The sequence below is a fragment of the Streptomyces sp. F001 genome, assembly GCF_004187715.1.
Classification (GTDB): domain Bacteria; phylum Actinomycetota; class Actinomycetes; order Streptomycetales; family Streptomycetaceae; genus Streptomyces; species Streptomyces flavusporus.
This window is the reverse complement of the sequence record NZ_QZWF01000015.1, coordinates 55,929-112,357: the sequence shown is the minus strand read 5'-3', so window position 1 is coordinate 112,357 and position 56,429 is coordinate 55,929. Positions and strand designations below refer to the sequence as shown.

Below are 56,429 nucleotides of genomic sequence, written 5' to 3'. Positions count from 1 at the left end.
GGCGAGGACGCGGAGTACGAGCTGCCGAACGGCAAGACGGCCTCGGTGAAGATCCTGAAGGCCGAGCCGTACAGCAGCTGACTCCGGTCAGTGCCCTGCGCCTGACCGACTCGCCCTTGACGACCCCCGGCGTCCGCGCGACGCCGGGGGTTTCGTCATGTCCAGGCCAGTCTCGTCGAGCCGGTCTCGTCGCGGGCTCTGAGGCCGTCGCGGGTTCTCAGGCCGTCGCCGAGCGGTACTTCCGTACCGCCAGAGTCCGGAATATGACGATGATCAGGGCCGAGTAGATCAGTGAGGCCCAGACCGGGTGCTCCATCGGCCAGGCGCCCGACGTGGAGACACCCGGGTTGCCGAAGAGCTCTCGGCAGGCCTGGACCGTGGCGCTGAACGGGTTCCACTCGGCGATGTGCCGCAGCCAGGGCGTCATCTGGTCCGAGTCCACGAACGCGTTCGAGACGAAGGTGACCGGGAAGAGCCAGATCAGCCCGCCGGACGTGGCCGCCTCGGGTGTCCGCACGGACAAGCCGATCAGCGCGCCGATCCACGTGAACGCGTAGCCCATCAGCAGCAGCAGCCCGAAGGCGCCGAGCACCTCGCCGACGTTGGTGTGCGTACGCCAGCCGACCAGGAGGGCCACGATCGCGAGCACCAGCAGGGTGAGCGCCGTCTGCACCAGGTCGGCAAGGGTGCGGCCGGTCAGCACCGCGCCGCGCGCCATGGGCAGCGAGCGGAACCGGTCGATCAGCCCCTTGTGCATGTCCTCGGCGATGCCGGCACCGGCGCCCGCGGTGGCGAAGGTGACGGTCTGGGCGAAGATGCCCGCCATCAGGAACTCGCGGTAGACACCGGAGTCCGTGGTGCCGCCGATGGTCATGGATCCACCGAACACATAGCTGAACAGCACCACAAACATGATCGGCTGGATCAGCCCAAAAATGATCATTTCGGGGATCCGTGACATACGGATCAGATTGCGCTTGGCGACGACCAGCGAGTCCCGGACGGACTGGCCGATCGGGTTCGGGCGGGCGGGCCGCGGTACGGCGTCGGTCACGGCACTCACTTGACGGTCTCCTTCTTGCGCTTGCGGCCCCTGGAGTCGGCGGGCGTACCGCTCGCGCCGTCGGCGCCGTCCTCTTCGTCGCCGGCCTCCGCCACATGGCCCGTCAGTGACAGGAACACATCGTCGAGGGTCGGGCGGCGCAGGCCGATGTCGTCGATCTCGATGCCGCGGGTGTCCAGCTCGCGGATCACCTCGGCGAGGAGCTTGGCGCCGCCGGTGACGGGCACCGTGAGCTTGCGGGTGTGCTCCTCGACGGTGGTGTCGCCCTTGCCGAAGCCGCGCAGCACCTCGGCGGCGGTCGCCATGTGCTCGCGCTCGTGCACCACGACCTCGACGCGCTCGCCGCCGGTGCGGGCCTTGAGCTGGTCGGAGGTGCCGCGGGCGATGACGCGGCCGTGGTCGACCACCGCTATGTCGTGCGCGAGATGGTCGGCCTCTTCCAGGTACTGCGTCGTCAGCAGCAGGGTCGTACCGCCGGAGACCAGCTGTTTGATGACCTCCCACAGCTGCTGGCGATTGCGCGGGTCGAGGCCGGTCGTCGGCTCGTCCATGAACATCACGGGCGGGGAGACGACCAGAGCCGCGGCAAGGTCGAGCCGGCGGCGCATGCCTCCGGAGTAGGTCTTGGCGGGCCGGTCGGCGGCGTCCGCGAGGTTGAACTGGTCGAGCAACTCACCGGCGCGGGCCTTGGCGGCCTTCGCCGTCATCTGGTAGAGCTGGCCGACCATCTGGAGGTTCTCCCGGCCGGTCAGGTACTCGTCGACCGCGGCGAACTGGCCGGACAGACCGATGGAGCGCCGGACCTGGTCGGGGTGGGCGAGCACGTCGATGCCCGCGACGACGGCCCGGCCCCTGTCGGGGCGCAGCAGGGTCGTCAGACAGCGGACGGCCGTCGTCTTGCCCGCACCGTTGGGCCCGAGCAGGCCGAGGACCGTGCCCTCGGGGACATCGAGGTCGACGCCGTCCAGAGCCCTTACGTCACCGAAGGTTTTGACCAGGCCTTCGGCATAGATGGCGCCTGGCATATGAGTCTCCACGTCGTCGGGTCGCTTCGAGAAGCGTGGGTTGGTGGGTTCGGTTCTGCTTGAGGAGTGGCACGAGACACACCATAACGCGATGTATCGCGTCTCACAACGGGCTTACCCGATCGAGTGACAAAGAGCCCGTGACCTTGGCCTGACCTCGGCCTTGTCGGTCCTGCGACCCCGGCGCCTCAGTCGATGACGAGGTACCCCGCCTGTCGCAGAGCCTCGCCGACCTCGGTGCAGTGGGCCGGGCCTTTCGTCTCCAGGTGCAGCTCGACCTCCGCCTCCGTGAGCCCGAGCCGTGGGTCGGTCCGCACGTGGCTCACATCGAGGACGTTAGCGTCGACCACTGACAACACCCCGAGAAGCGTCGCGAGGGCGCCCGGCCGGTCCGTCAGCCGCAGCCGAACGGCCAGGTAGCGGCCCTGCGCCGCCATGCCGTGCCGCAGAACGCGCTGCATCAGCACCGGGTCGACGTTGCCGCCGGACAGCACCGCAACGACCGGCCCCTCGAACGCGCCCGGATCGCTCAGCAGCGCCGCGACCGGGCTGGCACCGGCCGGCTCGACGACCAGCTTGGCCCGCTCCAGACACAGCAGCAGCGCGGCGGACAGCTCGTCCTCGCTGACCGTGCGCACCTCGTCCACCAGATCACCGACGATCGCGAACGGTACGTCACCGGGCCGGCCGACCTTGATGCCGTCGGCCATCGTCGCCGGGTTCTCGACCGACACCGGACGCCCCGCCGCCAGAGAGGGCGGATACGCCGCCGAACCCGCCGCCTGCACACCGACGATCCGCACATCGGGCCGCAGGGCCTTAACCGCGACCGCGATCCCCGCCGCGAGACCGCCGCCACCGATACCGACGACGATCGTGCGCACCTCCGGGCACTGCTCCAGAATTTCCAGCCCGACCGTGCCCTGGCCCGCGATGACGTCCGGATGGTCAAAGGGATGGATGAACACCGCGCCCGTCTCGGCGGCGTACTCCTGCGCGGCGGCCAGGGTCTCGTCGACCACGTCTCCGTGCAGACGCACCTCGGCGCCGTAGTCACGCGTCGCACTTATCTTCGGCAGCGGCGCGCCCTTCGGCATGAACACCGTCGAGTGCACGCCGAGCAGCGAGGACGCGAGGGCGACGCCCTGTGCGTGGTTGCCCGCGCTCGCGGCGACCACACCGGCGGCCCGTTCCTCGGGCAGCAGACCGGCGATCCGGACGTAGGCGCCGCGCAGCTTGAACGAACCGGTCCGCTGGAGGTTCTCGCACTTGAGGTGCACGGGAGCGCCGACCAGCTGGGTCAGGTACCTGCTGCCCTCCATCGCGGTGACACGTGCGACGCCGCTGAGCATCTTCTGCGCGCCGCGTACGTCGTCGAGGGTGACCGGGGGCAAGGGGGCGGCCTTGCGGTAGTTCATGGCTCAAGTCTCGCAGTTCACCTGCCGCAACAGCCGTAGTGACCAACGTCCGAGACTGGTTTGCGCAGCGCCGGTACGGCCCGCCTCCCATCCGCGTACCCTGTCCCCCAACCCAGCACCCAGTATGAAGTGAGCCCCCGGCCATGCCCACAACACCTGAAATGTCGATGGACATGACGACCGTCGGTGACACCGGCCTCCTCGACGCGCTGCAGCACGAGGTGGCGGTGTTCGCCCGGCGTGCCGAACAGACCCGGCTCGGCGGGGTCGGACAGGTGCGCAACTCCATGGACCGCGCCGCGTACCTGCTGCTCAACCGGCTCGACAAGGAAGGGCCGATGGGCGTCAAGGCGCTCGCCGCGAGCATGGGCATCGACTCGTCGACGGTCACCCGGCAGGTGGCTCCCCTCGTCGACACGGGCCTGGTCAAGCGGACCTCGCACCCCGAGGACGGGCGTGCCGTGGTGCTCCAGCTGTCCCCGCGCGGGCTGTCCCGGCTGGAGGAAGTGCGCTCGTCCCGGCGTCAGCTGATGGCCGAGCTCACACACGACTGGGCACCCGAGGAGCGCGAGGCGTTCTGCACGCTCCTCACCCGCTTCAACCTGGCGCTCTCCACACGGATGGCGGCGCAGGGCGTGCCGGGGACGGAGCCGCAGTCGGCTTCCTGAGCCGCGGGTAAGACACGTGCACGCGCGCGTGCGGCGGGAGTTACGAGACGCCGCGTGCCGCTCCGGGCCGGGGGCGGACACGCGCGCGTGGTGCCGGGACTCCACCGCCCCTCACCAGCCCCTCCCCCACGCCCGCCGCGTGGAGCGCGATCTTCCACGGCGACCGAGGCAAGCCGCACGGTGCGCGGGCTCTTGACCGAAAGCCCACCACTGGCCTCATATGAGACCGGGTCCTCGTGGTCGTACGCGGGTTCACCTCCGGTGGGCCGGGTACGCCACCGGGATCCGTATCCTCAGGTCGGCCTCAGGCGGGAGGCGCGGTGCGAGAACGGCAAGCGTCCCAAGGTGCCCGCCGGGCCCGGGAGTTCGAGGCGTTCGTCGCCGGCGCGGCGGGGCGGCTGCTGCACACCGCCACGCTGCTCACGGCCGAGGTCCCGGACGACAACCCGCGCGCGCGGCGCCTGCTGACCCTGGCCCTCGCCCACACCTACGCCTGCTGGGACCGACTGCGCGGCGAGGACCCGTACGACCGCACCCGCCGGTACCTCGCCACCCGCTTCGCACACGGCGCCTGGCACCAGTACGGCGCCTTCGGCCGGGCCCGCCCGCACCCCACCGGCGCACTCGCCCACCTCACCCCGCAGGAGCGCCTGATCCTGGTCCTCAGGCTGTACGAAGGGGTCGCCGAGGAACAGACGGCCGCGCTGCTCGGGCTGCCCACGGAACGCGTCCGCGCCCTGTGCGACCGGGCGACGGCGACGGTCCTCCACCCGCCCCGGGGGCCTGCACCGGCGGTGACGGGGGCGAAGGCGGCGGCGTCGTGATCGGGGGTCTGCGGTGAACCGGTTGGAACGGGAGGCTGCCGCGCGGCGGATCATGGAGCGGACGCCGCCGCGGGTGCCGCCGGACCTCTGCGCCGACGCCGTGCGCCGCGGCAACCGTCTGCTGCGACGCAGGACCCTCGCCCTGCGCCTGGGCTGGCTGCTGCTGTTCGCCGTGACCGTGGCGTTCACCGTGTGGGCGCTGACGGCCCGCCCCTGGGTGGAGCCGCCGTCGGAGACGACCCCACCACTGACGGGCTGGTGAGCGGCGCGCCGGGCTAGCCGAGCGCCTGCTGGAGGTCCTCCAGGAGGTCGTCGACGTTCTCGATGCCCACGGAGAGGCGTACGAGGTCGGCGGGTACCTCCAGGGCAGAACCGGCCGCGGAGGCGTGCGTCATGCGCCCCGGGTGCTCGATCAGCGACTCGACGCCGCCGAGGGACTCACCCAGGGTGAACACCTTGGCGCGGTTGCAGACCTCGACGGCCGCCTCCTCGCCGCCCTCGACCTGGAAGGAGACCATGCCGCCGAAGGACCGCATCTGCTTGGCGGCGATCTCGTGACCGGGGTGATCCGGCAGCCCCGGGTACAGCACCCGCGTCACGCGCGCGTGCCGGGTGAGCATGTCGGCGACCCTGGCCGCGTTCTCACTGTGCCGGTCCATGCGCACGGAGAGGGTCTTGGTGCCGCGCAGCACCAGCCAGGAGTCGAAGGGCCCGGCGACCGCGCCCATCGCGTTCTGGTGGAAGGCCAGTTCCTCGCCCAGCCCCTCGTCGCCCACGATCAGCGCGCCGCCCACGACGTCCGAGTGGCCGCCCATGTACTTGGTCAGGGAGTGCACCACGACGTCCGCGCCGAGTGAGAGCGGCTGCTGGAGGTAGGGCGTGGCGAACGTGTTGTCGACGACGAGCCGGGCGCCCGCGTCCCGGGCGATCTGGGCGACGGCGGCGATGTCGGTGATGCCGAGCAGCGGGTTGGAAGGAGTCTCCACCCACACGGCCTTGGTCTTGGGGGTGATGGCGGCCCGTACGGCTGCGGGATCGCTCGTGTCGGCGACCGACCATTCCACGCCCCACCGGGCGACGACCTTCGCGAACAGGCGGAACGTGCCGCCGTACGCGTCATTGGGGATGACCACGTGGTCGCCGGGGCTGAGCAGCGTACGCAACAGGCAGTCCTCGGCCGCCAGTCCGGACGCGAACGCGAGTCCACGGCGCCCGCCCTCCAGGGCGGCGAGGTTCTCCTCCAGGGCGGTCCTGGTCGGGTTGGCGCTGCGGCTGTACTCGTAGCCGCCGCGCAGACCGCCCACCCCGTCCTGCTTGTAGGTGGACACCTGGTAGATCGGCGGGACGACCGCACCGGTGAGGGGGTCGGCCGTGTTGCCCGCGTGGATGGCGAGCGTCTCGAAGTGCTGACTGATGTGCCTGTCGCTCATGAGAACCGAGCGTAGTGCGCTCGTCCTCCCCATGCCGCCGCCACGGCGCGGCGCAGGCGCCCGCCTGCCGTCGGACGCGGTTTTCCACAGGTGGAGGGAGGGGGTTGGCCAATTGTCGTCGGCGTCTGGTTCGCTTGATGCATGGAAATTCTCTGGGTCCTGATGGGTCTGCTCCTGATCGGTTTCGTGCTGGGTCCGTTCGTGATGCGCAGGCGCAGGGGGATAGAGCTGGTCACGCCGGGCCACCCGGACGCCGCGGACCCCGCGAACTACGGATTCGTACGGCAGGAGGAGCTGGACGTCCGCATGCCCGGCCCCGACCAGGACCTGGTGGATGTGCTGGACCTGGTGCAGCGCACCCAGGACCACCGGGCCGCCGCCCAGCTCCTGGCCGGTACGGAGGCGGAGAGCGAGCTGCGCTGGCAGCGTGTGCAGGCCTTCGCGGGCGCGGCGTCGCTGGAGCTCCAGCAGCGGCCGGGCGGCGTCAGTGAGACGCCGGGCGGGCAGTGGCTGCGGGTGTGGCGGGCCGAGGCGCCCAAGGACGCGGGCGGCGCGGCGGTGCACGCCGAGTTCCTGGTGCAGCAGGCGTGGCGGACGGCGACGCCCGGCACGGACGAGTTCCGGATCATCATGGAGGAGGCGAAGGCGGCCTGCGGCGACGCGGCGCTGCTCGCCCCCGGTGACCCGATCCCGTACATCATCGAGCTGTCGGTGGCCCGGGGCCTGGCCTATCCGCGCGCGGAGTTCGAGCAGCTCTGGCTGAAGATCCTGGACCGCGCGCCGAACCACATGGGAGCGCATCTCGCCGCGCTGCACTACTGGTGCGAGAAGTGGCACGGCTCGCGCGAGCTGGCGTCCCAGTTCGCTCAGGCCGCGGCGGCCCGCGCCCCGCAGGGCTCGCTGCTGGCGGCGATGCCGCTGTTCGCGGTCTTCGAGCACCTGCCCGAGGTCAATCTGGTCGCCAGTTTCTACCAGAGCGAGGTCGTGACCAAGGCGATCCACGGTGCCCTGCACGCGGTGCACTCGGCCCGCCCCGACGACCCGATGCTGGCGCATGTCCGTCATCTGCTGGTGTTCTTCCTGGTCCGCTCCGAGCGCTGGTCGGAGGCCATGAGCCAGCTGATACACATCGACGGCCATGTGGGCGCCCTGCCCTGGACGCTGTCGCCCGACCCGGCCGCGGAGTTCGCGGTCTACCGGGCGCTGGCCGTGGCGGGCTACGAGGCGAACGGCGGCAGCCCGGCGACGCTGCTGCACTGAACCTGCCGTACGCCCTGATGGCAGTCCGTGGCGGCATGCGGGCCGAGTACCGGATGCGGTACGGCCCGCATGCGTTCATCACGTGCCGCCCCCTCCAGGGCGTACCGCCGGCACCCTTCGTCCACGGCGGGGCACCGCCAGCCCCGCAGGCGCAAGCACGGCCCGGCCGCGGAGCCTCGGCCCAGTCAGCCTCCGCCCTCCGCCGGGCCGCCTCGCGCGGTCAGCCCTCCGCGCGGGCGGGCAGCCGCCATCCCGGGCGCGGGAAGTGGCAGGTGTAGCCGTCCGGGTAACGCTCCAGGTAGTCCTGGTGCTCGGGCTCGGCCTCCCAGAAGGGGCCGACCGGCTCGACCTCGGTGACGACCTTGCCGGGCCACAGTCCGGAGGCGTCCACATCCGCGATCGTGTCCTCGGCGATCCGCTTCTGCTCGTCATCCACGTAGTAGATCGCCGAGCGGTAGCTGAGGCCGATGTCGTTGCCCTGGCGGTTCTTGGTGCTCGGGTCGTGGATCTGGAAGAAGAACTCCAGGATCGCGCGGAAGTCGGTCTTCTCGGGGTCGAAAAGGATCTCAATGGCCTCCGCGTGCGTGCCATGGTTACGGTACGTCGCGTTCGGCACGTCACCCCCGGTGTATCCGACGCGGGTCGCCGTCACGCCCGGGAGCCGGCGGATCAGGTCCTGCATCCCCCAGAAGCATCCGCCCGCCAGCACGGCCCTCTGCGTCTGCGAAGCCATTGCGGCCCCTCCAATATCTGTCAGCTCGGTCACTCGGGCTGCTCGGCTCGCACACCACCGGCATCCCCTATGCACTCGCCTCAACGCGCGAGGGTGCCGAGCGATTCCGTGCCCGTCCAACCGGCCCTGCGGCCGCCGGTCGCCGGCCGCCGCGAGCGCACCGACCTGTTGCCTCCCTCACGCCGGTGGCCTCACTGGTCGAAGGCGTAGACCCGTGAGCCGCTCACCTCTCAGCAGTCGGCTGCTCAAAGGATCGGTAGATCCCCTCGGGATCATCGTGGGCCCATGCCGCGTACTCCTCGAAGCCCAGGTTGCCGATACTCAGGTTCGCGTAGACCTCGTGGACACCTGCGGCGACGGTGCGGAACTCGCGGCCGAACTCGGTCAGCTGCTCGTAGTCCTCATCGTCCTCGCACTCCTCGCGCGTCAGCGTGGTGACCGCCAGCAGCGCGTGGTATTCGGCCTGCATGGTTGTCCGGTCGGCAAGAAAGACAACGGCCAGGTCCTCGGCGGCGCTGACCGCAGTCAGCACCTCGTCAACGGTCGCCCCTGCCCAGGCCGGATCGTTCATGAAGTGGACGTGCGCCTCGTACTGCTTGTTGTCTCCCCAAGGCTCCATCAGCGCCGCCGCCACGTCCTGCCATGCCTGGTCGTCGTCGTAGTCGGTCCTGACGACCAGGGCATCGAACTCATCATGGCCGGTGACGGCGGGCAGCGCTCTCATAGTTCCTTCTCCGCGGTGACGATCGGTGAGCCGTGCCGTGACTGTCCCATGGGTCATCTGTCACGCCCCGCGGGGTCGGTCCTGGGTGGCCTGGTAGCGGTAGGACTCGGTCCCGGTGTCGTCGGGCGCGCGGTGCCACGGCCGGGTCGTCCCGCGGAAGCAGTCGCATCGAAAATCAATGTCCGACAGGGATCCGTCGGCCTCACCCTGTGCTCCGTGGAAGAACCGCAACGCAGGATCCGCGCGCTCCACACGGCATCCACGATCGCCGTCTACCAGGCATACTCCCCCGAGATCGGCATGCCCGCGGTTCGCCAGGGCCGTTTCCCCGCCGCATGGAAGCGGGACCGCATGACGTGGGTCATCAAGCCGCGTTCACAACCCCATCCATGATCCTGGCAGGATGCGGACCTCAAGCGGATCTACTCTCCGACCCCGCGGGCGACCTCACCGATCAGGTCGGCCAGTAGCGCCGGGTGGGACAGAAACGGATGGTGGCCGGTCGGCAGGTCGATCACACCGGACGCCCGCCGGGCGAACTCCCGCTGCTTCGCCGGCGGCGTGGCCCGGTCCCCGGTACAGACGACGTACGTCGAGGGAGTCTTGTGCCAGGCGATGCCGCGCGGAGCCTGAGCGAAGACCGCCTGTGACTGCGGTCCCAACCGCCGGAAGGCGCCCGCCTCGGCCTCCTCGTCGCAGTCGTGCAGGAAGGCGCCCCGCAGGTCGACCGCCGTATTCGGGACGACCGTGCCGTCATCCCGCGGGACGACCCAGGGGGCGGGTTCAGGTCCGGTCAGGGAGGCGAGGGATTCGCCGCGGTCCGGCACGACTGCGGTGATGTAGAGGAGGTGGCTGACATCGTCCCTGCCCGCGGCGGCGTCGGTGATCACCATCCCGCCGTAGGAGTGCCCGCACAGCAAGGCGGGGTGCCCAGGCTCCTGGTCCAGCACGGACCGCACCGTGTCAGCATCGGCGTACAAATCCGCCCCGTACGCGGCGCCCGCCCGCTCGCCGCAGCTGGGCAGTTCCACACTGCGGCTCTCCAGCCCCAGGGCGGCGAGTGGCTCCACCATCCGGTTCCACCACCAGTCGGCATCCTGCGCGCACGCGCCATGGACGAATACGACCCGCATCCAGGCCTCCCTCAGCTTCCCAGCCGCCCCGTGACGACCGCATGCCCAGGCCATCATGTCCAGCCCGAAGGTCAACCGCTTTCCTCTGCGCGCGAATTTGCTCATGCCATCGGCTGGCCCTCGCCGCGAGCACCTCAAGCTAAGTGACCCGTTTGGGACGCACTGGGGGGTGTCGTGCGCGGTGTCAGCAGGTCGCTCGGGCGGCGTCCTCGATGAGGCGGGCGGTGATGTCCGGGTGGCTGATCATGGCAACGTGGGACGAGGCCGGCACTTCGACGACCTTGCGGAAGTTCGCACGGCTGTACATCCAGCGTTCGGCCGCGGGCGGGATTGCCCTGTCCTTGCCGGCGACCAGCCCGTACGACGGGATCGTCCGCCACGCGGCGGCCTGGGTCGGATAGGTGAAGGAGTCGGCATCGAAGGGCCGCTGAGTGGACTGCAGGAGCCGGAACGTGGCTGTGGACACGTCGGCGGCGAAGGCAGCCTTGCCGTCCTTGCTCAGGTACAGGTCGGTTCCGGTGGTGCCATCGGGCTTGGTGTAGGGGACCGGCACGCTCACAGGCAGGACCTCGCTGCCTGGGAACTTGTTGATGAGCTCCCCCTGGGTCTCGCCCACATCGGGCACGAACGCTGCGATGTAGACCAGCGCCTTGACGTTGCTCTTTCCGGCAGCGGCATTCGTGATGACAGTTCCGCCCATGGAATGTGCGACCAGCACGATCGGCCCGCTGATGGAATCCAGCAAACTCGCGATGTACGGAGCGTCGGTGGGGATACCCCTCAGCGGGTTCGACCCGGCGATTGTGGTGTAACCCTTACTGTGCAACGCCTGAATGACGCCGTTCCAGCAAGATGAATCGGCGTAGCCGCCGTGGACCAGCACGATGGTCGGCTTGGCCTTGGGGGTGTGGCGTTCGGCTGCGGACGCGGTCCGGGTCAGCGGGCCTGTCAGCGCTGCTGTGCCTGCGACAGCGGCACCAGCGGCGAGCACGGTGCGGCGGGTGGGCTTGGAGTTCACGGGGACTCCTCGGGTGGTGAGTAGCAAGCCTGGGTGGTAGACGACGGTCAGGCATCGCCCCATGGGTCTGGTCCCGGCCGTCGGGTGACGCGGTGCGGCGGTGCCCGCCGCGCGTCACTGCCCATTGAGTCCCTGAGCCGCCTGGGCAATAACGGCCGCAACGACGGCCGGGCGGGATACGTAGACGGCGTGGCTGCCCGGCGTTTCGGAGACGGTCGCCCCGGCTCGTTGGGCCATGGAGCGCTGGGCAGCCGGGGGGATCATGTGGTCGTCCGTGGCGACCAGGTACCAGGACGGCTTGGCCTGCCAGGCGGGCTGGGTGACCGCGCCTTCGAGCGCGTCGACGCCCCAGGGGACCTGGGAGTCGGCCATGAACGCCGCCTCCTTCTCGGGCACGTCGGCCGCGAAGGAGGCGGCGAACTTCTCGCGGTCGAGGAACAGGTGCCCGTCCCGGGGCGGGAGGATCGGCGGGACCGGCGCGCCCGGCGGCGGGTCGGCAATCAGAGTGCTGACCGACTCGCCCTTGTCCGGGGCGAACGCCGCGATGTAGGCGAGCGCCGCGACGTTCGGGTGGTTGCCGGCCTCCGTGATGACGACCCCGCCGTAGGAGTGACCGACCAGGACGGCCGGGCCGTCGAGGGCATCGAGGATCTGCCGGGTGGCGGCGACGTCGCCGGCCAGCGACAGGGTGGGGTTCTGCACGACGGCCACCTGGTAGCCGTCGGCGCTGAGGTGGTCGTAGACCCTCTGCCAGCCTGATCCGTCCACGAAACCGCCGTGCACGAGCACGACGTTCTTGATTGCCGTCATGGCCTCTCCTGACCGGATGGACAGGCGCTGCACCTGTCCGGTGCGCCCATCCAAGTCATCCGGAGCCTGGATGAACACGCAGAACAGCAGGCAGGATTGGGGTGCTCCCATGGCTCGGACACCGACAGGCGCGCAGCCCCGGCTCCACCGCCCACTGGGCCAGCAAGTTCTCCCTGGGCCCAGGGAGCAGCCGCGGCGATCCATTGACCCGCAGCCTCAACGGGGCGGCGCGCGCGGACGTACACTCGCGCCATGCCGGTCGTTCTGAGTTTCGACGGGGTTGTCGCCGGTGACCGGGCCGAGTTCTGGCGCGATGCCTGCACGCGGACTTTCGTAGGCGTCGAGCCTTCGGGACGGCCAGGTGAGGCAATCGGGGGCAGGGTCCGGGCCTATGAGGTCGACGGGCTGGCAGTGGGAGACATCGCCGCGACCGCACAGTCGATGTCGCGCACGCAGCGGCTCGTGGACGATGCCGATTCCCACTACGTTCTGCTCGGAATGCAGGTGCAAGGGATGGGCGGGATCACGCAGGGCGACCGCCAGATCCGGCTCGATCCGGGTGACTGCGTGGTGCTCGACTCGCGCCGCCGATTCGAGTTGGATTTCGCCGAGTCCTTCAACCTGTGGGTGTTCGCATTTCCGCAGCATCTGGTGCGGCTTGGTGAGCAAGACCAGCGGCGGCTGGCCGCGCAGCGGGTGAGCGCTCGCACCGGGCTGGCCGCGGTCTCCCGCCGTGCGCTGCTGGATCTGGCCAGGAACGCCGACGAGCTGAGCCGGTCGCAGAGCCCGGGTGCACTCGCGCTGGCGAACGATCTTCTGGTCGCGCTGCTCAGCGAGCCACTGGCCGAGAGCCGGCAGCTGGCCGGCTCCCTGCAGCGGACCCTGCCTTTGCGGATCAAGGACCACATCGACCGGAACCTGGCCGACCCAGGACTCGATCCGGTCCAGGTGGCGGACGCTTTCGGCATCTCCACCCGGTATCTGCACAAGCTCTTCCGGTCTGAGCGGGAGACGGTGGCGCACTACATACGCGATAGGCGGCTCGAACGGGTCAGGCTGCGACTGCTGGACTCGCGCTTCGCCGACCGACCGGTCTCGGCGCTCGCATTCGACGCGGGATTCGGCGACCTCAGCGGTTTCAACCGGGCATTCAAGGCCAAATACGGGGTCAGTCCTCGGGAGCTGCGGCAGGGCAAGTAGCCGCCGCAGTGCGCTCTGGTCCTGGCCGGGGTTCGCTGCTGTCCGTGTCTGCGCGGGTGGGGACTTCCATCATGAGACTTCGTTCTCACCCATGTGCGCGGCAGGAGTGACCCATCACGACACAGAACGGCTTCGCTGAAGTGCTCCGCGGTCATCGGCGTGCGGCGCGTCTGACGCTCGAGCAGTTGGCTGAGGCGTCTGGGGTCAGCGTCCGCACGCTGTCGGACGTGGAGCGCGGCCGGAGCAAAGGGCCACAGCACCGAACCGTCACCGCACTGGCCGACGCCCTGGCGCTCGACGGCGATGCCCGTATCCAGTTCCTGGAACTGGCCCGCGACGGAAGGCTCGCGGACCACTGGAACCGTCCGGCGGGCAGACTGCACGAGCTGCCCCGGGGGGTGGAGGACTTCACCGGACGCTCCAAGGAGCTGATCTGGGTGAGCGATCTGGTCTACACCGAGAGTGCACCTGGCGTCGGCGTCGTCGGGCTGATCACCGGATCCGCGGGCTTGGGCAAAACCGCCTTCGCCGTCCGCGCAGCCCATGCCTTACTGCCGAGCTTCCCCGACGGGGCCGTCTTCCTCGACCTGTTCGGCATCTCGCAGCGGCCGCTGCCCGTCCCCGACGCCCTGCGAGCGTTGCTGCAAACCCTCGGTGTGCCCGACCAGCGGATCCCACCTGACGCCCATAAGCGGGCCTCGCTCTACCGGTCGCTGATTCGGGACCGTCGCATGTTGGTCATCCTCGACAATGCCGGGTCCGAGGAACAGGTGCGCCCGCTGCTGCCGGGAGGAGGCGCGAGCCGAGCCCTGGTCACCACCCGCCGGCTGCTGGCCGGCCTGGAAGGCGTTCGGAGGCTGGCCCTTGGGCCCCTCGGGCTGACGGAGTCCACGCACATGCTGGCCGGGATCCTGAATGGACGGGTCGTTGACGACGCGGCCCTCACCCGACTCGCCGAAAGCTGCGGGGGCCTGCCCCTCGCACTGCGGATCATCGGGAACCGGCTGCTCAGCCGACCCGACTGGGATGCTGCCGAACTCTCGACCCGACTCGCCGCCGAAGAACACCGCCTTGACCAGTTCAGGGCGGGGGATCTGCGGATCGCCAGCGCTTTCATGATGTCCTACGAACAGCTGGTCCCTTCAGCACAGCAACTCTTCCGAAGACTGGCGGTGCTACCAGGGCGGGACTTCGATACCGCACTGGCCTCGGTCGCCGGCGGGCTCCCGCTCGAGGACACCTGGCAAGCGCTGGACGATCTCGTGGACCTCGGCCTGCTCCAGGACGGCACGGCGGGAAGGTACCAGTTCCACGACCTCGTCCGGCTCTTCGCCCGCGACCGGCTCCAGGTGGAGGAGAGCGACGGTGCCGCGGCCGTACTGGAACGGGTGACTTCGTGGCTACTGGGGATGGCAACAGCCGCCGGGCGCTGGTTCGAGCCCGGATACGGCCGACCCGACCAGGACTTCCCCGCCCTCGGCAGTGTGGAGGAAGCCGAGCAGTGGCTCCGGGTGAACGTGGAGCACTGGCTGGGAGCGCTGCGGTCCGGGACGATCGCCGGACAGTACCTCATGGTCCTGGACTGCGCCGAGGCGATGCACTGGTTCTCCGACCGCTGGGCTCACGCCCCCCACTGGCGTGAAGTTTTCAGCCTCGGCGCGGACGCCGCCGTCGCCCTCGCCGACCCGGCGCAACAGGCGACGCAGCTCAACTACCTCGCCTGGGTCCACTGGGTACCGCCCAGCGACCCGGAAGCCATGCTCCGCTGCACCGCACAGGCCCTGGAGCTGGCCGAACTGAGCGGCGCCACGGCGCAGGTCGCCGCAGCACACGACTACACCTCCCGTGCCCTGCTCGCGCTCGAACGGCCCGACGAGGCCGCGGCCGCCGCGGCTGTGGCCGCGGGGATGTTCCAGGCAGCCGGCGACATCGACGCCTACGTGCAAGCCCTGTCACTGATCGGCCACTCCCGCCGGATGCAGGGACGCCTCTCTGAAGCCCTTCAGCAGTACCGCAGGACACTCGAACTGGTCGACGACGAGGACTCGGGGATGACGCGCACCATCGCCGCCCTGTGCCGTCCGTACGCGCTGATGCGCATCGGGCAATGCCTGGCAGGCCTCGACCGCCGCGCGGAGGCAGTCGCCGCACTCATCGAGGCGGTGGAACTGATGGATGCGCTCCAGCCGAACTTCCGGCGGGCCGAAGCCCTGGAGACGCTTGGGGCCCTCCTGGACGACGACGGCCACCACTATTACGAGCGAGCGGCGCAGGCCTACCGGGAGATCGGGGATGAGGCGGCGAGCTTGCGCTGCGAAGCCTCGACCTGTCAATCTCCCCGCTGACGGTGGCAAGTTCGACGCCTTGGCGGTCAGCCAGATCGATGACGTCTTCCAGCTCGCGCGGCGATCGTGTCAGCCTGTCTACGTGCCACACTGCGATCGCGTCGATCTCACCCCGCTGGATGCCTGGATGTCCGCCAGCAGCTCCTGCCACTTGGGCCGTGGCGCTCCCGAGTACGGGCTGACGTCGTTGTCCGGACAGACGGCTACAACGTCCCACCCCGCGCGGGCGCACAGTGCCCGGCAGTCCTCTTCCTGGCGCGCGACACCCAGTCCGGCATCGCCCCGGTCCTGGCTGATCCGGCAGTAGATCGCTGCTCGCCTCGTGCCCTTGCCCGTGGAGTTCGCCATGGGTCACATTGCTACACCCTCGTAGGGCTCTCCTGCCCCATCGGCATCGCGCCGGCGCCAGAAGCCACGGACAAGTAGACCGTGCCGGCCGCCGAGCAGCCGCCGCGTCGCTGAGGGCAAGCGGTCGTCAGTAGGCGTTGCGGCGGCGCAGTCCGAGGGGGCGGCCGTCCGGGTCGACGAGGAGGCGGTGCAGGGGGGTGCAGAGCGTCGTGGCCGTACGGGAAAGGTTCGGTGGGCGGTAGGTGCGCAGGCGGCCGGGGGGTCTGGGGCCGCGGTGGCCGCCTGCGTGCCAGGAGTCCAGTGCGGCGGCACTCGCCGCGAAGGCGTCGAAGGCGGTTGTGGGATCGCAGAGCGGGTCGGGTGCGTGCGGAGTCCGGGGGGCTTGCGTGTCCAGGTGCTCGTGGGAGAGTTCCAGGCGCAGGTTTCTGGCGTAGCTGCGCGCGCCGTCCCCGAGGCCGCCGGGGTCGCGCGGTTCGCGTGGGTCTGCGCTCTCGTCCAGGACGGCGCAGCTGAGTTCGGAGTCGTGGGTCCACGAGCGGAGGTTGATGTTGTCGGATCCGACCGAGGCCCACACGTCGTCGATCACGCAGGCCTTGGCGTGCACGTACACCGGTGTCCCGGCGTGGTTCTCCAGCCCGTAGACCGCGACGCGCCCCCCGCCGGCGCGGCGCAGCCTGTCCAGGGCCGCGATCCGGCCGATCAGGTTCATCGGCAGGGTGAGCGGGCCGTCCTGCTCGGGGAGGGACGGGATGACCGCGATCAGGCGCAGGCCGGTGTGGGCGGTCAGTGCCTCGGCGAAGAATTGCACCACGTGCGGAGACCACAGGTACTGGTCCTCCAGGTAGATCAGGGCCCGGGCCCGCCGCAGCGCTTTGCGGTAGCCGCGCGCGATGCTGCGCTCGCCGTCGGGGGCGAACTCGTAGCCGCGCAGCAGTCGGTTGGGGTAGGTGCGCAAGAGCTGGACGGTGTGGGTACCGCAGGGCCGGGGGTCGGGCGCCTGGGGTGGCAGGGGGTCCGCGCGGGTGTCCTCGCGGTGTGCGAGCTCTCGCAGGCGGACGAGCGGGCTGCGGGTGAGCGGCGCCGGATCCTCCCAGCGTTCCCGGAAGACGGCCTCGATGTCGCCGACGGCCGGTCCGCGTATCGCGAGCTGGATGTCGTGCCACGGTGGGTGCTGTCCGTACGCGGCGGCGATGGGCTGTGACTGCGGGTCGCCGCGGTGCGTCGCATCGTCATGGCGGTTGTGGCACAGGTCGATGCCGCCGGCGAACGCGATGTCGAGCTCGGGGCGGTCGGCATGCCGGAGCACGACGAACTTCTGGTGGTGCGAGCCGCCGGGGCGCACCCGCATGTCGAGCAGGTACTCGCCGCCCCCCGCTTCGACCTTCTCGCCGAGGTGGCGGTTCTCGGCCTCGCTGAACTGGAACCGGTCCAGGTGGGACCGCCAGACCAGCCCTTTGACGATCACACCCCGCTGGGCCGCCTCGCACAGGACGGTGCCGATTTCGCTGCCGGGACCGGCGAGGCGCTCGTCGGGGTCGCCCCGCCAGTCGGTGAACAGGAGCAGGTCTCCGGCGCGCTGCGCGCGGATCGCGTCGAGGAGTTCCCGGAAGTACGTGGCGCCGTGGATCAGGGGCCGCACCAGGTTTCCACGCGACCAGGCCGCTCGGTCCGGTCGGCGGGTGTCCAGACGTGTCGCGCTGTTTCCGCGTTCGCTCGAGGTCAGCAGCCAGTCAGTGAGTTCCACAGCCCAGGTCCTCCAGCTCCGCCCGGTGGCCGGCGGCTCCGCCACGGGCCGGCGGCAGCTCAGCCCCCGCTCCCGTACGGCCGTGTGATGATCTCCAGGTTGTGGCCGTTCGGGTCGTCGAAGTAGGTGCCTCGGCCGCCGTCGTTGTGGTTGATCTCGCCGGGGCGGGAGTGTGCCGGGTCCGCCCAGTACGTCAGGCCTGCGCGTCGGATGCGGGCGAAGATCGTGTCGAAGTCGGACTCCGAGACCAGGAAGGCGTAGTGCTGGGGGGTTATGTCGCCGGGGGTGTCCATGTAGTCGAGGGTCACGCCGTTCGGCATCTCGACGGGGGCGAAGGGGCCGAACGGCGGGCTCACCTCGAGGCCGAGCATGTCGGCGAGGAAGCGGGCCGACGCCTCCTTGTCGTGGGCGGCGACGATGGTGTGGTTCAGCTGGATCGTCATGGGGCGCCTCCTCCTGCGTCCAGGCGCAAAAGCGGTCACTTCCACGCTAGGGCCTGTCCGCTCGGACACCCAGTGGGTGTTTCCCTCGGTGGTCGGCGGCCCGTGTCTGCTGTGGCTGCTGGGCCGCCGACCGACGAGGTGAACGATCAGATCGTCGCGGTGTCGATCACGAACCGGTACCGGACGTCGCTCGCCTGCACCCGCTCGTACGCCTCGTTGACCTGGTCGGCGCGGATCAGTTCGATCTCGGCGCCGAAGCCGTGCTCGGCGCAGAAGTCGAGCATCTCCTGGGTCTCCGCGATGCCGCCGATCATGGAACCGGCGAGGGTCTTGCCGCCGCCGATCACCGAGAAGAGGTTGAGGGAGATCGGCTCCTCGGGGGCGCCCACGTTCACCAGAGCACCCTCGGACTTCAGCAGCGTCAGGTAGGCGTTGAAGTCCAGCGGGGCCGAGACCGTCGAGACGATCAGGTCGAAGGTGCCCTGCAGTTCCTGGAAGGTCTTCGGGTCACTGGTGGCGTAGTAGTGGTCCGCGCCCAGCTTCAGACCGTCCTCCTGCTTACGCAGGGACTGCGACAGCACCGTCACCTCGGCACCCAGCGCGTGCGCGATCTTCACGCCCATGTGGCCGAGGCCGCCCATGCCGAGGATCGCGACCTTCTTGCCGGGGCCCGCGTTCCAGCGCTTCAGCGGGGAGTAGAGCGTGATGCCGGCGCACAGCAGGGGCGCGGCGACATCGAGGGACAGGCCGTCGGGGATGCGGACGACGAAGTTCTCGTCGACGACAACCTTCTGCGAGTAGCCGCCGTAGGTGGGCTCGCCGTCCTTGCCGATGCCGTTGTACGTCGGGATGTTGCCCTTGACGCAGTACTGCTCCTGGCCGGCCTTGCAGTTGTCGCACTCGCGGCAGGAGTCGACCATGCAGCCGACGCCCACGCGGTCGCCGACCTTGTACTTGGTCACGCCGGAGCCGACCTCGGCGACGACGCCGGCGATCTCGTGGCCGGGGACCATCGGGAAGATCGCCTCGCCCCAGCCCTCCTGGGCCTGGTGAATGTCGGAGTGACAGATACCGGCGAACTTGATGTCGATCAGGACGTCGAACTCGCCGACCGGTCGACGCTCGATGGTGGTGCGCTCCAGCGGAGCCTTGGCGGCGGGTGCGGCGTACGCAGCAACAGTGGTCATGCCGGGGTTCTCCTAAGGGGGGTCCGTGCCCGGCTGCCTTCCGACCGGGCACGGGATCCAGCGTGCCGCCGTTTTCCGCATTCACCCAGGCCACGGCTTTGCGTACGTTTGCTGTTCCTACCACTGGCGGGGTCAGGCTCCTGTGCGTACGACGGGGAATACTGGACGCATGGACGAACAGCGCAACCCCGCACACGAGCCCGGCAGGGGCCTGGACCGGCGCGCCGAGCTCAGCGAGTTCCTGCGCACCCGGCGTGCCCGGCTGAAGCCGGAGGACGTGGGGCTGCCCGACTTCGGGCGGCACCGCCGGGTGCCGGGACTGCGCCGCGAGGAGCTGGCACAGCTCGCCGGGGTGTCCGTGGCGTACTACACACGCCTGGAGCAGGGCAACGGGCAGAACGTCTCGGCGGAGGTGCTCGACTCCATCGCCCGCGCCCTGCGCCTGACCGGCGCCGAGCATGCGCACCTCACCCACCTGGCGAAGCCGAAGCAGCACAAGAAGAAGCCCGCCGCGCGGGCCCAGCAGGTGCGGGTCGCGCTGCGGCAGCTGCTGGACTCGATCGACGGTGTCCCGGCGTACATCGTCGGGCGCCGCTCGGACATCCTGGCCTGGAACCGGATGGCCGCGGCGGTCTTCGGCGACTGGGCGGAGCTGCCGCCGCAGGAGCGGAACTGGGCACGGCTGGTGTTCCTGAACCCCGCGTACCGCGAGCTGTTCATGGAGTGGGAGCAGAAGCAGGCCGACATGGTCAGCTTTCTGCGCATGGACGCCGGCTGCCATCCGGACGACCCGCGGCTGTCCGCCCTGGTCGGCGAACTCTCCCTCAAGAGCGAGGAGTTCCGGCGGCTGTGGGCCAGGCATGACGTCAAGGAGAAGAGCCACGGCGTCAAGCGCCTGAGGCATCCGCTGGTCGGTGACCTGACGCTGTCCTTCGAGTCGTTCCGTCTGGTCGACGACGTCGAGCAGTCGCTGATCACCTATCACGCGGAGCCGGGCTCGCCCTCGGCGGAGGCGCTGCGCCTGCTGGCGAGTTGGGGTGCGGATGCGACTCGGGCGGGCGGGGCGGCTGCTGCGCCGTCGGCAGGTTAGGCAGCGGGTGGCCTGAACAGCCTCGTTCTCGACGGAGACACGGAAAGCCCGCCGGAAGCTGTGCTTCCGGCGGGCTTTCGCTAACGGCTCACTTGCCGTAGTACGCGTTGTAGATCGAGATCGTCGACTTGTTGTTCTGCTTGTCGGTGATCTTGGCGTGGAAGGAGATCGCCTTGCCCTTCTCCGGGTTCTTGAAGGTGATCTTGCCGTTCTTCACGGTGACCTTCTTCCAGGTCTGCCCGTAGTCGTACGACACCCATACGCCCAGCGCCTTGAGGTTGCTGCCCTTGGCGGAGCCCTCGACGGTGACCGGGACGGTGGCCGTGCGGCCGGCCGTGACCTTGCTGGCCAGGTCGGTCGTGGCGTTGAAGCGGACGGTGGACGCGGGGAGCTTGGCCATGTCGGTGGCCGGCTTCTTGGAGCGGAACGTCCAGCTCGCGTCGATCCGGGTGGACGCGGCGGCGACCTTGGTCGTCCGCTTGACCGAGGTGGTCAGCTTGTACTCGGCGTCGCCGGACGGGACCCTGAACGCCTTCTCGCCGAACAGCGGGTCGTCGTGCGTGCCGACCTTGGTGCCGTTGCGGTACAGGGTCGTGTTCACCGAGGTGAACAGCGACGAGCCCGGGTGCTGGGAGCCGTCGGCGAACAGCGGAACGTAGCCGTAGATGTCGTTGCCCTCGCGGAACAGACCGAACTCACTGTTCAGGTGCGGACCGAAGACCGCCTTGTTGAAGGTCTGCGAGTACGACTTGCCCGCCGTGAACTTCTTCAGGTCGCTCAGCGTGTAGAACGCCTCGGAGATCGGGTAGCCGTTCGCATCCTTGCCGCCGAGCTGCTCGAAGTCGAACGACCACTCGATGCCGTCGACCGTCGACAGGTACACCGTGCGCGAGCTCGGCAGCTTCTGCTCCACCGGGGTGCCCACCACGAACTCCTCGGGGAAGAGGCCCCAGGGGGTGAGCGCGCCGGTCTTGCCGGAGGTGGCGGCGCCGAGGTTGTTCTTCACGGTGGCCAGCTCGCTCGCCTTGAAGTGGCGGACCTTGTCGCCCTGGATCTTCTTGACCGGGGCGGTGGTCGCCACGTCGTACTCGGCGGTGGTGCCCTTGGTCCACTGGCCGTGCCAGGTCTGGGTGAGACCGCTCGCGATCTCGCCACCCAGGTGGCCCATGCGCAGGTCGGCGAAGGAGGTGGCGCCGACGCCGAAGCCGCCCGCGGCGTCGTAGGCGTAGCTGATCATCGCGGAGTGGGGCTTGGCTGCGGCGTCCGGCACCGTGATGTCGGCCGTCTTGGTCTTGCGCGCGTCGATCGTCACCGAGGTGTTCTTGGTGACGGTCAGCCGGGGCTGGACCAGCCAGTCGAGGCCGCCCTCCAGGTTCACGAAGTCCTTGGCGACCCAGGCGTCCAGCAGGTACGTGCCCTTGGGGATGCGCAAGGTCGTCGTGCCGGACGCGGCGACCGGAACCTGGTAGCCGCGGCCGTTGCCGAGGCCCGAGTAACCCATCAGCGCGGTGTTGTAGTCGTCGGTCGGCTGCCCGTCCCGGCCGATGTGCTTGACCGTGACGTCGTACGACTCGATCTCACGCTGCACGGCGGCGGCCGTACGGACGCTCTGCCCGCCGCCCGTCGCGGTGACGTACGCGGAGTAGGCGCCGTCGAGGGTGCCGCCCAGCTTGGTGTTCACGGTCAGGTCGACGGAGGCCTTGCCACCCGCCGGGACGGTCACCTTGGTCGCGCCGAGCTTGAAGAAACCGGCCGGGGCGGCCTCACCCTTGGGGTTGGTGGCGGTCGCCTTCAGGTCCAGCGTGACGTCGGCCGTGCCGAGGTTGCGGTACGTCAGCTGCTCGGTGGCCGGGGTGTCGTCGGTGTGCGGCCACTGCTGGACGCCGAAGCTCACCGAGACCGGGTCGGCGATCACCGTCTGCTTGACGGCCTTGTCGACCTGGATCCGGCCCGAGCCCTGCTCGAACGGCGTGTAGGCGCCGCCCTTGGTGGAACCGGTCAGCGCGCCCTTGATCTCGGCGTACGTCCAGTCAGGGTGCTGCTGCTTGAGGATCGCGGCGGCGCCCGCGACATGCGGGGTCGCCATCGACGTACCCGAAATGGTCAGGTACCCGGCCGGGTTCTCCCCGACCTCCTGCTCGATGACGCTGCCCTTGGCGGAGGCCGCGGTGATGTCCACGCCGGGCGCGGTGACGTCCGGCTTGATGGCGCCGTCGCCGACGCGCGGGCCGGTGCTGGAGAAGTCGGCCAGCTTGTCCTGGTCGTCCACGGCACCGACGGTGAGCGCGGCGTCCGCCGAGCCCGGCGAACCGACGCTCTCCGGGCCGGAGTTGCCGGCCGCGATGGCGAAGAGGATGCCCTTCTCGGCGGAGAGCCGGTTGACGGCCGCCTCCAGCGGGTCGACATCCGGGGTGTCCATGCCGCCGAGGCTGAGGTTGACGACGTCGGCGCCCTGCTCGGCCGCCCACTCCATGCCGGCGAGGATGCCGGAGTCGTCGCCGAAGCCGCTGTCGTCGAGGACCTTGCCGTTGAGGATCTCGGCTCCGGGGGCGACGCCCTTGAACTTGCCGCCCGCCTTGTCACCGGTGCCGGCCGCGATGGACGCGACATGCGTGCCGTGGCCGTACTTGTCGCTCGCGTCGGCGGCGGTGGTGAAGTTCTTGGACGCGGTGACCTGTGACTTCAGGTCCGGGTGGGTGGCGTCCACGCCGGTGTCCAGCACGGCGATCTTCACGCCCTTGCCGTCGTAGCCGGCGGCCCATGCCTTGGGGGCGCCGATCTGCGGCACGGACGTGTCGAGGGTGACCTTGCGGACGCCGTCGAGCCAGATGTGCGCGATGCCGGAGACGGCCTTGTCGCCGTTGGTGACGGCGTCCCACAGCTCGGGCGCGTCCTTGTGCGCGGTCTGTACGGCGTCCGCGTTGAGGGACTCGAGGCTCTGCCGGAGGGTGCCGGCGTCACGGACGTCGGCCTTCGCGGCGGTGGCGGCGCCCTTGTAGCCGACGATGACCTTCAGGCCGTTCTTCTGGGCCTTGCGGGTCGTGGACTTGTTCAACTCGGTGATGTCGAACAGCCGCTGGTCCAGCTTGCCGGTGGCGACCAGACGGGCCGCGTCCGCGGGTATGACGAGGGTGTGTCCCTCGGTCTTGCGGATCTGTACGGGTATGTGCTCACGCCCTTCGGCCCGTTCCAGGCCTACGACCCGCCCCTTGGCGTCCACGCTGACCCGGTCACCGGTGATCAGGGTGATGCGGTGGTGGGACGTGAGCTTCGCAGCGCCGGTCGGGCGCTGCTCCGGCTTCGCCGACGCCGGGCTGGTCAGTCCCGCGGCGAGGGCGACGGCGGCCGCGGTGGCGACCGCGGCGGCACCGGCTCTCTTCACTTGTCTGCGCAAAACTCCCCCTGGAGTTGAGGAACCGGGCGAATTCCCCGTTCACCCGGCCGGGGGGCGTTCCGCACACCTGCGCGTGCACCCCCCGGAGACACGCAGTATGCCGGGGGGTGATCAGACACCTCAATAGAATGTTCCGTCACGAGTTCGCCATAGACGCGGAAGCGGTCAGGAGTTGGCGTTCTCCTTTACGCTGATCCGTCCCTTGCGGATCGTCGCCAGCCGCGGGGCCTTCTTCGCGATCGAGGAGTCGTGGGTGACCATGATGAACGTCAGCCCGAGCTCCTTCCACATGCGCTCCAGGACGTCCATGATCTCGTCGCGCATCGACTCGTCGAGGTTTCCCGTGGGTTCGTCGGCGAGCAGCACCTTCGGCTGCTTCACCAGCGCACGGGCGATCGCGACGCGCTGCTGCTGACCGCCGGACATCTCACCGGGCAGATGCCCGAGCCGCTCGCCGAGTCCGACCGACTTCAGCGCTTCGGCGGCCCGTTCGCGCCGCTCCTTCCCCTTCACTCCGAGGGGTACGAGGGCGGTCTCGACGTTCTCCTGAGCGGTGAGCGTCGGGATGAGGTTGAAGCTCTGGAAGACGAACCCGATGTTCTCGCTGCGCACGGTGGTGAGCCTGGCCTCGGACAGCCGCGCCAGATCGGTCCCGTCGAGCACCACCTCACCGGAACTGGGCCGGTCCAGCCCACCCAGCATCTGCAGCAACGTGGACTTCCCACCACCGGTGGGGCCCTGGATGACCAGCCGGTCGCCGTCGGCGATGGTGAGATCGACGCCGTCGAGAGCGTGGACGGTCTCCTTGCCGCGGGTGTAGCGCTTGGTGACGGCTCTTAGTTCGTACATGGGGGCAACTCCTGGGATAGGTAACGAGGATGGTCTGACGTAGCTGCGGGCAGTCGTGCCTCCCCCAGTGCCTTAAGAGCCTGGGGGGGACCCCCAGGGCGGCACGGGTGGGCGAGGGGGGTCCCCCCCCGCTCGAGCGAAGCCGAGTGTGGGGGAGGCACCCCGTGGCGCCGGGCTGCGCGACCCACCCCCAGCCACAGTTGGCGTCGGCTACTCAACCCGCCGCAACGCATCCGCCGGCCGCAACCGCGACGCCCGCCACCCCCGAACGCGCCGGCAATGAGCCCACCGGTGACGGCAAGCCCCACCGCAAGGGCAATCGTCGTGACACTGACAGGTGCCGTCAGGGCGACATCGAGCGTCCGGGACGCAGCCTCACGCGCAGGCCCGCCACCGAATCCCCCAGGACCACCGCCAGTCATGCCCCCACCCGCGGCACCAAGCTCCGCCTGCAACGTAGGACTGACCGCGGTGACGGCATACGCCCCGGCCAGCCCGACCGCGATACCGAGCGCACCGCCCACCAGACCGCTGACGACGGCCTCCCCGACCACCTGCCGGGTCACCCGCCCCGACCGCCAGCCCAGCGCCTTCAGCGTGCCGAACTCCCGCACCCGCCGGGACACCGCCGATGACGTCAGCAGCCCGGCCACCAGGAACGCCGCCGCGAGCACCACGACCGACAGCCATTTGCCCACGCTCGTCGCGAGATCGGACGCGGTGGACAGCGAGCCGGACACGGTCTCCGCAAGGTCCGCGGAGGTCGTCACGGTCGTACCGGAGATGTTCTTCTGGATCGCCGACTTGACGGCGTCGATCCGCTGCGAGTCGGTCGCCTTGACGTAGATCGTGGTGACCTTGTCCGCCGAGTCGCTGAGCGTCTGCGCCTGCTTCAGCGGGATGTAGAGGTTGGCCGCCGCGTCCCCGCTCTCCGGCGTGGCGATGCCGATGACCTCGTACTTGACGCCCTTGACGGTGACGGTGTCGCCGAGGGCGAGCTTCTTCTCCTTGGCGTAGGAGGCGTCGGCGACGACCACCTCGGCGTTGGTCTCGGACGCCTTGAAGATACGGCCACTGGTGATCTTCGAGGAGGTCAGCGGGCCGAGCTCGGGCTTGGTGACGTCGGTGCCGTAGACGGAGTAGCTGTTGACGTCGAAGTCGGCGCCGCCGCCCTGGACGCGGCCCTCGGGCTGCCCGGTGCCGCCGCCGGGGGCGCCGCCCGGCTGCTCGCCGCCGTCCTGCTGGAACTGACCGCGCGTGAACTGGCCGCTGACCTTGATGACCTGCAGGCTCAGTCCGCCGACGGCGTCCGACACACCGTCCTGCGCGCCGACCTTGCTCACGGTCGAGCTCGACAGCGTCTCGAAACCCTGGACCATCACCCGGTCGCTGCTCTGCTCCTCGTCGGAGTCGCCGTCCTGCGCGTCGAACCGGAAGCGTGGCCGCTGCGCCTGGCCCTCCTCCTGGGCGGCGGCCGCCTTGGTGACGGTCATGTCGGTACCGAGCCCGTACAGGGACTGCAGGACCTTGTCCTGGGCCTTGCCCATGCCGGAGGAGACGGAGCTGACCACGATGACCAGCGCGATACCGAGCGCCAGTCCGGAGGCGACGACGAGGGCCGCCTTTCTGCGGCGGCGCAGTTCGCGCCTCAGATAGGTGAAGAACATGCGCCGCAAGTTAGGGACGCACCGTGATGGCGGCATAAGGCCGGCATAAGAGAAGGATGAGAAGGCTGTGTCCGGTCCTTGGAACCGGCCCGTAAGCCCTAGGAACGGGCCTCTGAAGCCTGTGAAAACACGAATGCCGCCTCCAAGGGGCGGCATTCGCGGCGTATCAGAGGGCGCGTCAGATGGCGGAGCCCGCCTTCCACTGCGCCCAGTCCATGTTCCAGCCGTTCAGACCGTTGTCCGGCGCGATCGTCTTGTCGCCGGTGTTCTGGACGACCACGACGTCACCGACGATCGAGTTGTTGTAGAACCAGGCGCCTTCGGTCTTCGGGTCGTTGGCACCCTTGGTGTCGTTCAGACCGACACACCCGTGGCTGGTGTTGACGCTGCCGAAGACGGAGTCGGCGCCCCAGTAGTTGCCGTGGATGAAGGTGCCGGACGTGGACAGGCGCATGGCGTGCGGGACGTCCTTGATGTCGTACTCGCCCTTGCCGTCGTCGTCGGTGAAGCCGACCGTCGCGCCGTTCATCCGGGTCTCCTTGAACTTCTCGGAGATCACCATCTGGCCCTCGTACGTCTTGTTCTCGGGCGAGCCGGCGGAGATCGGGATGGTCTTGACGACCTTGCCGTCCTGCGTGACCTTCATCTGCTTGGTGTTCGCGTCGACGTAGGAGACCTGGTTGCGGCCGATGGTGAAGGTGACCGTCTTCTGCTGGACGCCGTAGACACCCTCGGCGCCCTCGACGCCGTCGAGCGCCAGCTTCAGCGTGACGGTGGAGCCTTCCTTCCAGTAGTCCTCGGGCCGGAAGTCGAGCCGGTTGGCGTTGAACCAGTGGCCGACGACCTCCTGGCCGCTGCTGGTGGAGACGGTGATGCCCTTCTGGACGTCCACCTTGTTGGTGATCGCCTTGTCGAAGTTGATCGACACGGGCATGCCCACACCGACGGTGGCGCCGTCGTCCGGCGTGAAGTTGCCTATGAAGCTGTTGTCCGGCGAGACCGTGGTGAAGGAGGCGTTCTCGTGGGCCTCCCGGCCCTCGGAGTCCTGCGCGGTCGCCGCGACCTTGTACGTGGTGGAGCGCTCCAGCTGGACGGTGGGCTTCCAGCTCTTCTTGTCGGCGGATATCTCGCCCTCGACGGCGGTGCCGTCGGACGTGGTCATCGTCACCTCGGTGAGCGTGCCTTTGCTCACGGTGACGGCGGCGGAGTTGTTGATGGAGGCGTTGGCCGAGCCGTCCTTCGGCGTGATCTCGATCTGGGCCTGGGAGCTCTTCTGGGCTGCTGCCTCGTCGACCTGGGCCTGCGAGGTGTCGTTGCCGCTGTCGCTTCCGGAGGCCTCGTTGCCGCCGGAACACGCCGAGAGCACCAGCACACTGCCGAGCAGTGCGGACGCGGCCCTCAGGCCCTTGCGCCGCTTACTGTCCGTTATCACACGCTTCTCCATCGTTGCCGATTCCCCGAAAACCCCGAGAGTCCCCGTTAAGAACTTTCAACGCTACGACCGGTTCGTCCCGTTCCACATGCCTTGCTTGTGTGGGGCACACCACGTTTTCGATGAGCGGGTGGTGCAGGTGTCGGTCTGTGCGCCCCTTGAGACGAGAAAACCCCAGGCGGCGGTTGCCGCCCGGGGTCACGATTTCCCCAAGTCGCGTCAGCCGACCCGCTCTCCGTCTTCCTGGTCGTCGACATCATCCTCGGCAAGGTCCCATTCCGGCGAGTCCGGGTCGTAGTCGACCTGCTCACTGCTCCAGGAGGCCTGCTGGAGCTCAATCCCCGGCACCTCCCTGACCAGGTCGAACGGGTCCACAAGGTAGGCGAGGGCCTCCGCAGTGTCTTGCGTCACAGCGCTCTGCGCGTGCGCCCGTTCCTCGGCCGGCATGTCCGCGTCGCCGGAAATCCGCCGCAGCGCCGCCTGCGTCACGGCGTCGTTGTCGTCGACCTCAAGGACGAGTTCCACGCGAACCCGTACAAAACGTGATGCCTCTGGAGTGCTCATACCTCGGAGAGTACGACCCGTGGCCCCCGTGACTTTCCCGTGACCCGCGCCTTTCACTAACATCGCCCCACACGGCCAATTCGCCAGCATCACAAGGGGATCGATATTCCGTGTCATCCGCTCGTCGTCCGTTGCTGACCGCCACCGCCGCGGGCACCCTGCTCGGCGCCCTGTGGTTCGTTCCCTCCGCGAACGCGACCGCGGACGGCCCTGCGCAGGAGCAGCCCACGGTGACGCAGACGACGCAGGCCAGAGCGGCGGCAACGACCACCGACACGACCGGCGTTCAGACCGACGGCACCCGGCTCGCCGACACCGGCAGCTTCGACAGCACCCCGTACGTCGTCGGCGGCACGCTCTGTCTGACACTGGGCGCCGGGTTTGTGGTGTATTCGGTGCGCCGGGAACGACTTGGGTTCTGAAAGGTTCGGAAAATCCGGCTTGACGTGTCCTTGACCTGAGCCTCATAGTCCGCCCATGAAGAGATCATCGAGGGCGCGCACAGGCGCCACGGTCGCCGTGAGCGTGCTGTCGCTCGCCCTCATCACCGGATGTGGCGGGGGGTCGGACAGTTCCGACGACTCCAAGGACACGGAGTCCTCCTCCTCGCCGACTCAGGCCGCCAAGGCGCTCAGCGCGGCCGAGCTGGAGAAACTGCTGCTCGCTCAGGACGAGGTCAAGGGCTACAAGGTCGCCTCCGGCGACGACACCCTCCCGAAGTCCAAGACCGCGGTGAAGACCGACAAGGCCGAGTGCGACCCGCTCTCCTGGGCCACGGCCGGTCTCGCCCCGGGTGACACGGACGCGAACGCCAGCAACACCGTCGCGGAGGACAAGGCGTCGGCCGCCACCGCGCAGCCGGAGGACATCGCGGACGCCTTCAACGTCGCCATGACGTTCGTGGGCCTGTCCTCGTACGAGGGCGACGGTGCCGAGAAGGCCATGAAGGCCGTTTCCGACGGCGTGTCGGCCTGTGCCGGCGGCTACAGCCTCACGGCCGACGCCGAGAAGACGAAGGTCACCAAGGTCGCCGCGGCGCAGGGCTCCGGAGGCGGTGACGAGTCGGTGGCGTTCGCCCAGGACGTCGACATGGACGGCGAGGGCACGGCCACCTTCCACACCGAGGTGGTGCGCAAGGGCAACACCATCGCCACGTTCTACACGGTGAACCTCGCCGCGCTCGGCACCGGCGAGGCGGCCGAGATCCCGGCGGCCGTGGTCGAGGCGCAGGTCGCCAAGCTCAAGTGATCTCCGGGGCCCTGCCGGTCGTACGGCAGGGCCCCTCAACCGTCCTACTGGAGCGGTCCGGTGACCGTCTCCACCGCCGCCAGCAGCCGCCCGTCCCGCACGAACGCGTCCGCCGCCGCGAGGTCGGGCGCCAGGAACCGGTCGGGACCGGGACCTTCGACCCCCGCCGCCCGTACGGCGTCGATGACGGCCTGGGACGCGGGCGCCGGGGTCAGGCCCTCGCGCAGTTCGATCGCGCGCGTGGCGGCGTACAGCTCGATGGCGACGACCCGCGTGAGGTTGTCGACGGCCGTACGCAGCTTGCGCGCCGCCGACCAGCCCATGGAGACATGGTCCTCCTGCATCGCGGAGGACGGTATCGAGTCCGCGGACGCCGGTACGGCGAGCCGCTTCATCTCGCTCACCAGCGCGGCCTGCGTGTACTGGGCGATCATGAGCCCGCTGTCCACCCCGGCGTCGTCGGCGAGGAACGGCGGCAGACCGTGGCTGCGGTTCTTGTCCAGCAGCCGGTCGGTGCGCCGCTCGGCGATGGAGGCGAGGTCGGCGGCGGCGATGGCGAGGAAGTCGAGGACGTAGGCGACCGGGGCGCCGTGGAAGTTGCCGTTGGATTCAACGCGCCCGTCGGGGAGTACGACGGGATTGTCGACGGCCGAGGCCAGTTCGCGCTCGGCGACCAGGCGGGCGTGCGCGATCGTGTCCCGTCCGGCGCCGGCCACCTGCGGAGCACAGCGCACGGAGTAGGCGTCCTGGACGCGGGGAGCGTCGCCCTGGTGATGGCCGGTCAGGCCCGAACCCTTCAGTACGGCCAGCATGTTGGCGGCGCTGGCGGCCTGGCCGGGGTGCGGGCGGATGGCGTGCAGCTCGGGAGCGAGGACCCGGTCGGTGCCGAGCAGGGCCTCCAGCGACAGGGCCGCGGTGACGTCGGCGGACGTGTAGAGGGTGTCCAGGTCGGCGAGGGCCATCAGCAGCATGCCGAGCATGCCGTCGGTGCCGTTGAGGAGGGCGAGGCCTTCCTTCTCGCGCAGCTCGACGGGCTCGATGCCGTGCGCGGCGAGGAGTTCACCGGCGGGGCGTACGGTCCCGTCGGGTCCTTCGGCCTCCCCCTCCCCCATCAGCGTCAGGGCGCAGTGGGACAGCGGGGCGAGGTCGCCGGAGCAGCCGAGGGAGCCGTACTCGTGCACGACCGGGGTGATACCGGCGTTGAGGACGTCGGCCATGGTCTGCGCCACCTCGGGCCGTACGCCGGTGTGTCCCGAGCAGACGGTCTTCAGCCGCAGGAACATCAGGGCCCGTACGACCTCCCGCTCCACCCGCGGCCCCATGCCGGCGGCGTGCGAGCGGACGATGTTGCGCTGGAGCTGGGTGCGCAGTTCCTGGCCGATGTGCCGGGTCGCGAGGGCGCCGAAGCCGGTGGAGACGCCGTAGACCGGCTCGGGCTTGGCCGCCAGCGCGTCCACGATCCCGCGGGCCGCGGTGAGCGCGGCCACCGCCTCGCCGGAGAGCTCGACCCGGGCGCCGGCGCGCGCCACGGCGAGGACGTCGGACGCGGTGACGCCGGATGTCCCCACCACCACAGTGTGCATATCCATATTCAGGAGCGTACGCAGTGAATTCGAAGATGTCACGGGTGGGTGCACGATGCGGCCCTTACCGCTGTTGCCGCCGAGGTACGGCGTTGCTCACCGGCGGCCACGGAAGCGGCGCCGCTCCGGGGTGTGCTCGTCGGTCGGTGCGTCGGCGAGGCGCACCACCGGGTCCTCGGGCCCCTCGCGCCCGGCGACGACCGCCCGGACGGCGCGCACCCCCTTGGCCTGGTACTGGGCGGCGTCGGCGAGCCGGAACAGCCGACGGGCGGAGCGCACCGGCCCGACCGGATCCTGGGTGGAGGCGACCCCGCAGGCGACACCGTCGCCCAGCTCCAACTCGGCGGCCCGGCGGCACAGTTCGTCGGCCACCTTCACCACGTCGTCGGCGGGCGGCCCGACCGCGAGCAGACAGAACTCGTCGCCCCCGAGCCGGGCCGCGAGCGCGCCGGGAAGCATGGCCCCGCACAGCGACAGCACGGAGCCGAACCGTTCCAGGAGCCGGTCGCCGACCGCGTGCCCCCGGGTGTCATTGACCCGCTTGAGCCCGTTGACGTCGCAGACGACCAGGCTGACGACGACGCCCTCCCGGCGGTGCCGTTCGATCGCCTCGTCCAGGCGCATGTCGACGGCACGACGGTTGGCGAGCCCGGTCAGAGAGTCGGTGAAGGCCAGCCGCCTGACCTCCTCCAGCCGCTCGGTCTGTGCGATCCCGGCGGCCACCACGGCGGCCAGGACGGTGGCGAAATCGGCGTCGCCCCGGTCGAAGACGGGGGCACCGACCGGTCGCGCGACATACAGCTCGCCCCACGCCCGGCCGTGCAGGACGACCGGCGCGACGACGCAGCTGCTGCGGCCGCGGCGACGCAGGGCAGCGACCCGCTGGTGACAGTAACCGGCGCGGCCCGCCGTCGACCCCTCCGCGGTCTCGACCCAGGCGTCGGGCTCGCCGCCCCCGGCCCACCGCTCGTGCAGGAACTCCGTGATCTCGGCGAACTGGTGCACCGGGTAGGCCTCGTCCTCCGGGAACTCCTCCTCGTCCGGCGCCCGCTCCCCCACGTTGACCAGGACCCGAAGACACCCGAGGTCCCGCTCCCACACCGACAGCGCGGCAAAGCTCGCGTCCAGCGCCCGGCACGCACCGAGCGCGGCGGCCCGCCACGACTCGCGCGGGGTGTGCGCCGCGGCCATCCCCTGCGCCAGCGCCACGACGGCCGCGAGGCGATTGTCCTCACCCATCACTCCAGGCTAGGGAGGTTTATGGGGAAGCGGGAGGTTTGCGGGGCGGTGGGGTGACCGGTTTCCCACGTCAGCCCGCGGGCAGTCGTGCGTCCCGACGTGGCCCGCGGGCAGTCGTGCCTCCCTCAGTGCCTTGAGGGCCTGGGGGGACCCCCAGGGACGGCACGGGTGGGCGCTGGGTCCCCCCTCTGGGGGAGGCACCCCGTCAGCGCCGGGCTGCGCAACCCACCCCGCTCCCACCGCAACGCCGGTCACCGGCCAACGCCGGACTCACTCCCCCGGCCACTGCGGCTTCCGCTCTCGTTGAACGCCGCCACCCCCTCCGCCCGATCCCCGGAAAACGCCACCGACCGCCACGCCGCGTCCTCGACCTCCAGCCCGGCCCGCAGATCCAGCCCATGCCCCACCCGCAACGCCGCTTCGCAGCCCGCCCGACCGGCGAGTTCCCGGCGATCCGGGACGCCAGCGCCAGCGCCTCCTCCCGGTCCCGCCCCTCGTCCACCAGAACGTCCACCAGCCCCAGCTCCCGCGCCTCGGCCGCCTCGACGCGCCGCGCGGTGAAGATCAGCTCGGCCGCCCGCGCGGCCCCCACCCGCCGGGGCAGCAACTGCGTGCCGCCGCCACCCGGAATCACGCCCACGGACACCTCCGGCAGCCCGACGACGGCCGTGCGGTCGGCCACGATCACGTCGCACGACAGCGCCAGCTCGAAGCCGCCGCCGAGCGCGAAGCCGTGCACCGCCGCGACCGTCGGCACCGGCAGCTCGAGCACTCCGGTGTACGCACCACGCGCAACCGGACGCTGCCGCACCAGCTCGGCGTCGCTCAGGGAGTTGCGCTCCTTGAGGTCGGCGCCTACGCAGAACGCCCGCTCATGCGTCGACGTCAGAACGACGACGCGTACGTCCCGGTCGTCGCCCAGCGCCGCGCACGCCGCGGCGACGGACCGCGCCATCTCGGTCGAGACGGCGTTCATGGCCTTGGGCCGGTCGAGGGCCAGCTCCGCGACATGCCCCTGTTCGTGCCGGCGCACCAGCACGAACTCCCCGAACCGTTCCTCGCTCACGACACCCTCCCGGTTAACGACGGTTAACAGCGCTCGCCCCGATCATCGCAGCCGCGCCCCTCCGGGGAAAGAGCGGGCGGCCACGGCCCGACACCCGTTCGAGTGACATCCGGGCGACTCCCGCCCCAGCCCCTGCGGGAGCGCATAGCGTGCCCACCGCCGGGCTCATCGGGGGCGCATCGGGGGCGCAACGGCACCGGGGAGGAACCGCCATGACGACCGACACGACGACGCACACCTCGGCGAGCAACAACCCGGTCGGCGCCGACCCGCACGGCGAGGACCCGGACGTCCGGCAGCAGAGCGCGGGCGGGCGGGGCCGGCACCGGCGTCCGCGCCCCCGTAAGGTCCTGTTCGCCGTCGGCGGGCTTGCGCTGGCCGCCGGTGCGCTGAGCCTCGTACGGATGACGTCGGAGTCCGGCGGCGACGGCCTCGGCACCGCACAGGCGGCTCCCGGCCGGGAGCCGGTGACCGGCTCGGACCGGGCGACGACCGCGGCCGCCACCGTCTCGGCCGCCCCGGACACCGGCCCCTCGACCGGCGTTCCCCTCGGCGGGGCCGATGCGACGCCGAGCACCGGCACGGGACCGGCTCCGCTCCTGTCCGCCACCGCCTCGCCGCCGCCCCCGGCCACCCCGCCCGTGGCTGAGGCCACGTCACCTCGTCCCCGCCCGGCAGCACGGAACCGTCCGGCCATCGCCGCCGAGCTCCGCCCGCAGCCCGCCCGACACACCACACCCCGCCCAGCAGCCCGTCCCGGCACCGCAGCCGGACCAGCCCGGACTGTGCGTACCGATCATCGGCCTGTGCGTGGATGCGCTGAACGACTGAGCAGGGACCTACGACGCCCCGTCCCGCCGGGTGAGCAGCCATGGCTCGACCACGCCGAGGCCACGCACCGGACGCTGCCACATCGGCTGGAGCGCGAAGCGGTACGTCGGCGGCTCCTCACCCTCCTTCTCCGCGGCGGCCACGGCCTCGGCGGCCTCCGCCTCGGAAGCGGGAGCCTCACCGGTGCGGATCAGTTCCTCCGCGAACGCGCTGTCGACCAGGACGGCGTCACGCGGAGCTATCGACGTCAGCCGGGAGGCCAGGTTCACCGTCGTACCGAAGACATCGCCCATCCGGGTGGTCACCGTGCCGAACGCTATGCCGACGCGCAGCTCCGGCATCGTCTCGTCGTTCGCCAGGGTCTCGATGAGCCGCAGCGCGATCTCGGCGGCGACGCCCGCGTCGTCGGCGGCGTAGAGCACCTCGTCGCCGAGGGTCTTGATGAGCCGCCCGCCGCGCGCGGCGACCAGGTCGGCGGACGTGGTCTCGAAGGCCTCGACGAGTTCGCCGAGTTCCTCCTCCTCCATACGGCGGGTCAGTCGCGTGAACCCGACGAGGTCCGCGAAGCCGACGGCAAGGCGGCGGTCGACCATCTCCTCGTCGTCCCCGGTCTGGATGACGCGGCCGGCCGAGGCGGCGAGCTGGCGCCGCCAGACGTAGACGAGGAACTCCTCCAGCTCGGGCAGGAGCAGCTCGATGATCGGGTACGTCACCTCGGTGCGGGTCATGCCGGGCTCGGGCGGCTCGGTCAGGCCCTCGAGGAAGGAGTCCATCTGCCACTCCGCCAGCCGGGCGGTGGTCTGTCCGGTGGAGCGGGCCACCTGCACGGCCATCGCCTCGCTCAGCAGCCCGGCCTCGACGAGACCGGCCAGCCGGCGCAGCGCGAGGACGTCCGCCTCGGTGAGCGCCTTGGCCTGCCCGATGTCGGCGAAGCCCATCGCCCGCCAGAAGCGGGACGCCAGTTCCATGGAGACGCCGGCGCTGCGAGCCGCCTGGAAAGGGGTGTAGCGCCGCTCGGCGCCGAGGATGAGCTGTTCCAGGCGCAGGGCGAGCGGATCCTCGCCGGAGTCGCCGGCATGGAGGTCCCCCCGCTCGAGCGAAGCCGAGAGTGGGGGCTGATCCCCTCGGCCGTGCGCGCCCGTGCCGGAGCCCGTGTCGTCGACGGTCACGCCTGCTGCCCTTCCGATCTGCCGCGGTCAGGTATCGACCGGCCCCAACTTTACGTCAGCTGTGGGCCAGCTCACTCTTCGCGGGCTTGCGCGGCCTCTCCGTACTCCCCGGGCCGCACACCGGCGAACTCACGCCCGCCTCAAGTGGACGATGTCCCCGGCCCCCACCGGCTCCCGCACTCCCTCCTCCGTCGCCAGCACCAGCCGCCCGTCGCCGTCCACCGCAACCGCCTCTCCGGTGATCGACCGATCCCCCGGCAGTTCGGCACGCACCGCCCTTCCCAGCGTCGCGCACCCGGCCGCGTACGTCTCCTGCAGACCACAGGCCGCCGCATCGCCCCCGGCGGCCCGCCACCGTCCGTACCAGTCCTCCAGCGACCGCAGTACGGCCCTGAGCAGCGGATCCCGGTCCGTGCTCACCGCCCCGGCCAGCGCCAGCGAGCCCGCGGTCGGTACCGGCAGCTCCGCCTCGCGCAGGGTCACGTTGATGCCGACGCCGATGACCACGCCGTCGTCGCCCGCCCGTTCCGCGAGGATGCCGCCGGCTTTGCGCTCCTCGCCGCCGACGGTCACCAGGAGGTCGTTGGGCCACTTGAGTGCCGTGTCGACGCCTGCCGACCGGGACAGCCCCGTCGCCACGGCGACGCCGGTGAGCAGCGGCAGCCAGCCCCAGCGGGCCACCGGGATCCCGGCCGGGCGCAGCAGCACGGAGAAGAACAGGCCGGAGCGGGCCGGCGCCGTCCACTGGCGGTCCAGCCGGCCCCGCGCGGCGGTCTGCTCCTCGGCGACCAGCACCGCCCCCTCCCCGGCCGTGCCCTCGACGGCACGGGCGACCAGGTCGGTGTTGGTGGAGCCGGTGCGCTGCACCACGTCCACCTCCGACCACAGGCCGCCCTCCCGCACCAGGGCGCGGCGCAGGGCCGCAGCGTTGAGGGGTGGCCGCTCCAGGTCGGACCACCGGCTGTTGTTCGGCTCTGCAGCATCGTGCGGCTTCATACAAGCCACCCTAGGTGTGGTAAACGCCGCACTGCCGATCTGTGGGCCCCGCACTACGCTACGGATGAGTAACCGTCCCCCCTTTTGAGCAGGCAGGGAGCCGCATCCCGATGTCCGAGCCGGAAGAGATCGACATTCACACCACCGCCGGGAAGCTCGCGGATCTCCAGCGCCGCATCCACGAGGCGACCCACGCCGGTTCGGAACGAGCCGTCGAAAAGCAGCACGCCAAGGGCAAGCTGACGGCCCGTGAGCGGATCGAGCTGCTGCTCGACGAGGAGTCCTTCGTCGAGCTGGACGAGTTCGCCCGCCACCGCTCCACCAACTTCGGGCTGGAGAAGAACCGCCCGTACGGGGACGGTGTCGTCACCGGGTACGGGACCGTCGACGGGCGCCCGGTCGCCGTGTTCTCGCAGGACTTCACCGTGTTCGGCGGTGCGCTGGGCGAGGTCTACGGGCAGAAGATCGTCAAGGTGATGGACTTCGCGCTGAAGACCGGCTGCCCGGTCATCGGCATCAACGACTCCGGCGGCGCCCGCATCCAGGAGGGCGTCGCCTCGCTGGGCGCGTACGGCGAGATCTTCCGCCGCAACACCCATGCCTCCGGCGTCATCCCGCAGATCAGCCTGGTCGTCGGCCCGTGTGCAGGCGGCGCGGTCTACTCCCCGGCGATCACCGATTTCACCGTCATGGTCGACCAGACCTCGCACATGTTCATCACCGGCCCGGACGTCATCAAGACCGTGACCGGCGAGGACGTCGGCTTCGAGGAGCTGGGCGGCGCCCGCACCCACAACTCCGCCTCCGGCGTGGCCCACCACATGGCCGGGGACGAGAAGGACGCCATCGAGTACGTCAAGCAGCTGCTGAGCTACCTGCCGTCCAACAACCTCACCGAACCGCCCGCGTTCCCGGAGGAGGCGGACCTCACCGTCACGGACGAGGACCGCGAGCTGGATGTGCTCGTCCCGGACAGCGCGAACCAGCCGTACGACATGCACACGGTGCTCGAACACGTCCTGGACGACGCCGAGTTCTTCGAGACGCAGCCGCTGTTCGCGCCGAACATCGTCACCGGCTTCGGCCGTGTCGAGGGCCGCCCGGTCGGCATCGTCGCCAACCAGCCGATGCAGTTCGCCGGCTGCCTGGACATCAAGGCCAGCGAGAAGGCGGCCCGCTTCGTGCGCACCTGTGACGCCTTCAACGTGCCGGTGATCACCTTCGTCGACGTCCCCGGCTTCCTGCCCGGCGTCGACCAGGAGCACGACGGCATCATCCGCCGCGGCGCCAAGCTGATCTACGCCTACGCCGAGGCGACCGTCCCGCTCATCACGGTCATCACCCGCAAGGCCTTCGGCGGCGCCTACGACGTCATGGGCTCCAAGCACCTGGGCGCCGACCTCAACCTCGCCTGGCCGACCGCCCAGATCGCCGTGATGGGCGCCCAGGGCGCGGTCAACATCCTGCACCGCCGCACCATCGCCGAGGCGGAGGACTCAGGAGAAGGGGAGGCCACCCGGGCGCGGCTCATGCAGGAGTACGAGGACACCCTCCTCAACCCCTACATCGCCGCCGAGCGGGGCTACATCGACGCGGTGATCATGCCGTCCGACACCCGGAGCCACATCGTGCGCGGCCTGCGTCAGCTGCGCACCAAGCGGGAATCCCTGCCTCCGAAGAAGCACGGCAACATCCCCCTCTAGGCCCTGGGAGCAGAGATGACGATCAAGGTCGTACGGGGCAATCCGACCCCTGAGGAGCTTGCCGCCGCCCTGGCGGTGGTCCGAGCCCGCGCCGCGGCGGCATCCACCGTGCCGCCCGGCGCGCCCGGCCCGAGGGACTCCTGGTCGGACCCGGCAAGGATCGCAGCACACCACCTGCCGCAGCCCGGGCCCACGGCATGGACCCGCACTTACTGGCCGGGCTGACCGCAGCCGGCCTGAGGGGCGCGGAGCCGCATCACTGTGCGGCTCCGCCGCGTGGGCGCGCGGTACGGCAACCCCGGGCGCCAACTTGAGTACGCGTACTCAGGCGCCCGGCCCGGCCCGGCCACACGCTGGTGACATGCTGTGGTCCGATCCGGAGAACGAGCCGCCCGAGGAACTGCGTGAGACGCAGGAGATGGTGCGGCGGCTGGGCGTTCTCGTGGCGCTGGCCATGGTGCTCGTGATGATCGTGATCGGGCTGGGATGAGCCGCCGTGGCGACGCCGTTACGCTGACCGCATGACTGATCAGCCGCGCCGCCGACTCGTCCTCGCCTCCCAGTCCCCCGCCCGGCTCGGACTGCTGCGCCAGGCCGGACTCGACCCCGAGGTCATCGTGAGCGGCGTCGACGAGGACGCGGTCACCGCGCCGACCCCCGCCGAGCTGGCGCTCGCCCTCGCCGAGGCGAAGTCCTCCGTGGTGGCCGCCAAGCCCGAGGTCAAGGGCGCCCTCGTGATCGGCTGCGACTCGGTGCTCGAGCTGGACGGGCAGGCCCTGGGCAAGCCCGCGGACGCCGAGGAGGCCACCGCACGCTGGAAGGCGATGCGCGGCCGGGCCGGGACGCTCCAGACCGGCCACTGCATCTACGACACGCTCAGCGGGCGGTACGTCTCCGCCATCGCCTCCACCGTCGTCCACTTCGGCGACCCCACCGACGAGGAGATCGCCGCGTACGTCGCCTCCGGCGAGCCCCTCTACGTCGCCGGGGCCTTCACCCTCGACGGCCGCTCGGCCCCGTTCATCGACGGCATCGACGGCGACCACGGCAACGTGATCGGCATCAGCTTGCCGCTGGTCCGCCGGCTGCTGGCCGAACTGGGCGTCGGGATCACGGAGTTGTGGGCGCAGGCGGAGGGGTGACCGGGGAGCCGTCGTCCCCCTTGCCACCCTCGGGCGCGGCGTCGGCCGGCTCCGCCCGGGCGTCGTACGTCATGAGCAGCAGCACGACGAGCCCGAGCACGACCATCATGAACAGGAACGCCGTCGGGCCCACCAGCCCCCATGTGAACGCGCCCAGCAGACCGTGCACCACGGCGGCGCTGATCAGCAGGACCCGGCCGAGCCCGGCGGGGGCGCGGTCGCGCCGGGCGACCAGGAGCGCGACCAGGCCGCACAGGGCGAAGTAGAGACCGAAGACGATCCCGCCGATCTTCGAGGACACGGACATCATGTCCGGGTCGAGTCCCGCCAGGGACATGTCCTGCCGGTCGACCACGACCCCCAGGAACCAGTTCAGTGCCGCTACGCCGAGCGCCTCCACGAAGAGCACGACCGCCACGATCCACGCCACCGGCCTGCGCACCACCGGTCCCCACCCACTTCCCGAGCCGTCGAGCTGTCGAGCGTCATCCGATCAGTACTGCTGTTACCCCAAGTACGTTCGAGCCGTCATGAACGCTACTAACGGGTAAACCCCGGGACAAGGGTTCTGCGGAGAGCAAAGATGCGTTGGGCCATTCGTAGGGACTCGACAAAGAAACGGAGTGGGGCGCAGCACGCTCTCACAGAGACCTTGACCACATTGGAGGGCTAGGGTTTTCCGGAGGAATCCTGGGTACCGCCGTGCCACAAGGGATTTCGCGGGTCGAGCGAGCCTCGAATCACGCTCCGTGTGGGCAAGCTCACCATTGGGGACGGGTCGAAGTGCCGTGTCGGCAGTCCCTAAACTCGGCTTGTTTCAAGGAGGGAGCCTCATCGTGCGCAAGGTGCTCATCGCCAACCGTGGCGAAATCGCTGTCCGCGTTGCCCGGGCCTGCCGGGACGCCGGTATCGCGAGCGTGGCCGTCTACGCCGACCCGGACCGGGACGCTCTGCATGTCCGTGCCGCGGATGAGGCGTTCGCCCTGGGCGGTGACACCCCGGGCACCAGTTACCTCGACATCGAGAAGGTCCTCAAGGCCGCTCGGGAGTCCGGTGCGGACGCCATCCACCCGGGCTACGGCTTTCTCTCCGAGAACGCCGAGTTCGCGCAGGCGGTCCTGGACGCGGGCCTGATCTGGATCGGCCCGCCGCCGCAGGCGATCCGGGACCTGGGCGACAAGGTCGCCGCCCGGCACATCGCCCAGCGCGCCGGGGCCCCGCTGGTCGCCGGCACGCCGGACCCGGTGTCCGGCGCCGACGAGGTCGTCGCGTTCGCCGAGGAGAACGGCCTGCCGATCGCGATCAAGGCCGCCTTCGGTGGCGGTGGCCGCGGTCTGAAGGTCGCGCGGACCCTCGAAGAGGTGCCCGAACTGTACGACTCCGCCGTGCGTGAGGCGGTGGCCGCGTTCGGGCGCGGGGAGTGCTTCGTCGAGCGCTACCTGGACAAGCCCCGGCACGTGGAGACGCAGTGCCTGGCCGACCAGCACGGCAACGTGGTCGTGGTGTCGACCCGTGACTGCTCGCTGCAGCGGCGGCACCAGAAGCTGGTCGAGGAGGCCCCGGCGCCGTTCCTGTCGGACCAGCAGGTCGCCGAGCTGTACCGGGCGTCGAAGGCCATCCTCAAGGAGGCCGGGTACGTCGGCGCGGGCACCGTGGAGTTCCTCGTCGGCAATGACGGCACGATCTCCTTCCTGGAGGTCAACACCCGTCTCCAGGTCGAGCACCCGGTCACCGAGGAGGTCACCGGCATCGACCTCGTCCGCGAGATGTTCCGCATCGCCGACGGCGAGGAGCTCGGCTACGACGACCCCGTCATCCGCGGCCACTCCTTCGAGTTCCGCATCAACGGCGAGGACCCCGGCCGAGGCTTCCTGCCCGCCCCCGGCACGGTGACCACGTTCGCCCCGCCGTCGGGCCCCGGCGTGCGGCTGGACGCCGGTGTGGAGTCCGGCAGCGTGATCGGCCCGGCCTGGGACTCTCTGCTCGCCAAGCTGATCGTCACCGGTGCCACCCGTCGGCAGGCCCTGCAGCGGGCCGCCCGTGCGCTGGAGGAGTTCCAGGTGGAGGGCATGGCCACGGCCATCCCGTTCCACCGCGCGGTGGTCACGGACCCGGCGTTCGGCCCCGAACTCACCGGCTCCACCGAGCCGTTCACGATCCACACCCGGTGGATCGAGACCGAGTTCGTCAACGAGATCAAGCCCTTCACGGCCCCCGCCGTCGGGGAGGCGGAGGAGGAGCCGGGCCGCGAGACGGTCGTCGTCGAGGTCGGCGGCAAGCGGCTGGAGGTCTCCCTGCCGTCCTCTCTCGGCATGTCCCTGGCCCGCACCGGCCTCGCCGCCGGCGCCAAGCCCAAGCGCCGCGCCGCGAAGAAGTCCGGCCCCGTGGCCTCCGGCGACACCCTCGCCTCGCCCATGCAGGGCACCATCGTCAAGATCGCCGTCGAGGAGGGCCAGGAGGTCAAGGAAGGCGACCTGGTCGTCGTCCTGGAGGCGATGAAGATGGAGCAGCCCCTCAACGCCCACAAGTCCGGCACCATCAAGGGCCTGAGCGCGGAGGTCGGCGCGTCGGTCACGTCCGGCGCGGCGATCTGCGAGATCAAGGACTGACCCGGCTGACACCGGATCGGCGCGTCGACCAGGTGCGGCGCGTCGATCCGCGGACCGACACCGCTGACACCGGATCGGCGCGTCGATCTCGTCCGGCGCGGCGAACCGCGGATCTGAGGACACAGCCGCCGGCGGGCCTTCCCGCCGGCGGTTCAGCGTCGCCGTAGGTCCGCCACCCGCGCCCGGTCCGTCCCCGGTGTCTGGTCGCCCAGGACCGCGGCCGTGCGAAGGGTGGGGCCGCCCGGGACCTGGCCGCGGCGCGGGCCCGGGAGAGGTACGTCCCGGCGCTGCTGACGCGCCGGGGCGGCATCACCCCCCGCGCTTCCGTTTCCCGACGCGCCCGTCCCCGCCACGGCGATCTGGACGCCCTGGTCGGCCAGGGCCTGCAGCTCGGTGGCCGCGCGGTCGTCGTGCGGCGGGGGCTCGTCCGTCACCAGGCGGGTGATCACGTCGGTCGGGACCGTCTGGAACATCGTGTCCGTGCCGAGCTTGGTGTGGTCCGCGAGGACCACGACCTCCGCGGCGGCCTGGACGAGCGCGCGGTCGACGGACGCCGAGAGCATGTTGGACGTGGACAGACCGCGTTCGGCGGTCAGACCGCTCCCGGAGAGGAAGGCCCTCGACACCCGCAGCCCCTGGAGGGACTGCTCGGCGCCGGAGCCGACGAGGGCGTAGTTGGAACCGCGGAGTGTCCCACCCGTCATCACGACCTCCACCCGGTTGGCGTGGGCCAATGCCTGGGCCACCAGGAGGGAGTTGGTGACGACGGTCAGGCCGGGCACCCGCGCGAGCCGGCGGGCCAGCTCCTGCGTGGTCGTACCCGCCCCGACGACGATGGCCTCGCCCTCTTCGACCAGGCCCGCGGCGAGGTCGGCGATGGCCGTCTTCTCGGCGGTCGCGAGATGTGACTTCTGCGGAAAGCCGGACTCCCGCGTGAATCCGCCCGGCAGTACCGCACCGCCGTGCCGGCGGTCGAGGAGTCCTTCTGCCTCCAGTGCGCGCACGTCCCGCCGTACGGTCACTTCGGAGGTCTGGACGACGCGGGCGAGCTCACGGAGCGACACGGCTCCGTTGGCACGCACCATTTCGAGGATCAACTGGCGACGTTCTGCAGCGAACACGAAACTGACAGTAACCCCAACGACCGTCTGGTTTCAGCAGTTTGCGCCGAATAACAGAAGTTGTTCGCACACAGCAGCGGGAAGTGGTATAGGGGCGTACTCCCGTTGCCTATGCCGTCCGCATGGTCGGCAACTCCCCGTGACCAGCGGGGAGTCGGTTTCGGCCGTCAGCTCTCGGCGGTCGCCTTGCGGGTGTGGAGCTGTCGGGCCACCTCGGCGATCGACCCCGAAAGGGAGGGGTACACGGTGAACGCGTTCGCGATCTGTTCGACCGTCAGGTTGTTGTCGACGGCGATCGAGATGGGGTGGATCAGTTCCGAGGCGCGCGGCGACACGACCACACCGCCGACCACGATCCCGGTCCCCGGCCGGCAGAAGATCTTGACGAAGCCGTCCCGGATGCCCTGCATCTTGGCGCGCGGGTTGCGCAGCAGCGGCAGCTTCACGACCCGGGCGTCGATGATGCCGCCGTCCACGTCCGCCTGACTGTAGCCGACGGTGGCGATCTCGGGGTCGGTGAAGACGTTGGCGGAGACCGTCTTGAGGTTGAGCGGGGCCACCGTTTCGCCGAGGAAGTGGTACATGGCGATCCGGCCCTGCATGGCGGCGACGGATGCGAGGGCGAAGACGCCGGTCACGTCGCCGGCCGCGTACACGCCCGGAGCGGTCGTGCGGGAGACCTTGTCGGTCCAGATGTGCCCGGATTCGCGCAGCTTGACGCCCGCCTCCTCCAGGCCCATGCCCGCGGAGTTGGGGACGGCGCCGACGGCCATCAGACAGTGCGAGCCGGTGATGACCCGCCCGTCGGCGAGGGTGACCTCGACCCGGTCGCCGACCCGCTTGGCGGCGGCGGCGCGGGAGCGGGACATGACGTTCATGCCACGGCGCCGGAAGACGTCCTCCAGCACGACGGCCGCGTCCGGGTCCTCGCCGGGCAGCACGCGGTCGCGGGAGGAGACGAGGGTGACCTTGGAGCCGAGGGCCTGGTAGGCGCCGGCGAACTCGGCGCCGGTGACACCGGAGCCGACCACGATGAGCTCCTCGGGGAGCTCGTCGAGGTCGTACACCTGGGTCCAGTTCAGGATGCGCTCGCCGTCCGGCTGGGCGTCGGGCAGCTCGCGCGGGTGACCGCCGGTGGCGATGAGGACGGCGTCGGCGGTGAGGGTCTCCTCGGTGCCGTCGGCGGCACGTACGACGACCTTGCGTGAGCCGTCGAGGGCCTGCATGCCCTCCAGCCGGCCACGGCCGCGCAGCACCCGGGCACCGGCCCGGGTGACGGAGGCGGTGATGTCGTGGGACTGGGCGAGCGCGAGCCGCTTGACCCGTCGGTTGACCTTGCCCAGGTCGACGCCGATGATGCGGGCGGCCACCTCCTCTGGCGGGGTGTCGTCCGCGACGATGATCCCCAGTTCCTCGTAGGAGGAGTCGAAGGTGGTCATCACCTCGGCCGTGGCGATGAGGGTCTTGGACGGCACGCAGTCGGTCAGTACCGACGCCCCGCCCAGACCGTCGCAGTCGACGACGGTCACCTCCGCACCGAGTTGTGCGGCGACCAGCGCCGCTTCGTATCCGCCGGGTCCGCCACCGATGATCACGATCCGAGTCACGTACTCCATTGTCCCGCACCCTTCAACGTGCGACCGCCCCGGGGCCCACTCCGGCTACCACAGGTACCTGCGGGACGGAAGTGACACACGAGCCGACTGCCGTACGCTCGACCCATGTCCCTCCACGCCGCGTACGCCGCCCATCTCGACGCGCGGCTGATGTCGCGCCGCGCCCCGCACTCACCGATGCGGGCCACGGGGTGGCTGAACGGCTGGCGGCTGACGTTCGGCGGCGAGCACATGGGGTGGGAGGGCGCGCTGGCGACCGTCGTCGAGTCGCCCGGCTCCCAGGTCTTCGTGGCGCTGTACGACATCGCACCGATGGACGAGGAGTCACTCGACCGGTGGGTCGGCGTCGGCCTCGAGGTCTACCGCCGGATGCGGATCCGCGTGCACACCCTCGACGGCGAGGAGACGGCCTGGGTGTACGTCCTGAACGCCTACGAGGGCGGCCTGCCGTCGGCCCGCTACCTGGGCGAGATCGCGGATGCGGCCGAATCGGCGGGGGCTCCGCACGATTACGTGATGGAGCTGCGCAAGAGGCCCTGCTGAGGGCTCGCCGCCCCTCCGCGCGGCAGCTCTCGTCGGAAACGACAAGACAACGATCGCCATCCCGTGACCTCCGTCATCTACGCGCGTAGGCCGAGACCGGCTACCCTCGTGCGCGTGAACGCATCTCTTCTTCCGGACGACATCCAGGGCGACCCGTACGCCGCCGCCGACGCCGCCGCCGCGCGCCTGCGCGAACTCACCGGCGCCGAGTCCCACGACGTCGTCCTCGTGATGGGCTCCGGCTGGGCTCCGGCCGTGGACGCGCTCGGCGCTCCCGACGCCGAGTTCCAGGTCACCGAGCTGCCCGGATTCCCGCCGCCGGCCGTCGCGGGCCACGGCGGCAAGGTCCGCACGTACCGGATCGGCGACAAGCGTGCCCTGGTCTTCCTCGGCCGCACCCACTACTACGAGGGCCGCGGTGTCGCCGCCGTGGCGCACGGCGTGCGCACCGCCGTCGCCGCCGGCTGCAAGACCGTCGTGCTCACCAACGGCTGCGGCGGCCTGCGCGAGGGCATGCGGCCCGGCCAGCCGGTCCTGATCAGCGACCACATCAACCTCACCGCCACCTCCCCGATCGTCGGCGCGAACTTCGTCGACCTCACCGACCTGTACTCCCCGCGGCTGCGCACCCTGTGCAAGGAGATCGACCCCACCCTGGAGGAGGGCGTCTACGCGCAGTTCCCCGGCCCGCACTACGAGACGCCGGCCGAGATCCGCATGGCCCGCGTCATCGGCGCGGACCTGGTGGGCATGTCGACGGTCCTCGAGGCCATCGCCGCGCGCGAGGCGGGCGCCGAGGTGCTGGGCATCTCCCTGGTGACCAACCTCGCGGCGGGCATGACCGGCGAGCCGCTGAACCACGAGGAGGTTCTGCAGGCGGGCCGGGACTCGGCGGCGCGGATGGGCGCCCTGCTGGGTCAGGTGCTCGACCGGCTGTAGGTCACCGTCGGTGGATCACCCGCCGGTGGATGACCGCAGCGCCCACACCGTACGAACACAACGAGAGGTTGACCCGACGTGCACGACGATCTCCTCGCACGGGCCCAGGCGTGGCTGGCCGAGGATCCCGACGCGGACACCCGTGCGGAACTCGCCGCGCTGATCGACGCCAAGGACGTCACCGAGCTGGCCGAGCGGTTCGGCGGCACGCTGCAGTTCGGCACGGCGGGTCTGCGGGGCGAGCTCGGTGCCGGGCCGATGCGGATGAACCGGTCCGTGGTCATCCGCGCCGCCGCCGGTCTCGCCGCCTACCTGAAGAAGCAAGGCCACACCACCGGCCTCGTCGTCATCGGCTACGACGCCCGGCACAAGTCGGAGGACTTCGCCCGGGACACCGCCGCGGTGATGACCGGCGCCGGTCTGCGCGCCGCCGTACTGCCGCGGCCGCTGCCCACGCCCGTGCTGGCGTTCGCCATAAGGCACCTGGGCGCGGTCGCCGGGGTCGAGGTCACCGCCAGCCACAACCCGCCCCGCGACAACGGCTACAAGGTGTACCTCGGTGACGGTTCCCAGATCGTGCCGCCCGCCGACGCCGAGATCGCCGCGGAGATCGACGCCGTACGGTCCCTGAACGACGTCCCCCGCCCCACCGCCGGCTGGGAGACCCTCGACGACGGTGTCCTGGACGCCTACCTGGCCCGCACGGACGCCGCCCTGGCCCCCGGCTCCCCCCGCACCGCCCGGACCGTCTACACGGCGATGCACGGCGTCGGCAAGGACACCCTCCTCGCCGCCTTCGCCCGCGCCGGCTTCCCGGAGCCCGTTCTCGTCGCCGAACAGGCCGACCCGGACCCGGACTTCCCCACCGTCGCCTTCCCCAACCCGGAAGAGCCCGGCGCGATGGATCTGGCCTTCGCGAAGGCCCGCGAGACGGAACCGGACCTGATCATCGCCAACGACCCGGACGCCGACCGCTGCGCAGCCGCGGTGAAGGACGGCGCCGACTGGCGCATGCTCCGCGGCGACGAGGTCGGCGCGCTGCTCGCCGCGCACCTCGTGAGCCGCGGCGTACAGGGCACCTTCGCCGAGTCGATCGTCTCGTCCTCCCTCCTCGGCCGGATCGCCGAGAAGGCGGGGCTCCCCTACGAGGAGACCCTCACCGGCTTCAAGTGGATCGCCCGCGTCGAGGGCCTGCGTTACGGCTACGAGGAGGCCCTCGGCTACTGCGTCGACCCCGACGGCGTACGCGACAAGGACGGCATCACCGCGGCCCTCCTCATCACGGAACTCGCCTCTCGGCTCAAGGCCGGGAACCGCACCCTCCTGGACCTCCTCGACGACCTCGCCGTGGAGCACGGCCTGCACGCCACCGATCAGCTCTCGGTCCGCGTGGAGGACCTGTCGGTCATCGCGAACGCCATGCGCCGCCTGCGCGAGCAGCCGCCCACCCGTCTGGCGGGCCTGGCGATCACCAAGGCCGAGGACCTCACCCAGGGCACCGAGAAGCTCCCGCCCACGGACGGCCTGCGCTACACGCTCGACGGCGCCCGCGTGATCGTCCGTCCGAGCGGTACGGAGCCGAAGCTGAAGTGCTACCTGGAGGTCGTGGTCCCGGTCGCCACCCACGCCGGCCTCCCGGCCGCCCGGGCGAAGGCGGCGCAGCTGCTGGCGGCGATCAAGCGGGACCTGTCGGCAGCGGCCGGTATCTGAGGCGCCAGGCGCCTGCCCTCCCGCCGAGTGCACCTGTGAACAACAGGCGTCGGGCAGCCAACGCGGCGGCCCGGCGCCAGACAGGACGGTAAAGGCCGGACAGGACGGTGAAGGACGACTTGTTGCCGTGCGGGTCCGGTGACAGCCCTTCGCGCGGCCCGATGACGGCCCTAGGTGTATTGACCCGTGAGGTTGGGGACGCGGCTGGCGGGTGGTTGGCCTTTCAGCGCGGTGTGTCCGCGGTGGTGATTGTAGGTGTGCAGCCACTCGGGGAAGGCGTCGCGTCGTTCCTGCTCTGAGCGGTAGGGGCGGGCGTAGGCGGCCGGTCTCGGTCAGGGGTGCATTACGGTGGGGCACGAGGGCCTTTCTGTTGGTGTAGACGTCGCAATCCACACCGAACCGAAAGGCCCTCACCCGTTCAAGATCCCCCAGCCGAGACCTGCATCACCCGTCCACAACCTCCCGGGACAGAACACCTAGGCCCCGACTCGCCGTACCGCCCCCGCTCACCCCACAGCCAGCAGAATCCCCAGCAACACCGCCCCGGCGACGGCCGGCCCGGCGATCTCGTAAGCCCAGCGCACTGTCACCTCGCCCTGCGCGGTCTTCGCCTTCTCCCGGGCCTCGAGTATCTGACGCAGGTCATGGATGATCTGGTCGCTCTCGGCACGGACCGGCCCGTCCGGCACCGCACTCCCGCCCCCAGGCCCGAGACCGCCACCGCCCGAGGCCCTGGACGCCACCCGACGGCCGCCCGCCCGCTCTGCTCCGCCTCCCGCCGGGCCTCCTTCCGCGCCGCCCGCTTTCGGCCGCGCAGCGAGACGGGAATGGCCCACAGCTGGTATTTCGCGCCGGACTTGGCGACGACCTCGTTGGTGTATCCCGACCGCAGCGAGGCGACCTCGCCCCAGGGCAGCACGATGACGCGGAACGGGTTGCGCACCCGCAGCCGGTCCTCACCCGCGAACACGGCGGGCCGGATGGTGAAGGCGACGACCAGCGGCACCACGAGGAGCAGCGCGGCGAGCGCCCGCCAGGGTGTCCGGCCCTCGCCCGCCACGATCGCGTCGATGCCGAGCCAGGCGGCGAGGGCGAGCAGCAGGACGCCGCCGACGAGCGCCATGGGCGACCGGTAGATACGGTCCCTGCTCTTGGGGCCGGGCGGCTGCGGCGCTGGTGACTGGTGGTCCGGGGTCATCATGCCCCGATTCTGCACGATACCGTCGGCATCGCTCATGCGCGGTGGGTTCCTGCAGGAGGGGTGGGCAGGAGGGGTGTACAGCCGCTACGCGCGTAGATATGCTCGTCTGGTGACCATGCCCACCTCTGCACACACCCTCACGGACGTGGCGGCCTCCGACAGCACGCTGCGCCGCTTCCTGCACGGGCTGCCCGGCGTCGACGCGGTCGGCCTGGAGGCGCGCGCCGCCTCGCTCGGCACCCGTTCCATCAAGACGACCGCCAAGGCGTACGCCATCGACCTCGCCATCTCGATGGTCGACCTGACGACGCTGGAAGGCGCGGACACCCCGGGCAAGGTCCGGGCGCTCGGCGCCAAGGCGGTCCACCCGGACCCGACGGACCGTACGACCCCGGCGACCGCGGCCGTCTGCGTCTACCCCGACATGGTGCCCCACGCCAAGGAGGCCGTCGCCGGCTCCACCGTCAAGGTCGCCTCGGTCGCCACCGCGTTCCCGGCCGGCCGCGCCCCGCTCGCCGTGAAGCTGGCGGACGTGCGCGATGCCGTGGCCGCGGGCGCCGACGAGATCGACATGGTCATCGACCGGGGGGCGTTCCTCTCCGGCCGGTACATGAAGGTGTACGACGAGATCGTCGCCGTGAAGGAGGCCTGCGGTGCGAGCGCCCGCCTGAAGGTCATCTTCGAGACGGGTGAGCTGTCGACGTACGACAACATCCGCCGGGCCAGCTGGCTCGGCATGCTGGCGGGCGCCGACTTCATCAAGACGTCGACCGGCAAGGTGGCGGTGAACGCGACCCCGGCGAACACCCTGCTCATGCTGGAGGCCGTACGGGACTTCCGTGCGCAGACCGGCGTCCAGGTCGGTGTGAAGCCCGCCGGTGGCATCCGCACCAGCAAGGACGCCATCAAGTTCCTGGTCCTGGTCAACGAGACCGTCGGCGAGGACTGGCTGGACAACCACTGGTTCCGCTTCGGCGCCTCCTCGCTCCTGAACGACCTGCTGATGCAGCGTCAGAAGCTGGCCACCGGCCGCTACTCCGGCCCCGACTACGTGACGGTGGACTGATCACCATGGCATCCGCATTCGAGTACGCACCCGCGCCCGAGTCCCGCGCCATCGTCGACATCGCGCCCTCCTACGGCCTGTTCATCGACGGTGAGTTCACCGAGGCGGCGGACGGCAAGGTCTTCAAGACGATCAGCCCGTCGACCGAGGAAGTCCTCTCCGAGGTCGCCCAGGCGGGCGAGGCGGACGTCGACCGGGCGGTGAAGGCTGCCCGGAAGGCCTTCGAGAAGTGGTCGGCGCTGCCCGGCTCCGAGCGCGCCAAGTACCTGTTCCGCATCGCCCGGATCATCCAGGAGCGCAGCCGTGAGCTGGCCGTCCTGGAGACGCTGGACAACGGCAAGCCGATCAAGGAGACCCGCGACGCGGACCTCCCCCTGGTGGCCGCGCACTTCTTCTACTACGCGGGCTGGGCCGACAAGCTGGAGCACGCCGGCTTCGGACCGTCGCCGAGGCCGCTGGGCGTGGCGGGCCAGGTCATCCCCTGGAACTTCCCCCTGCTGATGCTGGCGTGGAAGATCGCCCCGGCGCTGGCGACCGGCAACACGGTCGTCCTCAAGCCGGCCGAGACGACTCCGCTCTCCGCGCTGTTCTTCGCGGACATCTGCCGCCAGGCGGGTCTGCCGAAGGGCGTCGTCAACATCCTCCCCGGCTACGGCGACACGGGCGCCGCGGTCGTCGCGCACCCGGACGTCAACAAGGTCGCCTTCACCGGCTCCACAGCGGTCGGCAAGGAGATCGCCCGTACGGTTGCGGGCACGAACAAGAAGCTCACGCTCGAACTGGGCGGCAAGGGCGCGAACATCGTCTTCGACGACGCCCCGATCGACCAGGCCGTCGAGGGCATCGTGAACGGCATCTTCTTCAACCAGGGACAGGTCTGCTGCGCAGGCAGCCGTCTCCTGGTGCAGGAGTCGATCCAGGACGAGCTGCTCGAGTCGCTGAAGCGCCGCCTGTCGACGCTCCGCCTGGGCGACCCCCTGGACAAGAACACGGACATCGGCGCGATCAACTCCGCCGAGCAGCTGGCCCGTATCACCGCACTCGCCGAGCAGGGCGAGGCCGAAGGTGCTGAGCGCTGGTCCCCGGCCTGTGAACTGCCGGAGAGCGGCTACTGGTTCGCCCCGACGCTGTTCACGAACGTCACCCAGGCGCACACGGTCGCCCGGGACGAGATCTTCGGCCCGGTGCTGTCGGTGCTGACGTTCCGCACGCCGGACGAGGCGGTCGCCAAGGCCAACAACACCCCGTACGGACTGTCGGCGGGCATCTGGACGGAGAAGGGCTCGCGCATCCTGGCGGTCGCGAACAAGCTCCGCGCGGGTGTCGTCTGGTCCAACACGTTCAACAAGTTCGACCCGACCTCGCCGTTCGGCGGCTACAAGGAGTCGGGCTTCGGCCGCGAGGGCGGCCGCCACGGCCTGGAGGCGTACCTCGATGTCTGACGCGACCCGACTCTCCGTCTTCAAGACCTACAAGCTGTACGTCGGGGGCAAGTTCCCCCGCTCCGAAAGCGGCCGGGTGTACGAGGTGACCGACTCCAAGGGCAAGTGGCTCGCCAACACTCCGCTGTCCTCCCGCAAGGACGCCCGTGACGCGGTGGTCGCCGCCCGCAAGGCGTTCGGCGCGTGGGCCGGGGCGACGGCCTACAACCGCGGCCAGATCCTCTACCGCATCGCCGAGATGCTGGAGGGCCGGCGCGAGCAGTTCGTGCGCGAGGTCGCCGATGCCGAGGGACTGTCGAAGTCCAAGGCGGCGGCAGTGGTCGACGCGACGATCGACCGCTGGGTCTGGTACGCGGGCTGGACGGACAAGATCGCCCAGGTGGTGGGTGGCGGCAACCCGGTCGCCGGGCCCTACTTCAACCTCTCCTCCCCGGAACCGACGGGCGTGGTCGCGGTCCTGGCCCCCCAGAAGTCCTCCTTCCTGGGCCTGGTCTCGGTGGTGGCCCCGGTGATCGCGACCGGCAACACCGCGATCGTGATCGCCTCCGAGAAGTCCCCCCTCCCGGCACTCTCCCTCGGCGAGGTCCTGGCCACCTCGGACCTTCCCGGCGGCGTCGTGAACGTCCTCTCCGGCCGTACGGCGGAGATCGCGGCCCCCCTGGCCGCCCACCAGGACGTCAACGCGATCGATCTCGCGGGCGCGGACGACGAACTGGCGAAGGAACTGGAGATCGCGGCGGCGGACAACCTGAAGCGCGCCCTTCGTCCACAGCCTGTGGATTACACGGAGACCCCGGGCATCGACCGCATGACGGCCTTCCTGGAAACGAAGACGGTCTGGCACCCGACGGGTTCCCTGGGCGCCTCCGGCTCGTCGTACTGAGAAAAACCAGAGACCGGAGAGCCGCGCCTTCCCTCCGTCCGGGGGAGGCGCGGCTCTCTGCTCGCGGGTCAGCGCTGTGCCGCCAGTCCCGTCGCCTGTCCCACCACCGGCACGCTCCCGACCGACGGCGCCTGCGCCACCGGGCCGGTGGCGTGGCGGAGGCCTGGAAGCCCGCCCGGGCGTCGGTCCTGCCAAGGGAGACGGGGTGGTCGGCCGGGCGGTCGGCTTCTGGGGAATGTGGTGCCGGGCCATCTCTGCTGCCACCTGCATTGGGTAATCAGGTCGACGCAGAGAGTCGTTGAGGTGTGACGCACGCATCAAAGGCGACCCGCAGGGTCGTCCGGGAGTCGATCGATGCCTCACACTGGTGTCCCGTGAGTCCCCATCCACCCATACCCACCCGGGTCGTGCTGCTCTGCGGCCCGTCCGGCTCCGGCAAGTCCCTCCTCTCCGCCCGCTCCGGCCTGCCGGTGCTGCGGCTCGACGACTTCTACAAGGAGGGCACCGACCCGACGCTGCCGCTGGTGACGGGGAGCTCCGACATCGACTGGGACCACCCCGAGTCGTGGGACGCGGGCGCGGCCGTCGCCGCGATCGAGGAACTGTGCCGCACGGGCCGTACGAACGTCCCGGTGTACGACATCTCGCTCAGCGCCCGCACCGGCGAGGACACCGTCGACATCGGCCGGACCCCGCTGTTCATCGCAGAGGGCGTCTTCGCCGCCGAGATCGTGACGCACTGCCGGGAACTCGGGATCCTCGCCGACGCACTGTGCCTGAGCCGTGGCCCGGTGCGGACCTTCCGCCGGCGCTTCCTGCGCGACCTGAAGGAGGGACGCAAGTCGGTCCCCTTCCTCCTGCGGCGCGGCTGGCGGCTGATGCGCGCCGAGCGGTCCATCGTGGCCCGGCAGACCGCGCTGGGGGCGTACGCCTGTGACGGGGACGAGGCGATGGGGCGACTGGCGGACGCGGCGGCCGGGCGGTGCGCAACGGCTCGGACGGCGGCCTGAGGCTTACGGCACCTCAGCGACGCACACACGAGAGAGCGGGACTGGATGGACCCCCCGGCCCTCCAGTCCGCTCCTTCACCACTCCCCCGTGGTCCCCCCCGGACCCCGTACTCCCCCGTGTTCCCCCCGACCTTCAGGCGACAAGCTCCCCGAAGGCGTCCTCCTCGTCACGGCCGAAGCTGAGGACCTCGTCCTCGCGCAGCCGGCGGAGCGACCGCCAGATGCTGGACTTCACCGTGCCGACACTGATGTCGAGGATCTCCGCGATCTCCGGGTCCGTGCGGCCCTCGTAGTAGCGCAGGACCAGCATGGTGCGCTGGAGCTCGGGGAGCCGGGCGAGCGCCTGCCACAGGACCGCGCGCAGTTCCGTGCCGCGCATCGCGTCCGTGTCGCCGGCGGTCTCCGGCAGTTCCTCGGTCGGGTACTCGTTCAGCTTGCGGCGGCGCCACGCGCTGATGTGCAGGTTGGTCATGGTGCGGCGGAGGTATCCGCCGACCGCCGCCTTGTCACTGATCCGGTCCCACGCCTTGTACGTCGAGAAGAGGGCGCTCTGCAGCAGGTCCTCGGCCTCGAAGCGGTCGCCGGTCAGGTGGTAGGCGGTTGCGTACAGGGAGGCGCGGCGTTCCTGGACGTAGGCGGTGAACTCCGCCTCGGTCAGCGAGCGCCTCTCCCCCGATTCCTCCCCGTACGCGGCTCCCCCGTGCGTTTCCCCCGTGAAACCGTCAACCACCGTCATGTACGCGGTGTGCTGACGCCCGGTGCCGCGAGCGCACCCCCGCCCGCTCACGGCACCGGACTTCTCGGAACCCCGGTGCGTGCTCACGTCGTGCAGACGCGTGACCACTGCGCTGGTGCTGGTGCCGTGCAGCGTGTTCATCTCGCGCCCCCCGTCGTGGACTTGCCGGTGTTCGGCCCTGCTCCGTCTTGCTTCCGTGCTGTGTCCAAAAGCTTGCCCGGGGACCTTCATGGCCGTGTCCGCCGACTGTCACAGAGCTGTCACAGGGCCCGCTCGTATGTCGGTCGTACGAGACACACAGCGCGGCGTACGAGACCCACAGCACGGTCACTCAGAAGAGCCGTACGGCTACGCATCCGCCCGAGTGTCGAAACGCCACCCCACCATGGGCCAGAATGAGCCCGTGCCTTCCCTGTTGCTGATCGAGGACGACGACGCCATCCGTACGGCCCTGGAGCTCTCACTGACGCGCCAGGGACACCGCGTGGCGACCGCTGCCAGCGGTGAGGACGGTCTGAAGCTGCTGCGTGAGCAGCGACCGGATCTGATCGTGCTGGATGTGATGCTGCCCGGCATCGACGGGTTCGAGGTGTGCCGGCGCATCCGGCGCACGGACCAGTTGCCGATCATTCTGCTGACCGCGCGCAGCGATGACATCGATGTGGTGGTCGGGCTGGAGTCCGGGGCCGACGACTATGTCGTCAAGCCCGTGCAGGGGCGGGTGCTCGACGCGCGGATCCGGGCGGTGCTGCGGCGCGGCGAGCGGGAGTCGAACGACGCGGCGACGTTCGGCGGCCTCGTCATCGACCGTGCGGCGATGACCGTGACGAAGAACGGCGAGGACCTCCAGCTGACCCCGACCGAGCTGCGGCTGCTGCTCGAACTGAGCCGGCGGCCGGGGCAGGCGCTGTCGCGGCAGCAGCTGCTGCGCCTCGTCTGGGAGCACGACTATCTCGGCGACTCGCGGCTGGTGGACGCCTGTGTCCAGCGGCTGCGTGCCAAGGTCGAGGACGTGCCGTCGTCCCCGACGCTGATCCGAACCGTGCGTGGTGTCGGCTACCGGCTGGATCCACCTCAGTGACGGACCGGCAAGGGGGAACGCGCGGCTGGGCCGCGGCACGCAGGGGAGTTCTGTCGACGCTGCGTTTCACCAGTCTGCGGCTCAGGCTGATCGTGGTGTTCGGGCTGGTGGCGCTGACCGCCGCGGTGTCCGCGTCCGGGATCGCGTACTGGCTCAACCGCGAGGCCGTGCTCACCCGTACCCAGGACGCGGTGCTGCGGGACTTCGAGCAGGAGATGGAGAACCGCGCGGGCGCGCTGCCCGAGCATCCCGGCCAGGACGAACTCCAGCGCACCGCCGGTCAGATGGCGAGCAGCAGCCAGCGTTTCAGCGTGCTGCTCGTCGCCGAGGACGCGAGCGGCAGGACGGTGTACGGCAGTTCCGGCGGCCTCAACGACGGCTTCGCACTGGAGGACGTACCGAAGTCGCTGCGCAAGGCCGTCAACAAGCAGCAGCCGCTGACCTCGAACAACAAGTCGCCGTACCACCTGTACTGGCAGCGGGTCGTCGATGACGGCACGCCGTATCTCGTCGCGGGTACGCGGGTGATCGGGGGCGGGCCGACCGGGTACATGCTCAAGTCGCTGGAGCCGGAGGCGAAGGACCTCAACTCGCTGGCCTGGTCGCTGGGGATCGCCACCGGTCTCGCACTGATCGGCTCGGCGCTGCTCGCGCAGGCCGCCGCGACGACGGTACTGAAGCCGGTGCACCGGCTGGGTGTCGCCGCGCGCCGGCTCGGTGAGGGCATGCTGGACACGCGGCTCAGGGTGTCCGGGACCGATGAACTGGCCGATCTGTCCCGGACGTTCAACCGGGCCGCCGAGGCGCTGGAGAAGCGGGTCGCGGACATGGCCGCGCGGGACGAGGCGTCGCGGCGGTTCGTGGCGGACATGAGCCATGAGCTGCGTACGCCGCTCACCGCGATCACCGCCGTGACCGAGGTGCTGGAGGAGGAGCTGGACTCCGAGGGCGGCGGCATCGACCCGATGATCGAGCCCGCGGTGCGGCTGGTGGTGAGCGAGACACGGCGGCTGAACGACCTGGTCGAGAACCTGATGGAGGTCACCCGCTTCGACGCGGGCACCGCCCGGCTGGTCGCGGACGACGTCGACGTCGCCGACCAGATCACCGCCTGCATCGACGCGCG

Annotated in this window: 49 protein-coding genes and 6 pseudogenes (2 of these 55 cut by a window edge); 25 read left to right on the top strand and 30 right to left on the bottom strand. The window is 70.3% G+C overall.

Annotated features, from left to right (window positions below; genetic code table 11):
* A protein-coding gene (greA, locus tag StrepF001_RS34135) for a transcription elongation factor GreA (protein WP_129802048.1) crosses the window boundary here: on the top strand, positions 1-81 show its 3' portion. It extends 420 nt beyond the left edge of the window; 81 of the gene's 501 nt are visible here — the last part of the coding sequence; the start codon falls outside the window, past its left edge; the stop codon is at positions 79-81.
* 136 nt (positions 82-217) lie between these two features.
* On the opposite strand, the gene StrepF001_RS34130 is transcribed toward greA, so the two are convergent.
* From StrepF001_RS34130 to ilvA, 3 genes are all read right to left on the bottom strand, one after another.
* Positions 218-1,063: an ABC transporter permease gene (locus StrepF001_RS34130; RefSeq protein WP_129802047.1), complete on the bottom strand. Its 846-nt coding sequence runs from the start codon at positions 1,061-1,063 to the stop codon at positions 218-220.
* Positions 1,060-2,088 carry an ATP-binding cassette domain-containing protein gene (locus tag StrepF001_RS34125; protein ID WP_129802046.1) on the bottom strand — a complete coding sequence of 343 codons (1,029 nt, stop codon included), beginning with the start codon at positions 2,086-2,088 and terminating at the stop codon, positions 1,060-1,062. Before StrepF001_RS34125 ends, StrepF001_RS34130 begins: the two co-directional genes overlap by 4 nt.
* A 188-nt stretch (positions 2,089-2,276) precedes the next feature.
* Positions 2,277-3,506 carry a threonine ammonia-lyase gene (gene ilvA / locus StrepF001_RS34120; protein WP_129802045.1) on the bottom strand — a complete coding sequence of 410 codons (1,230 nt, stop codon included), beginning with the start codon at positions 3,504-3,506 and terminating at the stop codon, positions 2,277-2,279.
* Between the two features lie 161 nt (positions 3,507-3,667).
* On the opposite strand from ilvA, the gene StrepF001_RS34115 reads away from it, so the two are divergent.
* From StrepF001_RS34115 to StrepF001_RS34105, 3 genes are all read left to right on the top strand, one after another.
* Positions 3,668-4,174, top strand: a complete 507-nt coding sequence (locus StrepF001_RS34115) for a MarR family transcriptional regulator (RefSeq protein WP_206307020.1) — start codon at positions 3,668-3,670, stop codon at positions 4,172-4,174.
* A 320-nt stretch (positions 4,175-4,494) separates the two neighbouring features.
* The gene (locus tag StrepF001_RS34110) at positions 4,495-4,998 is read left to right on the top strand and encodes a sigma factor-like helix-turn-helix DNA-binding protein (protein ID WP_206307017.1); all 504 of its coding nucleotides are present in this window, start codon (positions 4,495-4,497) and stop codon (positions 4,996-4,998) included.
* A 13-nt stretch (positions 4,999-5,011) separates the two neighbouring features.
* Entirely contained in the window at positions 5,012-5,260 is a 249-nt protein-coding gene (locus StrepF001_RS34105; RefSeq protein ID WP_129802044.1) for a hypothetical protein, read from the top strand.
* Positions 5,261-5,273: 13 nt separating this feature from the next.
* Here StrepF001_RS34105 and StrepF001_RS34100 read toward each other — a convergent pair whose 3' ends face one another.
* Positions 5,274-6,428 (bottom strand): cystathionine gamma-synthase, encoded by a 1,155-nt coding sequence (locus StrepF001_RS34100; protein WP_129802043.1) that lies wholly within the window; start codon positions 6,426-6,428, stop codon positions 5,274-5,276.
* A gap of 141 nt (positions 6,429-6,569) precedes the next feature.
* On the opposite strand from StrepF001_RS34100, the gene StrepF001_RS34095 reads away from it, so the two are divergent.
* Positions 6,570-7,688: a hypothetical protein gene (locus tag StrepF001_RS34095; protein WP_129802042.1), complete on the top strand. Its 1,119-nt coding sequence runs from the start codon at positions 6,570-6,572 to the stop codon at positions 7,686-7,688.
* 220 nt (positions 7,689-7,908) lie between these two features.
* Here StrepF001_RS34095 and msrA read toward each other — a convergent pair whose 3' ends face one another.
* Both msrA and StrepF001_RS34085 read right to left on the bottom strand, forming a co-directional pair.
* The gene (gene msrA / locus StrepF001_RS34090) at positions 7,909-8,421 is read right to left on the bottom strand and encodes a peptide-methionine (S)-S-oxide reductase MsrA (protein WP_129802041.1); all 513 of its coding nucleotides are present in this window, start codon (positions 8,419-8,421) and stop codon (positions 7,909-7,911) included.
* A gap of 223 nt (positions 8,422-8,644) precedes the next feature.
* Positions 8,645-9,145, bottom strand: coding sequence for a hypothetical protein (locus StrepF001_RS34085; protein WP_129802040.1), 501 nt, complete (start codon positions 9,143-9,145; stop codon positions 8,645-8,647).
* Between the two features lie 216 nt (positions 9,146-9,361).
* Between StrepF001_RS34085 and StrepF001_RS34080 the strand changes: the two are divergent.
* Positions 9,362-9,517 (top strand): annotated as a pseudogene (locus StrepF001_RS34080) (DUF4291 family protein); the annotation flags it as partial.
* Positions 9,518-9,567: 50 nt separating this feature from the next.
* Here StrepF001_RS34080 and StrepF001_RS34075 read toward each other — a convergent pair.
* The 3 genes from StrepF001_RS34075 to StrepF001_RS34065 all read right to left on the bottom strand — a co-directional run bounded on the left by StrepF001_RS34075 (position 9,568) and on the right by StrepF001_RS34065 (position 12,106).
* Positions 9,568-10,278: an alpha/beta hydrolase gene (locus StrepF001_RS34075; protein ID WP_129802038.1), complete on the bottom strand. Its 711-nt coding sequence runs from the start codon at positions 10,276-10,278 to the stop codon at positions 9,568-9,570.
* Between the two features lie 184 nt (positions 10,279-10,462).
* Positions 10,463-11,269 (bottom strand): alpha/beta hydrolase, encoded by an 807-nt coding sequence (locus StrepF001_RS34070; protein ID WP_240797799.1) that lies wholly within the window; start codon positions 11,267-11,269, stop codon positions 10,463-10,465.
* Between the two features lie 141 nt (positions 11,270-11,410).
* Complete coding sequence (locus StrepF001_RS34065; protein WP_129802036.1) at positions 11,411-12,106, bottom strand: alpha/beta hydrolase; 696 nt, start codon at positions 12,104-12,106, stop codon at positions 11,411-11,413.
* A gap of 252 nt (positions 12,107-12,358) precedes the next feature.
* On the opposite strand from StrepF001_RS34065, the gene StrepF001_RS34060 reads away from it, so the two are divergent.
* Together StrepF001_RS34060 and StrepF001_RS49715 are read left to right on the top strand one after the other, a co-directional pair.
* Positions 12,359-13,306: a helix-turn-helix domain-containing protein gene (locus tag StrepF001_RS34060; RefSeq protein WP_129802035.1), complete on the top strand. Its 948-nt coding sequence runs from the start codon at positions 12,359-12,361 to the stop codon at positions 13,304-13,306.
* 140 nt (positions 13,307-13,446) lie between these two features.
* Positions 13,447-13,605 (top strand): annotated as a pseudogene (locus tag StrepF001_RS49715) (helix-turn-helix transcriptional regulator); the annotation flags it as partial.
* A gap of 1,852 nt (positions 13,606-15,457) precedes the next feature.
* On the opposite strand, the gene StrepF001_RS49710 reads toward StrepF001_RS49715, so the two are convergent.
* The 5 genes from StrepF001_RS49710 to StrepF001_RS34035 all read right to left on the bottom strand — a co-directional run bounded on the left by StrepF001_RS49710 (position 15,458) and on the right by StrepF001_RS34035 (position 19,373).
* Entirely contained in the window at positions 15,458-15,742 is a 285-nt protein-coding gene (locus StrepF001_RS49710; protein WP_276322863.1) for a hypothetical protein, read from the bottom strand.
* Positions 15,730-15,999, bottom strand: coding sequence for a recombinase family protein (locus tag StrepF001_RS34050; RefSeq protein ID WP_276322862.1), 270 nt, complete (start codon positions 15,997-15,999; stop codon positions 15,730-15,732). Before StrepF001_RS34050 ends, StrepF001_RS49710 begins: the two co-directional genes overlap by 13 nt.
* 127 nt (positions 16,000-16,126) lie before the next feature.
* Positions 16,127-17,743, bottom strand: a complete 1,617-nt coding sequence (locus tag StrepF001_RS34045) for a phospholipase D family protein (RefSeq protein WP_129802033.1) — start codon at positions 17,741-17,743, stop codon at positions 16,127-16,129.
* A 59-nt stretch (positions 17,744-17,802) separates the two neighbouring features.
* Positions 17,803-18,186 (bottom strand): VOC family protein, encoded by a 384-nt coding sequence (locus tag StrepF001_RS34040; protein ID WP_129802032.1) that lies wholly within the window; start codon positions 18,184-18,186, stop codon positions 17,803-17,805.
* A 146-nt stretch (positions 18,187-18,332) separates the two neighbouring features.
* Entirely contained in the window at positions 18,333-19,373 is a 1,041-nt protein-coding gene (locus StrepF001_RS34035; RefSeq protein ID WP_129802031.1) for an NAD(P)-dependent alcohol dehydrogenase, read from the bottom strand.
* 169 nt (positions 19,374-19,542) lie between these two features.
* Between StrepF001_RS34035 and StrepF001_RS34025 the strand changes: the two genes are divergently transcribed.
* Positions 19,543-20,463 carry a helix-turn-helix transcriptional regulator gene (locus tag StrepF001_RS34025; protein WP_129802029.1) on the top strand — a complete coding sequence of 307 codons (921 nt, stop codon included), beginning with the start codon at positions 19,543-19,545 and terminating at the stop codon, positions 20,461-20,463.
* An 88-nt stretch (positions 20,464-20,551) separates the two neighbouring features.
* Here StrepF001_RS34025 and StrepF001_RS34020 read toward each other — a convergent pair whose 3' ends face one another.
* The 5 genes and pseudogenes from StrepF001_RS34020 to StrepF001_RS34000 form a co-directional block, all read right to left on the bottom strand.
* On the bottom strand, positions 20,552-23,845 hold the full coding sequence (locus StrepF001_RS34020; RefSeq protein ID WP_240797798.1) for a S8 family peptidase: 3,294 nt from the start codon (positions 23,843-23,845) through the stop codon (positions 20,552-20,554).
* 177 nt (positions 23,846-24,022) lie between these two features.
* Complete coding sequence (locus StrepF001_RS34015) at positions 24,023-24,706, bottom strand: ABC transporter ATP-binding protein (protein ID WP_129802027.1); 684 nt, start codon at positions 24,704-24,706, stop codon at positions 24,023-24,025.
* Between the two features lie 210 nt (positions 24,707-24,916).
* Positions 24,917-26,373 (bottom strand): annotated as a pseudogene (locus StrepF001_RS34010) (ABC transporter permease).
* Between the two features lie 178 nt (positions 26,374-26,551).
* Positions 26,552-27,817: an Ig-like domain-containing protein gene (locus tag StrepF001_RS34005; RefSeq protein WP_206307016.1), complete on the bottom strand. Its 1,266-nt coding sequence runs from the start codon at positions 27,815-27,817 to the stop codon at positions 26,552-26,554.
* 207 nt (positions 27,818-28,024) lie between these two features.
* Positions 28,025-28,369 (bottom strand): hypothetical protein, encoded by a 345-nt coding sequence (locus StrepF001_RS34000; protein WP_129802026.1) that lies wholly within the window; start codon positions 28,367-28,369, stop codon positions 28,025-28,027.
* Between the two features lie 110 nt (positions 28,370-28,479).
* Here StrepF001_RS34000 and StrepF001_RS33995 point away from each other — a divergent pair, with 110 nt between their 5' ends.
* Together StrepF001_RS33995 and StrepF001_RS33990 are read left to right on the top strand one after the other, a co-directional pair.
* Complete coding sequence (locus StrepF001_RS33995; RefSeq protein WP_206307015.1) at positions 28,480-28,791, top strand: hypothetical protein; 312 nt, start codon at positions 28,480-28,482, stop codon at positions 28,789-28,791.
* A gap of 55 nt (positions 28,792-28,846) precedes the next feature.
* Positions 28,847-29,617: a hypothetical protein gene (locus StrepF001_RS33990; protein WP_129802025.1), complete on the top strand. Its 771-nt coding sequence runs from the start codon at positions 28,847-28,849 to the stop codon at positions 29,615-29,617.
* Between the two features lie 44 nt (positions 29,618-29,661).
* On the opposite strand, the gene hutH is transcribed toward StrepF001_RS33990, so the two are convergent.
* The 5 genes and pseudogenes from hutH to StrepF001_RS33960 form a co-directional block, all read right to left on the bottom strand.
* Positions 29,662-31,200, bottom strand: coding sequence for a histidine ammonia-lyase (gene hutH, locus StrepF001_RS33985; protein WP_129802083.1), 1,539 nt, complete (start codon positions 31,198-31,200; stop codon positions 29,662-29,664).
* 96 nt (positions 31,201-31,296) lie between these two features.
* Positions 31,297-32,439, bottom strand: a complete 1,143-nt coding sequence (locus StrepF001_RS33980) for a GGDEF domain-containing protein (RefSeq protein WP_129802024.1) — start codon at positions 32,437-32,439, stop codon at positions 31,297-31,299.
* A 270-nt stretch (positions 32,440-32,709) separates the two neighbouring features.
* A pseudogene (locus StrepF001_RS33975) lies at positions 32,710-33,505 on the bottom strand (enoyl-CoA hydratase-related protein).
* Between the two features lie 839 nt (positions 33,506-34,344).
* Entirely contained in the window at positions 34,345-35,505 is a 1,161-nt protein-coding gene (locus tag StrepF001_RS33965; RefSeq protein WP_129802023.1) for an adenylate/guanylate cyclase domain-containing protein, read from the bottom strand.
* 129 nt (positions 35,506-35,634) lie between these two features.
* Positions 35,635-36,501, bottom strand: a complete 867-nt coding sequence (locus tag StrepF001_RS33960; protein ID WP_129802022.1) for a biotin--[acetyl-CoA-carboxylase] ligase — start codon at positions 36,499-36,501, stop codon at positions 35,635-35,637.
* Positions 36,502-36,611: 110 nt separating this feature from the next.
* Between StrepF001_RS33960 and StrepF001_RS33955 the strand changes: the two genes are divergently transcribed.
* The 4 genes from StrepF001_RS33955 to StrepF001_RS33940 all read left to right on the top strand — a co-directional run bounded on the left by StrepF001_RS33955 (position 36,612) and on the right by StrepF001_RS33940 (position 39,346).
* Positions 36,612-38,204: an acyl-CoA carboxylase subunit beta gene (locus tag StrepF001_RS33955; protein WP_129802021.1), complete on the top strand. Its 1,593-nt coding sequence runs from the start codon at positions 36,612-36,614 to the stop codon at positions 38,202-38,204.
* Between the two features lie 15 nt (positions 38,205-38,219).
* Entirely contained in the window at positions 38,220-38,429 is a 210-nt protein-coding gene (locus StrepF001_RS33950) for an acyl-CoA carboxylase epsilon subunit (protein WP_129802020.1), read from the top strand.
* Positions 38,430-38,565: 136 nt separating this feature from the next.
* Complete coding sequence (locus StrepF001_RS49705) at positions 38,566-38,694, top strand: hypothetical protein (RefSeq protein WP_129802019.1); 129 nt, start codon at positions 38,566-38,568, stop codon at positions 38,692-38,694.
* A 31-nt stretch (positions 38,695-38,725) separates the two neighbouring features.
* Positions 38,726-39,346, top strand: coding sequence for a nucleoside triphosphate pyrophosphatase (locus StrepF001_RS33940; protein WP_129802018.1), 621 nt, complete (start codon positions 38,726-38,728; stop codon positions 39,344-39,346).
* Here the strand turns inward: StrepF001_RS33940 and StrepF001_RS33935 are convergent.
* Positions 39,315-39,776, bottom strand: coding sequence for a hypothetical protein (locus tag StrepF001_RS33935; RefSeq protein WP_240797797.1), 462 nt, complete (start codon positions 39,774-39,776; stop codon positions 39,315-39,317). The genes StrepF001_RS33940 and StrepF001_RS33935 overlap by 32 nt on opposite strands.
* A 406-nt stretch (positions 39,777-40,182) precedes the next feature.
* On the opposite strand from StrepF001_RS33935, the gene StrepF001_RS33930 reads away from it, so the two are divergent.
* Positions 40,183-41,955: a biotin carboxylase N-terminal domain-containing protein gene (locus StrepF001_RS33930; protein WP_129802016.1), complete on the top strand. Its 1,773-nt coding sequence runs from the start codon at positions 40,183-40,185 to the stop codon at positions 41,953-41,955.
* 152 nt (positions 41,956-42,107) lie between these two features.
* Here StrepF001_RS33930 and StrepF001_RS33925 read toward each other — a convergent pair whose 3' ends face one another.
* Positions 42,108-43,076 carry a DeoR/GlpR family DNA-binding transcription regulator gene (locus StrepF001_RS33925; protein ID WP_129802015.1) on the bottom strand — a complete coding sequence of 323 codons (969 nt, stop codon included), beginning with the start codon at positions 43,074-43,076 and terminating at the stop codon, positions 42,108-42,110.
* Positions 43,077-43,243: 167 nt separating this feature from the next.
* Positions 43,244-44,692, bottom strand: coding sequence for an NAD(P)H-quinone dehydrogenase (locus tag StrepF001_RS33920; protein WP_129802014.1), 1,449 nt, complete (start codon positions 44,690-44,692; stop codon positions 43,244-43,246).
* A gap of 105 nt (positions 44,693-44,797) precedes the next feature.
* On the opposite strand from StrepF001_RS33920, the gene StrepF001_RS33915 reads away from it, so the two are divergent.
* The 3 genes from StrepF001_RS33915 (at position 44,798) to StrepF001_RS33905 (ending at position 47,884) form a co-directional block, all read left to right on the top strand.
* Complete coding sequence (locus StrepF001_RS33915; RefSeq protein ID WP_129802013.1) at positions 44,798-45,235, top strand: gamma-glutamylcyclotransferase; 438 nt, start codon at positions 44,798-44,800, stop codon at positions 45,233-45,235.
* A gap of 114 nt (positions 45,236-45,349) precedes the next feature.
* Positions 45,350-46,174 carry a purine-nucleoside phosphorylase gene (locus StrepF001_RS33910; RefSeq protein ID WP_129802012.1) on the top strand — a complete coding sequence of 275 codons (825 nt, stop codon included), beginning with the start codon at positions 45,350-45,352 and terminating at the stop codon, positions 46,172-46,174.
* A gap of 78 nt (positions 46,175-46,252) precedes the next feature.
* On the top strand, positions 46,253-47,884 hold the full coding sequence (locus StrepF001_RS33905) for a phospho-sugar mutase (RefSeq protein WP_129802011.1): 1,632 nt from the start codon (positions 46,253-46,255) through the stop codon (positions 47,882-47,884).
* 170 nt (positions 47,885-48,054) lie between these two features.
* Here StrepF001_RS33905 and StrepF001_RS33900 read toward each other — a convergent pair.
* Positions 48,055-48,204 (bottom strand): annotated as a pseudogene (locus StrepF001_RS33900) (IS481 family transposase); the annotation flags it as partial.
* A 186-nt stretch (positions 48,205-48,390) separates the two neighbouring features.
* A pseudogene (locus StrepF001_RS33895) lies at positions 48,391-49,085 on the bottom strand (PH domain-containing protein).
* A gap of 115 nt (positions 49,086-49,200) precedes the next feature.
* Between StrepF001_RS33895 and deoC the strand changes: the two are divergent.
* From deoC to StrepF001_RS33875, 4 genes are all read left to right on the top strand, one after another.
* The gene (gene deoC, locus StrepF001_RS33890) at positions 49,201-50,151 is read left to right on the top strand and encodes a deoxyribose-phosphate aldolase (RefSeq protein WP_129802082.1); all 951 of its coding nucleotides are present in this window, start codon (positions 49,201-49,203) and stop codon (positions 50,149-50,151) included.
* 5 nt (positions 50,152-50,156) lie between these two features.
* Positions 50,157-51,593: an aldehyde dehydrogenase family protein gene (locus tag StrepF001_RS33885; RefSeq protein WP_129802010.1), complete on the top strand. Its 1,437-nt coding sequence runs from the start codon at positions 50,157-50,159 to the stop codon at positions 51,591-51,593.
* A complete protein-coding gene (locus StrepF001_RS33880) occupies positions 51,586-52,476 on the top strand; it encodes an aldehyde dehydrogenase family protein (protein WP_129802009.1) in 891 nt (296 codons plus the stop codon). Before StrepF001_RS33885 ends, StrepF001_RS33880 begins: the two co-directional genes overlap by 8 nt.
* Before the next feature lie 305 nt (positions 52,477-52,781).
* Positions 52,782-53,486, top strand: a complete 705-nt coding sequence (locus StrepF001_RS33875) for a uridine kinase (RefSeq protein ID WP_129802008.1) — start codon at positions 52,782-52,784, stop codon at positions 53,484-53,486.
* A gap of 133 nt (positions 53,487-53,619) precedes the next feature.
* Here the strand turns inward: StrepF001_RS33875 and StrepF001_RS33870 are convergent, their stop codons facing one another.
* Positions 53,620-54,363, bottom strand: coding sequence for a SigE family RNA polymerase sigma factor (locus StrepF001_RS33870; protein WP_129802007.1), 744 nt, complete (start codon positions 54,361-54,363; stop codon positions 53,620-53,622).
* A gap of 262 nt (positions 54,364-54,625) precedes the next feature.
* Here StrepF001_RS33870 and afsQ1 point away from each other — a divergent pair, with 262 nt between their 5' ends.
* Positions 54,626-55,303 (top strand): two-component system response regulator AfsQ1, encoded by a 678-nt coding sequence (afsQ1, locus tag StrepF001_RS33865; protein WP_206307014.1) that lies wholly within the window; start codon positions 54,626-54,628, stop codon positions 55,301-55,303.
* Positions 55,300-56,429, top strand: the 5' portion of a protein-coding gene (locus tag StrepF001_RS33860) for a HAMP domain-containing sensor histidine kinase (RefSeq protein WP_129802005.1). 436 nt of this gene lie beyond the right edge of the window; the window shows 1,130 of its 1,566 coding nt (coding positions 1-1,130); the start codon lies at positions 55,300-55,302; the stop codon falls past the right edge of the window. Before afsQ1 ends, StrepF001_RS33860 begins: the two co-directional genes overlap by 4 nt.

Excerpts from the sequence above, each read along its gene's own strand:
- StrepF001_RS34125 (WP_129802046.1), bottom strand. The coding sequence starts at position 2,088 with ATGCCAGGCGCCATCTATGCCGAAGGCCTGGTCAAAACCTTCGGTGAC.
- ilvA (WP_129802045.1), bottom strand. The coding sequence starts at position 3,506 with ATGAACTACCGCAAGGCCGCCCCCTTGCCCCCGGTCACCCTCGACGAC.
- StrepF001_RS34115 (WP_206307020.1), top strand. The coding sequence starts at position 3,668 with ATGTCGATGGACATGACGACCGTCGGTGACACCGGCCTCCTCGACGCG.
- StrepF001_RS34100 (WP_129802043.1), bottom strand. The coding sequence starts at position 6,428 with ATGAGCGACAGGCACATCAGTCAGCACTTCGAGACGCTCGCCATCCAC.
- StrepF001_RS34095 (WP_129802042.1), top strand. The coding sequence starts at position 6,570 with ATGGAAATTCTCTGGGTCCTGATGGGTCTGCTCCTGATCGGTTTCGTG.
- msrA (WP_129802041.1), bottom strand. The coding sequence starts at position 8,421 with ATGGCTTCGCAGACGCAGAGGGCCGTGCTGGCGGGCGGATGCTTCTGG.
- StrepF001_RS34085 (WP_129802040.1), bottom strand. The coding sequence starts at position 9,145 with ATGAGAGCGCTGCCCGCCGTCACCGGCCATGATGAGTTCGATGCCCTG.
- StrepF001_RS34075 (WP_129802038.1), bottom strand. The coding sequence starts at position 10,278 with ATGCGGGTCGTATTCGTCCATGGCGCGTGCGCGCAGGATGCCGACTGG.
- StrepF001_RS34065 (WP_129802036.1), bottom strand. The coding sequence starts at position 12,106 with ATGACGGCAATCAAGAACGTCGTGCTCGTGCACGGCGGTTTCGTGGAC.
- StrepF001_RS34060 (WP_129802035.1), top strand. The coding sequence starts at position 12,359 with ATGCCGGTCGTTCTGAGTTTCGACGGGGTTGTCGCCGGTGACCGGGCC.
- StrepF001_RS34050 (WP_276322862.1), bottom strand. The coding sequence starts at position 15,999 with ATGGCGAACTCCACGGGCAAGGGCACGAGGCGAGCAGCGATCTACTGC.
- StrepF001_RS34040 (WP_129802032.1), bottom strand. The coding sequence starts at position 18,186 with ATGACGATCCAGCTGAACCACACCATCGTCGCCGCCCACGACAAGGAG.
- StrepF001_RS34035 (WP_129802031.1), bottom strand. The coding sequence starts at position 19,373 with ATGACCACTGTTGCTGCGTACGCCGCACCCGCCGCCAAGGCTCCGCTG.
- StrepF001_RS34025 (WP_129802029.1), top strand. The coding sequence starts at position 19,543 with ATGGACGAACAGCGCAACCCCGCACACGAGCCCGGCAGGGGCCTGGAC.
- StrepF001_RS34015 (WP_129802027.1), bottom strand. The coding sequence starts at position 24,706 with ATGTACGAACTAAGAGCCGTCACCAAGCGCTACACCCGCGGCAAGGAG.
- StrepF001_RS34005 (WP_206307016.1), bottom strand. The coding sequence starts at position 27,817 with ATGGAGAAGCGTGTGATAACGGACAGTAAGCGGCGCAAGGGCCTGAGG.
- StrepF001_RS34000 (WP_129802026.1), bottom strand. The coding sequence starts at position 28,369 with ATGAGCACTCCAGAGGCATCACGTTTTGTACGGGTTCGCGTGGAACTC.
- StrepF001_RS33990 (WP_129802025.1), top strand. The coding sequence starts at position 28,847 with ATGAAGAGATCATCGAGGGCGCGCACAGGCGCCACGGTCGCCGTGAGC.
- hutH (WP_129802083.1), bottom strand. The coding sequence starts at position 31,200 with ATGCACACTGTGGTGGTGGGGACATCCGGCGTCACCGCGTCCGACGTC.
- StrepF001_RS33980 (WP_129802024.1), bottom strand. The coding sequence starts at position 32,439 with ATGGGTGAGGACAATCGCCTCGCGGCCGTCGTGGCGCTGGCGCAGGGG.
- StrepF001_RS33960 (WP_129802022.1), bottom strand. The coding sequence starts at position 36,501 with ATGAAGCCGCACGATGCTGCAGAGCCGAACAACAGCCGGTGGTCCGAC.
- StrepF001_RS33955 (WP_129802021.1), top strand. The coding sequence starts at position 36,612 with ATGTCCGAGCCGGAAGAGATCGACATTCACACCACCGCCGGGAAGCTC.
- StrepF001_RS33950 (WP_129802020.1), top strand. The coding sequence starts at position 38,220 with ATGACGATCAAGGTCGTACGGGGCAATCCGACCCCTGAGGAGCTTGCC.
- StrepF001_RS49705 (WP_129802019.1), top strand. The coding sequence starts at position 38,566 with ATGCTGTGGTCCGATCCGGAGAACGAGCCGCCCGAGGAACTGCGTGAG.
- StrepF001_RS33940 (WP_129802018.1), top strand. The coding sequence starts at position 38,726 with ATGACTGATCAGCCGCGCCGCCGACTCGTCCTCGCCTCCCAGTCCCCC.
- StrepF001_RS33920 (WP_129802014.1), bottom strand. The coding sequence starts at position 44,692 with ATGGAGTACGTGACTCGGATCGTGATCATCGGTGGCGGACCCGGCGGA.
- StrepF001_RS33915 (WP_129802013.1), top strand. The coding sequence starts at position 44,798 with ATGTCCCTCCACGCCGCGTACGCCGCCCATCTCGACGCGCGGCTGATG.
- deoC (WP_129802082.1), top strand. The coding sequence starts at position 49,201 with ATGCCCACCTCTGCACACACCCTCACGGACGTGGCGGCCTCCGACAGC.
- StrepF001_RS33885 (WP_129802010.1), top strand. The coding sequence starts at position 50,157 with ATGGCATCCGCATTCGAGTACGCACCCGCGCCCGAGTCCCGCGCCATC.
- StrepF001_RS33880 (WP_129802009.1), top strand. The coding sequence starts at position 51,586 with ATGTCTGACGCGACCCGACTCTCCGTCTTCAAGACCTACAAGCTGTAC.
- StrepF001_RS33870 (WP_129802007.1), bottom strand. The coding sequence starts at position 54,363 with ATGAACACGCTGCACGGCACCAGCACCAGCGCAGTGGTCACGCGTCTG.